41 protein-coding genes, 4 tRNA genes and 2 pseudogenes are annotated in these 40435 nt (G+C 38.2%); 12 read left to right on the forward strand and 35 right to left on the reverse strand.

All coding sequences use genetic code 11. The features are described from left to right. A tRNA-Lys gene (locus ACO6FI_RS01975) sits at positions 1-73 on the reverse strand. 221 nt (positions 74-294) lie between these two features. On the opposite strand from ACO6FI_RS01975, the gene ACO6FI_RS01980 reads away from it, so the two are divergent. Then, positions 295-1203: a selenium metabolism-associated LysR family transcriptional regulator gene (locus ACO6FI_RS01980; protein WP_485455877.1), complete on the forward strand. Its 909-nt coding sequence runs from the start codon at positions 295-297 to the stop codon at positions 1201-1203. A 38-nt stretch (positions 1204-1241) separates the two neighbouring features. Here the strand turns inward: ACO6FI_RS01980 and ACO6FI_RS01985 are convergent, their stop codons facing one another. The 5 genes from ACO6FI_RS01985 to ACO6FI_RS02005 all read right to left on the reverse strand — a co-directional run bounded on the left by ACO6FI_RS01985 (position 1242) and on the right by ACO6FI_RS02005 (position 4724). Further along, positions 1242-1721, reverse strand: coding sequence for a GNAT family N-acetyltransferase (locus ACO6FI_RS01985; RefSeq protein WP_485455878.1), 480 nt, complete (start codon positions 1719-1721; stop codon positions 1242-1244). After that, complete coding sequence (locus ACO6FI_RS01990; protein ID WP_485455879.1) at positions 1718-2032, reverse strand: hypothetical protein; 315 nt, start codon at positions 2030-2032, stop codon at positions 1718-1720. The genes ACO6FI_RS01985 and ACO6FI_RS01990 overlap by 4 nt, the downstream gene beginning before the upstream one ends. Before the next feature lie 230 nt (positions 2033-2262). After that, positions 2263-2856, reverse strand: a complete 594-nt coding sequence (locus ACO6FI_RS01995) for a L,D-transpeptidase family protein (RefSeq protein WP_485455880.1) — start codon at positions 2854-2856, stop codon at positions 2263-2265. A 19-nt stretch (positions 2857-2875) separates the two neighbouring features. Further along, complete coding sequence (gene queA, locus ACO6FI_RS02000) at positions 2876-3901, reverse strand: tRNA preQ1(34) S-adenosylmethionine ribosyltransferase-isomerase QueA (protein WP_485455881.1); 1026 nt, start codon at positions 3899-3901, stop codon at positions 2876-2878. A 1-nt stretch (position 3902) separates the two neighbouring features. Then, a complete protein-coding gene (locus tag ACO6FI_RS02005) occupies positions 3903-4724 on the reverse strand; it encodes a hypothetical protein (RefSeq protein WP_485455882.1) in 822 nt (273 codons plus the stop codon). A gap of 212 nt (positions 4725-4936) precedes the next feature. Between ACO6FI_RS02005 and ACO6FI_RS02010 the strand changes: the two genes are divergently transcribed. Together ACO6FI_RS02010 and ACO6FI_RS02015 are read left to right on the forward strand one after the other, a co-directional pair. Then, positions 4937-5009: transfer RNA gene (locus ACO6FI_RS02010), tRNA-Arg, on the forward strand. Between the two features lie 14 nt (positions 5010-5023). Further along, a complete protein-coding gene (locus tag ACO6FI_RS02015; RefSeq protein ID WP_485455883.1) occupies positions 5024-6007 on the forward strand; it encodes a biotin--[acetyl-CoA-carboxylase] ligase in 984 nt (327 codons plus the stop codon). 63 nt (positions 6008-6070) lie between these two features. Here ACO6FI_RS02015 and ACO6FI_RS02020 read toward each other — a convergent pair. Beyond that, a tRNA-Thr gene (locus ACO6FI_RS02020) sits at positions 6071-6143 on the reverse strand. 109 nt (positions 6144-6252) lie between these two features. Between ACO6FI_RS02020 and ACO6FI_RS02025 the strand changes: the two genes are divergently transcribed. Together ACO6FI_RS02025 and ACO6FI_RS02030 are read left to right on the forward strand one after the other, a co-directional pair. Continuing rightward, positions 6253-6528, forward strand: a complete 276-nt coding sequence (locus ACO6FI_RS02025; RefSeq protein ID WP_448946497.1) for a GNAT family N-acetyltransferase — start codon at positions 6253-6255, stop codon at positions 6526-6528. Positions 6529-6624: 96 nt separating this feature from the next. After that, positions 6625-7044: an RrF2 family transcriptional regulator gene (locus tag ACO6FI_RS02030; RefSeq protein WP_485455884.1), complete on the forward strand. Its 420-nt coding sequence runs from the start codon at positions 6625-6627 to the stop codon at positions 7042-7044. 55 nt (positions 7045-7099) lie between these two features. Here the strand turns inward: ACO6FI_RS02030 and pepT are convergent, their stop codons facing one another. The 9 genes from pepT to ACO6FI_RS02075 form a co-directional block, all read right to left on the reverse strand. After that, positions 7100-8326, reverse strand: coding sequence for a peptidase T (gene pepT, locus ACO6FI_RS02035; RefSeq protein ID WP_485455885.1), 1227 nt, complete (start codon positions 8324-8326; stop codon positions 7100-7102). 10 nt (positions 8327-8336) lie between these two features. After that, on the reverse strand, positions 8337-9488 hold the full coding sequence (locus ACO6FI_RS02040) for a metallophosphoesterase (RefSeq protein ID WP_485455886.1): 1152 nt from the start codon (positions 9486-9488) through the stop codon (positions 8337-8339). A gap of 12 nt (positions 9489-9500) precedes the next feature. After that, positions 9501-10649 carry a rhodanese-like domain-containing protein gene (locus ACO6FI_RS02045; RefSeq protein ID WP_485455887.1) on the reverse strand — a complete coding sequence of 383 codons (1149 nt, stop codon included), beginning with the start codon at positions 10647-10649 and terminating at the stop codon, positions 9501-9503. Continuing rightward, on the reverse strand, positions 10649-10819 hold the full coding sequence (locus ACO6FI_RS02050) for a DUF6472 family protein (protein ID WP_009446124.1): 171 nt from the start codon (positions 10817-10819) through the stop codon (positions 10649-10651). Before ACO6FI_RS02050 ends, ACO6FI_RS02045 begins: the two co-directional genes overlap by 1 nt. Before the next feature lie 4 nt (positions 10820-10823). Further along, positions 10824-11024: a hypothetical protein gene (locus ACO6FI_RS02055; RefSeq protein WP_485455888.1), complete on the reverse strand. Its 201-nt coding sequence runs from the start codon at positions 11022-11024 to the stop codon at positions 10824-10826. A gap of 109 nt (positions 11025-11133) precedes the next feature. Continuing rightward, a complete protein-coding gene (locus ACO6FI_RS02060) occupies positions 11134-11292 on the reverse strand; it encodes a rubredoxin (RefSeq protein WP_040458062.1) in 159 nt (52 codons plus the stop codon). Positions 11293-11295: 3 nt separating this feature from the next. Beyond that, positions 11296-11667, reverse strand: a complete 372-nt coding sequence (locus ACO6FI_RS02065) for a desulfoferrodoxin family protein (protein ID WP_485455889.1) — start codon at positions 11665-11667, stop codon at positions 11296-11298. Between the two features lie 9 nt (positions 11668-11676). Next, positions 11677-12072: a large-conductance mechanosensitive channel protein MscL gene (mscL, locus tag ACO6FI_RS02070; RefSeq protein ID WP_485455890.1), complete on the reverse strand. Its 396-nt coding sequence runs from the start codon at positions 12070-12072 to the stop codon at positions 11677-11679. Between the two features lie 319 nt (positions 12073-12391). Then, on the reverse strand, positions 12392-14050 hold the full coding sequence (locus tag ACO6FI_RS02075) for a cell wall-binding protein (RefSeq protein WP_485455891.1): 1659 nt from the start codon (positions 14048-14050) through the stop codon (positions 12392-12394). Between the two features lie 266 nt (positions 14051-14316). Here ACO6FI_RS02075 and ACO6FI_RS02080 point away from each other — a divergent pair, with 266 nt between their 5' ends. Beyond that, positions 14317-16098 (forward strand): sugar phosphate nucleotidyltransferase, encoded by a 1782-nt coding sequence (locus ACO6FI_RS02080; RefSeq protein ID WP_485455892.1) that lies wholly within the window; start codon positions 14317-14319, stop codon positions 16096-16098. A gap of 45 nt (positions 16099-16143) precedes the next feature. Here ACO6FI_RS02080 and ACO6FI_RS02085 read toward each other — a convergent pair whose 3' ends face one another. The 4 genes from ACO6FI_RS02085 to ACO6FI_RS02100 are packed head-to-tail and all read right to left on the reverse strand — an operon-like array spanning position 16144 to position 19421. Beyond that, complete coding sequence (locus tag ACO6FI_RS02085; protein WP_485455893.1) at positions 16144-16851, reverse strand: AIM24 family protein; 708 nt, start codon at positions 16849-16851, stop codon at positions 16144-16146. A gap of 9 nt (positions 16852-16860) precedes the next feature. Then, positions 16861-17694, reverse strand: coding sequence for a TerD family protein (locus ACO6FI_RS02090; RefSeq protein WP_485455894.1), 834 nt, complete (start codon positions 17692-17694; stop codon positions 16861-16863). 15 nt (positions 17695-17709) lie between these two features. After that, complete coding sequence (locus tag ACO6FI_RS02095) at positions 17710-18684, reverse strand: zinc dependent phospholipase C family protein (protein ID WP_485455895.1); 975 nt, start codon at positions 18682-18684, stop codon at positions 17710-17712. A 2-nt stretch (positions 18685-18686) separates the two neighbouring features. Then, entirely contained in the window at positions 18687-19421 is a 735-nt protein-coding gene (locus tag ACO6FI_RS02100; RefSeq protein ID WP_485455896.1) for an HAD hydrolase family protein, read from the reverse strand. A 596-nt stretch (positions 19422-20017) separates the two neighbouring features. Between ACO6FI_RS02100 and ACO6FI_RS02105 the strand changes: the two are divergent. Further along, a pseudogene (locus ACO6FI_RS02105) lies at positions 20018-20214 on the forward strand (IS3 family transposase); the annotation flags it as partial. A 160-nt stretch (positions 20215-20374) separates the two neighbouring features. Here ACO6FI_RS02105 and ACO6FI_RS02110 read toward each other — a convergent pair. From ACO6FI_RS02110 to ACO6FI_RS02145, 8 genes are all read right to left on the reverse strand, one after another. Further along, positions 20375-21490: a class I SAM-dependent methyltransferase gene (locus ACO6FI_RS02110; RefSeq protein WP_485455897.1), complete on the reverse strand. Its 1116-nt coding sequence runs from the start codon at positions 21488-21490 to the stop codon at positions 20375-20377. A gap of 16 nt (positions 21491-21506) precedes the next feature. Next, positions 21507-22445, reverse strand: a complete 939-nt coding sequence (locus ACO6FI_RS02115; RefSeq protein ID WP_485455898.1) for an NAD-dependent epimerase/dehydratase family protein — start codon at positions 22443-22445, stop codon at positions 21507-21509. Position 22446: 1 nt separating this feature from the next. Then, on the reverse strand, positions 22447-24381 hold the full coding sequence (locus ACO6FI_RS02120) for a thiamine pyrophosphate-binding protein (protein WP_485455899.1): 1935 nt from the start codon (positions 24379-24381) through the stop codon (positions 22447-22449). Between the two features lie 167 nt (positions 24382-24548). After that, positions 24549-26447 carry an FtsX-like permease family protein gene (locus ACO6FI_RS02125; protein WP_485455900.1) on the reverse strand — a complete coding sequence of 633 codons (1899 nt, stop codon included), beginning with the start codon at positions 26445-26447 and terminating at the stop codon, positions 24549-24551. After that, on the reverse strand, positions 26428-27183 hold the full coding sequence (locus ACO6FI_RS02130) for an ABC transporter ATP-binding protein (RefSeq protein WP_485455901.1): 756 nt from the start codon (positions 27181-27183) through the stop codon (positions 26428-26430). Before ACO6FI_RS02130 ends, ACO6FI_RS02125 begins: the two co-directional genes overlap by 20 nt. Positions 27184-27350: 167 nt before the next feature. Beyond that, positions 27351-28340 (reverse strand): sensor histidine kinase, encoded by a 990-nt coding sequence (locus ACO6FI_RS02135; RefSeq protein WP_485455902.1) that lies wholly within the window; start codon positions 28338-28340, stop codon positions 27351-27353. Next, a complete protein-coding gene (locus tag ACO6FI_RS02140) occupies positions 28330-28563 on the reverse strand; it encodes a winged helix-turn-helix domain-containing protein (RefSeq protein ID WP_485455983.1) in 234 nt (77 codons plus the stop codon). Before ACO6FI_RS02140 ends, ACO6FI_RS02135 begins: the two co-directional genes overlap by 11 nt. Positions 28564-28580: 17 nt before the next feature. Further along, positions 28581-29015, reverse strand: coding sequence for a response regulator (locus tag ACO6FI_RS02145; protein WP_485455903.1), 435 nt, complete (start codon positions 29013-29015; stop codon positions 28581-28583). Between the two features lie 268 nt (positions 29016-29283). Here ACO6FI_RS02145 and ACO6FI_RS02150 point away from each other — a divergent pair, with 268 nt between their 5' ends. Then, the gene (locus ACO6FI_RS02150; protein ID WP_485455904.1) at positions 29284-29631 is read left to right on the forward strand and encodes a choline-binding protein A; all 348 of its coding nucleotides are present in this window, start codon (positions 29284-29286) and stop codon (positions 29629-29631) included. Positions 29632-29686: 55 nt separating this feature from the next. Here the strand turns inward: ACO6FI_RS02150 and ACO6FI_RS02155 are convergent, their stop codons facing one another. From ACO6FI_RS02155 to ACO6FI_RS02180, 6 genes are all read right to left on the reverse strand, one after another. Beyond that, positions 29687-30367, reverse strand: coding sequence for a DUF4956 domain-containing protein (locus tag ACO6FI_RS02155; RefSeq protein ID WP_485455905.1), 681 nt, complete (start codon positions 30365-30367; stop codon positions 29687-29689). After that, the gene (locus ACO6FI_RS02160) at positions 30328-30564 is read right to left on the reverse strand and encodes a VTC domain-containing protein (RefSeq protein ID WP_485455906.1); all 237 of its coding nucleotides are present in this window, start codon (positions 30562-30564) and stop codon (positions 30328-30330) included. Before ACO6FI_RS02160 ends, ACO6FI_RS02155 begins: the two co-directional genes overlap by 40 nt. Continuing rightward, positions 30545-30916: a VTC domain-containing protein gene (locus ACO6FI_RS02165; protein ID WP_485455907.1), complete on the reverse strand. Its 372-nt coding sequence runs from the start codon at positions 30914-30916 to the stop codon at positions 30545-30547. The genes ACO6FI_RS02160 and ACO6FI_RS02165 overlap by 20 nt, the downstream gene beginning before the upstream one ends. Positions 30917-31035: 119 nt before the next feature. Further along, a complete protein-coding gene (gene carB, locus ACO6FI_RS02170) occupies positions 31036-34227 on the reverse strand; it encodes a carbamoyl-phosphate synthase large subunit (RefSeq protein ID WP_485455908.1) in 3192 nt (1063 codons plus the stop codon). Next, positions 34228-35295, reverse strand: a complete 1068-nt coding sequence (locus tag ACO6FI_RS02175; protein WP_485455909.1) for a carbamoyl phosphate synthase small subunit — start codon at positions 35293-35295, stop codon at positions 34228-34230. A gap of 57 nt (positions 35296-35352) precedes the next feature. Next, the gene (locus tag ACO6FI_RS02180; protein ID WP_485455984.1) at positions 35353-35943 is read right to left on the reverse strand and encodes a uracil-DNA glycosylase family protein; all 591 of its coding nucleotides are present in this window, start codon (positions 35941-35943) and stop codon (positions 35353-35355) included. A gap of 171 nt (positions 35944-36114) precedes the next feature. Here ACO6FI_RS02180 and ACO6FI_RS02185 point away from each other — a divergent pair. The 4 genes and pseudogenes from ACO6FI_RS02185 to ACO6FI_RS02200 all read left to right on the forward strand — a co-directional run bounded on the left by ACO6FI_RS02185 (position 36115) and on the right by ACO6FI_RS02200 (position 39031). Further along, positions 36115-36194, forward strand: a tRNA-Leu gene (locus ACO6FI_RS02185). A gap of 141 nt (positions 36195-36335) precedes the next feature. Beyond that, positions 36336-37613, forward strand: a pseudogene (locus tag ACO6FI_RS02190) (DUF1576 domain-containing protein); the annotation flags it as partial. Positions 37614-37649: 36 nt separating this feature from the next. Beyond that, entirely contained in the window at positions 37650-38165 is a 516-nt protein-coding gene (locus tag ACO6FI_RS02195) for an acyl-CoA thioesterase (RefSeq protein ID WP_485455985.1), read from the forward strand. Between the two features lie 2 nt (positions 38166-38167). Continuing rightward, positions 38168-39031, forward strand: a complete 864-nt coding sequence (locus ACO6FI_RS02200) for a DUF3881 family protein (RefSeq protein ID WP_485455910.1) — start codon at positions 38168-38170, stop codon at positions 39029-39031. A 122-nt stretch (positions 39032-39153) separates the two neighbouring features. Here ACO6FI_RS02200 and tuf read toward each other — a convergent pair whose 3' ends face one another. Continuing rightward, positions 39154-40353, reverse strand: coding sequence for an elongation factor Tu (tuf, locus tag ACO6FI_RS02205; protein ID WP_008750055.1), 1200 nt, complete (start codon positions 40351-40353; stop codon positions 39154-39156). Positions 40354-40435: the final 82 nt, after the last annotated feature.

The raw sequence follows: 40435 nt of genomic DNA on the forward strand, positions 1-40435 counted from the left end.
TGCGCCTTCAGGGACTCGAACCCTGGACAAATAGATTAAGAGTCTACTGCTCTACCAACTGAGCTAAAGGCGCTTGTTTTAAGTTTTTGTGTTTGCTGTTCGCTGAACACTCCGATATAATACAATATATACAAACATATGTCAACACTTTTTCAAAAAAAATTTAAAATTTTTAAAAAAGTCTTTCAGCCATGTTTTTAAAGCTTTAAACGGCTTACAATGTTCTATATGGTGGCAAGTTTTATTACTTTACTATATAATAGATGAGAGAAAATCTTATCTAAGGAGATCGTCATGGAATTTAGACAATTGGAAGCCTTTGTGGCTACGGCAGAACTGAAAAGTTTCTCACAGGCGGCAAAGTATTTATATTTATCACAATCAACAGTAAGTTCACATATACAAAATCTTGAGGACGACCTGGGCAAGAAATTACTTCTTCGTACCACCAAGTCAATTACTCTGACCTCTGAGGGGGAAGCCTTCCTTGCATATGCCAGAAAGATAGTGGAGACCAAGGATCAGGCCATACTATCTTTGCAACAGACAACCAAGAAATTGATACACCTCGGAGCTTCCTCCATTCCGTCCACATACCTTTTGCCGCAGATAATATCCGAATTCAGGCAAAAACATCCTGAGGTACATTTCAGTATTTGGCAGGGCGGCAGCGATGAAATAGGTGAACTTTTACAAAACGGCAGTGTGGACATAGCATTTACAGGCAAGGATGTAAGTTCTCCGATGTGTGAAAGTATAAGGGTGTGCAGCGATCACCTTATGCTTGTCACACCTGCTACTGATGAATACCGACAACTCAAGGAAAGCAATGCAAAAATATCCGATATATTGAAACACCCTATGATACTTAGGGCAAACGGTTCAGGTACACAGTTTATTGCAAGTAAGCTGCTTGAAAGCCTTGGAATAAAGAAGACTGAGTTGAATGTAGTTGTACAGACAAACGACCTTGAATCTATAAAGCATATGATAGTAGGCGGTGTAGGCATCAGTATATGTTCAAGATTTTCCGTTCAAAATCTTTTGGGAAGTAATCAGATAATTACCTATCCTCTTGAAAGTGCCAAAACCAGATATTTTTCACTGCACTGCATGAACTCAAAAAAGATAGTCCCTGAAATCAAGCTCTTTATAGATTATATACAGGAAATGATATCCGAGAAAAAATTTGAAAACATCTGATAATATTAAAGACCGGCATATACCGGTCTTTATGCTTATTAGAATGTCAGTCTCATCTTATACCAGATAGTATCGCCGTGATTTGACTGTGATATACCCTCATCCTTATATCCGAATTCCTCATAAAATAATCTGAGTCCGTCTTTACAGGTAAGTACAATTCCCTTTCGTCCCCTTGCCCTACAATCCTCTATCACCTTGTTCATCACCTGATTTGCAAGTCCCTGTCCTCTGTAAGATTTTTCAGTAACTACCGAAAATATCATCTGCCACTTTCCGTCCTTTTTGTGCATTGAGGCGTCATCGTACATAATATCTGTCAGATCCTCTTCATCCGTAGCCATACCGTTTATAAAACTCTTTATAACGCCGTCCTCTTCCAAAATCCAAAAGCACTCAGGAAAGCTCTCCATTCTCTTTTTTATACTTTCCCTGCTTGCCGCCTCAGCCTTCGGATAAGATGCCGCCTCTATCGTTGCCAGTCTATCCAAATCATCAGCCTTTACATGTCTTATCATAAACCCTCCTTTAATTCATACAAAATCCTTGGACTTGTATCTTCCAAATATATTATACCAAGTCTTTTAAATTTTTGCCTCTCTATGCACTTTTGCATGGTTTTATTGTCCTCATGTGTATCTATTCTAAGTAAATTCACTTTCCCCTTTGCAAAGTCCACTATCCGCTCTACAATACCTCTTTTACTTCCGTCACTTGCGACTCTGTGTATCACGCCGTACTCGCTCTTTGAAGGAAAACGAACCTCGTATTCTTTTTCAAATCCTATTGTAAATACAAAGCAGGCAAATATATGACCATCATCCTCCATTACATAACATCTTTGATTCTTTATATCGTCTTTTGTAAGAGATTTTTCGGGCCTGTCATCTCCCCATTAATGAGGATTGCCGTGGGCTTTCATATATGCTCTTGCATACTCGTATATCTCAAATATTCTGTCAGCATCCAAGGCAGTCGCCAATCTGATATTCATTATTCCTCCCAATTTTGTTATAAAAACAGGCATATCATAGCCTCGCTACAATATGCCTAATATCTTTACGGTCCTACCGAAACCTTAATTCCAAGCTGTCCGTACGGCCACAGAATATCCATTACATTATCACTTACAGCCACACATCCCGCTGTAGGTATACCCTTTTGATAATTGCCGTGAATCATTATTGCGCCGCCAAGTGCGGTATTCCACGGAGGGCATACTTTCCTGTCAATCGCACTGTATATAGCATCTTTCTCGGCCTGAGAGATGATACCCGACTCAAATCCTCTGTCGGCAGCCGCCTTATCGGGATAAGAAAGTCCGAGTGAAAGATGATATGCACTCTTGTCATTTCTTACACAGATATAGTAATCACCGTTCGGAGTGGTCCTGTCTCCCTGCTTTTGCTTTGTTCCGTTGGCCGAGAACTCTCCGAGGCTGCAAGGCCACTTGCCTACCACCTTATTGTCGGCTATAAGTGTAAGTTCTTTGTTCATCTTACTTACATAAATTCTTGTAGACGGCTCACTCTGAACCGGTGTGTAATTGCTTGTGCTTACCTTCCTTACCGAAGCCGCGTATGCACTGAAGCTCATCAAACTGATAAGCATTGATAAAATAAGCAATGCCACAAAACTTTTTCTCTTTTTCATAAAATTCCTTTCCTAAAAATTACTTTATAAACATCGCATCCCCGAAGCTGAAGAATCTGTATTTCTCCTTCACCGCCTCTTCGTATGCATGCAAAATATTTTCTCTGCCTGCCAATGCGCTCACAAGCATCACCAAAGTGGACTCAGGTAAATGGAAGTTTGTAATAAGCGCATCCAACACCTTAAACTTATATCCCGGATATATAAAGATTTCAGTCCAACCCGATTTCTCCTCAAGATGTCCGTTTTCATCCGCCGCACTCTCTACGGTTCTGGTGCTTGTAGTTCCCACACATATGACTCTTTTCCCGTTTGCCTTTGTGCTGTTGATTATATCCGCAGCCTCTTTTGAAATCTGAAAGAACTCCGAATGCATATGGTGATCGTTTACATCGCTCACCTTCACAGGTCTGAATGTGCCGAGTCCGACATGAAGCGTCACCTTGGCAAGTCTGATTCCCTTTTCCTCTATTCTCTTAAGCAATTCCTTCGTAAAATGCAGTCCTGCAGTAGGAGCCGCCGCCGAACCTTCATTCTTTGCGTATACTGTCTGATACCTGTTCTTATCCTTAAGAGTATGTGTAATATACGGAGGGAGCGGCATTGTTCCAAGCTTGTCAAGTATCTCCTCAAAGATACCGTCAAACTCAAACTCTATGATTCTGTTTCCCTCTTCCACGATATCGCTTATAGTTCCTATAAGCAAACCGTCACCGAATTCAATCACCGCACCGACCTTGCATTTTTTCCCCGGTTTTACAAGACATTCCCAAGCGGTCTTTGACTTTCTCTTAAGCAACAATATTTCTATAGACGCACCTGTATCTTTTTTTACTCCCATAAGCCTTGCAGGTATTACCTTGGTCTCATTAAGGACCAGACAATCTCCCTCATCCAGATAGTCTATAATATCGTAGAAATGCTTATGTGTAATCTCACCTGTATTCTTATCAAGTACCAAAAGCCTTGAAGACGCTCTGTCCTCAAGCGGATCCTGCGCTATAAGTTCCTCAGGCAAATCATACCAAAAATCCTTTACATCCATATTAGTTTCCGCTCTTTGTCTCTGCTATGGATATATTAGCCTCATTCTTGGTTGTCTCACTGATACTCTCTACAGTGCTTTCTTCCTCACTTGACTCGGCACTTGAAGTTTCAGCTGCAGTACTTGTCTCGTTAGCGGCCGCAGTCTCATTTGTCGAAGCGTTCTTAACCCAGATAGAGTAAAGTGTACCAAGCTGAATATCGCTTGTTACGGCTGCGGCAAGGTCCTTTCTCATCTGTGCATCAAGTGCAATGATATCCTCGGACTTTGAAACTTCATCCACATACTTCTTTTCGTCCTCGGTCATCTTGTCGTTTTCCACCATATAGAAAGCGTCCTTAGGATTTTCCATAACATATGTCCAAGTAAGCATAGGCGCCTTTGTATCAATGTCGTGAAACTTTACATTTGAACTGATAAATACCACATATGAGTTCGGCTCATATCCCTTTGTCACATAGGTAACTGTATCATCAAACGACTCATAAACCTTGGCTTCATCGTTAAGCTTCGATTGTAAATCTGCAAGTCCGTCCTCGTCACTTCTTCCGAATACATTGTACATTCTTCTTGCATCCGCATTGACCTTTGAGTACTGATAGTTCTTTACAAGCTCCACTATACCCGGAATCGGATCCTTTTGCATACCGTAGGTCTTATAATCGGATAACTTCTTTTCCTCTTCAGACATTGTAGACTCAGGTACCGTAGTTGTCTCCTCAGTGCTTTGAGTTGTTGTAGCGACATTCTTGCTGCACCCTGTAGCTACCGCCATTATTACCGCCATCATACCCAGCCCTGTTATTATTTTTCTATTCTTCATAACTTCCTCTTTATACTAATAATACTGTTTAAACTGCTTTTATACATAGACCTGCCTTTGCAAAATCCATATAGACTTAAAAACATACTTTTATAATTTTATCAAATTTCGAAATAAAAATCACCTATCAATTTATTATAAAAAATGATATAATTTTCTAATATTTGTGATACCGATGTTTATTTACATCCGGCATCATAATATAAATTTTTGTATCAATAGCGTATCGGATAACGCATCAGACTCCGACTCTGAAGATGGTGGGTTCGATTCCCACTTGATACATTTTAAGGAGTAATATGTTAAAGGACGAAGTTTTAAAAATATTGCTTTCAAGCGACAGCCATGTATCCGGTCAGGATATCTCACATAAACTGGAGGTATCAAGAACCGCTGTATGGAAAGCCGTGACCGCACTGAAAAATGACGGCTATGATATCGAGTCGGTCAATAATAAAGGATATCTTCTTACCAAGAATAAAAGTATTCTGAATGAAGCTGAGATAGAAACCTCTATGCATCTGTATGACTGCAAGGTTTTCCCTAAGGTTTTATACTTTAACAGTATAGACTCCACCAATACTTATGCCAAAAAGGCGGCGGATTCCATACCATCGGATTTTCTTGTAGTGGCCGATACTCAGACCCTGGGCAGAGGTAGACTTGGCAGAAGTTGGAGTTCGCCAAGCTCTACAGGTATCTATATGAGCCTTTGTATCAGACCGAATATTTCACTTGAAAAGGCTTCTATGATCACTCTCATTATGGCAACCGCAATCTGTGATGCAATAGAGGAACTTTACCATATATCTCCTCTTATAAAGTGGCCGAATGACATCGTTATCAACTCAAAGAAAATTTGCGGCATACTTACAGAAATGAGCTCAGATATGGACGGTATAAAGTATATTATATCCGGAGTCGGAATCAATGTATATGATACCGCATTCCCCTACGATATAAAGGATACCGCTTCTTCACTCTTACTTGAAACCGGTATCAAGGAAGACAGAGCAAAAATAATTTCAAGTGCCATATATCATTTCTATGAAGACCTTGATACTTTTATGCAGACCGAGGATATGAGCATCCTCAAATCAAAGTATGAGAGCCGTTTAGCCAATATAGGAAGAGAGGTCATGATACTTGACCCTAAGGGCGAGTACCCTGCCACTGCACTGGGTATTGATGAAACAGGAGCCCTGCTTGTAAATGCAAACGGGAAAATAAAAAGAGTAATAAGCGGCGAAGTAAGCGTCAGAGGAATCTACGGCTATACATAAGCTTTTAACACGAAATATCACACAAATAAAAAATAACCCTTGTAAAATCAAGGGTTAAACTCAAGCTGCTGACGGGACTCGGACCCGTGACCTCCTCACTACCAATGAGGTGCGCTACCACCTGTGCCACAGCAGCATCTACATAATACTAGCATAAAGATAAATAGCTGTCAATATATGTGCCGCAACTTCAGCCGCCTTGACTTTTATCTTAAAGATGCTAATCTTATAAAAAAGGAGGTACTATGTTTAATATAACTGACGGTAGAATTTATATGAATGATGATGCGGGCAAGATGATTGCCGAGGTCACATTCCCTAACTTAGATGACAATACAATAATTATAGACCACACCTTTGTGGACGACAGCCTAAGAGGGCAGGGTATAGCCGCCAAGCTTATGCTTGAGGTAATAAACTATGCCAAAACTCACAATAAAAAGATAAAGGCAAGCTGTTCATACGCCGTAAAGTGGTTTGATAAAAACAAGGATGAGTATAAAGATATCTATTTAGGATAGTATATAAAGCATATTTTTTACATATGTTTTATTATTTGCTTGATTTACCTATTACCTACCTGTATAATAGGATTATAAATAAAGGTAGGTAATAATATGAAAATTTCAACAAAGGGACGATACTCACTGCTTGTAATGATTGATTTGACCGAGAATCAGTCGGATGATTTTATACCGCTTCGTGATATCGCCAAGAGACAGGATATATCGGAAAAGTACCTTGAAAGCATTATAAAACTACTTGTAAAAAACAAACTGCTTGTAGGCTTAAGGGGCAAGGGTGGCGGCTATAAACTGACCAAGAGACCAAGCGACATCACGGTAGGTGAGGTACTTAGAATTGCAGAAGAAAATATAATGATTGATGAAGAAGATACTGACAGTATGTATCGTACCAGCGAATATCGCACTATAGATATGTGGAGCAGACTCTCAAAGATGATCAACGACTTCTTTGACAGTATATCCATAGCGGATTTGATAGTGGAAGATCCGGGAAACGACTTCATCATCTAAAAAAAAGGTTTTACCCTATACATTTGTATCCGGTAAAACCTTTTTTATAAATATATTATTTCTCTGCCGCTATCTTTACTATCTCAACAATCACATCAATAGCCTTCTTTATGGACTCTACACTGACAAACTCAAATCTGCCGTGGAAGTTTTCACCGCCTGCAAAGATATTCGGAGTCGGCAGTCCCATAAATGATATCTTGGAACCGTCCGTTCCGCCTCTGATAGGCGCCTTGTTCACCTTTATTCCCAAAGTCTCCATGGCCTTTGTTGCAATATCCACACTTCTTGTGTCCTTCTTTATGATATCCGCCATATTGTGGTACTCGTCATGCATTGAAAGCTTCACTCTTTCTATATCATATCTCTCATTGATATCCTCACAGACCTTCTTCACAATATACTTTTTATTCTCAAAAAGAGTCTTGTCATGGTCTCTGATAATATATGTCAGACTTGCATTTTCCACATTTCCGTGAGCCTCTATCAAATGTATAAAGCCCTCTCTGTCTTCAGTCTTTTCAGGCACACATACAAAAGGCATTGCATTTTGTATCTCTCTTGAGATTGTAAGAGCATTTATCATCTTATTCTTTGCATCTCCCGGATGTACACTCTTACCGAGTATATCAATCTTAGCTTCGGCGGCATTAAAGCACTCAAACTGAAGCTCACCTACCGCGCTGCCATCCATGGTATAGGCAAAGTCACAGCCGAAATCTTTTACATCAAAGTGATCGGCACCTACACCGATTTCCTCGTCACATCCGAAAGCCACACGTATCTTACCGTGCTTTATCTGCGGATTGTTTATAAGATACTCCATGGCGGACACAATCTCACATACACCGGCCTTATCGTCCGCACCGAGCAGTGTAGTGCCGTCAGTAGTGATAAGAGTCTGTCCGATATAGTTTCTCAGATTCACAAACTCCTTTGGTGAAAGTACAAATCCGCTGGCTCCAAGTACAATATCATTACCGTCATAATTTTCATGAATTTGCGGTGAAATATTCTCCGCATTAAAGTCGGCAGTATCCACATGTGCAATAAATCCTATTACAGGAGCATCTTCCACATTGGCGGGAAGAGTCGCAGTGAGGAATGCGTTCTTTTCATTTATCTTCACGTCTACAAGGCCTATCTCCTTTAACTCCTCACAAAGATCTTTTAAAAACTCCATCTGTGAAGCTGTGGACGGAATCACTACCCCCGCCTTGGTATCGTCCGATCTTGTATTCTTCTTAACATAACCTAAAAATCTATCTAAAAATTTCTCCATATTTCCCTTTCTATAATCTCACTTCAAATATATTCTGATTTTTGCATACAGATTCCAATATACTCTTTATATAGACTGAAGTAAAGCTCTCAGGCTGCTCTTCCCAAAGCCTTATTCCCTCTTCAAATTCATCGGCATCAAAAATCTCGCCTGCAAAATATTTCTCATTCATTTTTACAAAGGCCTTACCCATTTTTTCAATATCCGACTCACTGATATCCTCAAACCCATGTGTCTTAAACAGCCTTACAAGCTGCCTTTCTCCGACACCGTCAAACTCATGCCTGCTGATACTTTTAAAACCGTCTACCGCTTCAACTTCCAAAGACTGTGTCAAATATTTAAAACTCTTACCGTCATATACAATATTTGCAAAGTGATTCGGCGCGACCGCCAGTGAGGATGTAACTATTTCCGCCACACCCCTGTCTTCAATATGTTGTATATGCATATGACCGCTTAAGTTCAATTTTACATTGTACTTCTTATAAAGCTCTTCTATCCTTTGCGCATTCTTTATCATAAAACCTTCCGTAAACATAAAATTATGCTCCAAAAGATTTTGGTGACTGACTCCAAGTATATGTACATCAGGCTTTGATATCTCCTTTAATACATTCTCAAGCCAAATAAGAGCCTGTTCACCTAAATAATTTTGACTGTATGAGTTTGTATCAAGCATTATAACATAGAGACTCTTAGAAAGCTTTGCCACATAGCTCGCGGAAGACTTATCAAAATACTCTGCATGAGAGTATCCGCAGTTATGATAAATCTCTTGAAACTCCTTAGCGGAAACGCTCTCCACCTTATAGACCTCATTGCCCCGAAAGCCCATACATCTTTCATGGTTTATATCGTGATTGCCGGGTATCAGATACACAGGCACTCCTGCGGCAACTATATTATCAAGCTTTGCAGCCAGTTCTATATGACTTATTCTTTCACTGTTGAATGTCAAATCTCCAAGCAAAATGAGAGCATCAGGCTTTCTTTTTATAACTTCAAGCACAAACGCATCCATAATCTCTTCGATATATGTCATCACCTTGCCGTCGCTCTTAGACATCACATTGCAAAAGGCCTCTCCACCGTCATTGATACTCTTTGAAAGGTAGTGAAGATCTGTAGCCACCATAATATTCAAAGTTTCTTCACTCATACAAAATTCCTCTTAATCATAGCTTTCCAAGAATGAATGCTTAACGCCGTTCTTCTTATATGCTATCACCGTATCCAGGCTGACATTCTCCACACTTCTGAAAATATTCTTCTCAATATACGGATTCTTTGCAGCCAACTCCCTTATAAGTTTCTTTACCTCGGCTCTCATAGAGCCCTTATCGCCGGTCTCAGATATCGAGCAGTTATCTGTAAGTCTGCAGGCACATCTGATAAAATTCAGTTCATTATACTTTGCCCAATGTATTATATCGTCTTCCCTTATCAGATAGAGCGGTCTGATAAGTTCCATACCCTCAAAGTTTGTGGAATGGAGCTTGGGCATCATTGTCTGTATCTGAGCCCCGTATAACATACCCATCACTATAGTCTCTATAACATCGTCAAAATGATGTCCCAGCGCAATCTTGTTGCAACCAAGCTCCTTAGCCTTTGCATATAGATGTCCTCTTCTCATCCTCGCACACAGATAACATGGAGACTTCTCATCCTCCGCCACAATATCATATATGGAAGACTCAAACACCGTTATAGGCACATCCAAAAGCTTTGCATTGTCAAGTATTGTCCGGTAATTGATATCGTCATATCCCGGATTCATCACCAAAAATACAAGCTCAAAGTTTTTCTTGCCGTGACGAAGCAACTCCTGAAAAAGCTTTGCCATAAGCATGGAGTCCTTGCCGCCCGATATACAAACCGCAATCTTGTCGCCGTCTTTTATCAGCTCATACTCATTGATTGCCGCAGTGAACTTTCTCCAAATACTCTTTCGAAACTTCTTTATTATGCTTCTTTCAATATCCTTAGCTTTATTATCTTCCTTACGGCTTTCACTCTCATTTTTTAAAAACTCGTTCAGCTTAAGCTTCATATAGGCTTCATAGCCGCCCTTTAGATTGTATACATTCTCATAGCCCAAACTCTCAAGTTCTTCACTCAGATACTCTGTCTTATTACCTGTAGCACAGACCAGACATATCACATCGCTTTTATCAAACTCCTCAATCCTTTTTAGCAATTCATCTTCGGCTATATTGACAGAGTTCGGTATATTGCCTCTTACAAACTCATGCTCAGGTCTTATGTCAATCACTGTCACATCCGGCTTTTCAAGCAGCTTCTCTATAACAATTTCCATCAAATCTGTTTCCTTACTATCAAGTAGTCGTCATTATTCCTATAATACGGGCAGGTAGTATATTCACTGCTCCTCATCCTTATGTAGTCGTCCTCGTCCATATCCACATCACATATATAACCTTCCTCATCTTCGTCATATATATAATTTATGCAAAAATCGCAAATCATAGTATTACCTGTTCTTTTTCACTTCTCTTTGGTAGTCCTCAGGAGCATACTCCCTAAGCCAAATCTCCTTTGCCATCTCCAAAAGCTTGCTGCCGCTAAGCACCGCCTCAAATGCCAAATACTGCGCGGCTCTCTCACTCCTTGACAGCGGCACCTTAAGAGTCGGAGGAGACTTAAAGATTATATCATTATAAATATTTTCCATCATCATCCTCATTGCCTCAACTGCTTAGATTCAAGTATAGCATATATAGTTAACGCACACAAATATAATAAAAAGAGCCCCTCAGGGCTCTTAAAAATCATTATATCAATCAGCCTTCCTTAGAAAACTCATCCTTACCTACTCCACAGAGCGGACATACAAAATCATCAGGGAGATCTTCCCACTTTGTTCCCGGAGCTATTCCATTATCAGGATCTCCTACTGTCTCATCATATTCCCATCCGCAAACATCACATACATATTTCATAAATTACACCTCTACCTTCCATAAACCATGTAAATTGCAATACTCATAAGCTGCCTCTAATTTCTCACCATCCTGTAAAACAAACTCTGCATGCGGCTTATCATCAGGTGTAAGTCCCTTATACTGTTTACCAAGATTTGTCTCAATCATGATAAACTGAATATAATGCTCAGGTGTCATAGGGTGATCAACACTACCTACATTAACAACAACCTTATTTCCTTCAACAGTAACTGCCGGTACGTGCTTCTCCTTAGCCGCATCAGTTGTATTGGCCTTTAAAAGCTGCATCTCATCACCGCAGCAAGTAAGTGTACCGCCACCGTTAACTACTACTGAAACAATATTTCCACAGTGTGCACAACGATAAAACATATTTCCTCCTTATTTCTTTGCCTTTAACAAATCTCTTATTTCCTCAAGAAGAACAACATCATCTGCCTTTTTAGGAGCCTCTACCTTCACTTCCTCTTTCTTCTTAAACTTCTCTATAAGCCTTACGAAGAAGAATATACAGAATGCGATGATGAGGAAATCAACTACATTTTGGATAAATGAGCCGTATGCTACAGCATTCTCGGCAACATCTCCATGTGCAGGAGTGATAACTAACTTCAAATTTGTGAAGTTGATACCGCCTGTCAGAATAGATATGATAGGCATAATCAAATCATTTACCAAAGATGTAACTATCTTACCGAAAGCCGCACCTATGATAACACCTATCGCCATGTCCAAAACATTGCCCTTAAAAGCAAACTCTTTAAAATCTTTTAACATTTGTCCTCCTATATTCTTCGGTCATGCGTGAGCTTAACATAAATCAAACGACTAATTTAATTTTGCACAACCTCAATGTGCTATTATTATGTACCATATCTAAGAAAATGTCAAGTACTAATAATAAGAATTATTCTTGTTTTTGAAAATATACATAATCTAAAATACTCACAATATTTCTTATACCCATTAACCCCTGTACAAAAAAGAGAGACACCCTCCCATAGGAAAGTATCCCTCTCGCATTAGATTTATCAGATGCCATGAGGCTTCGCCACGCTCCACCTCAAGCCTATAAAACCTATAAAATTACCTGAGATTATTCATCAAGACGAACCCAATCTACTGTGTAGTTAGATGTCTTAACCTTGTAATCTTCTCCATCCTTCTTTGTACCGCTCTTAACCATAGCACCTGTTGTGTTAACAACATATGCCTTAGCTCCTGTAGGAAGGTTGTTGAGCTCGTACTCTGTGTACTCTACGTCACCGTTTGACTTTTTATGCTGTTTAGATCTTGTGCTGTATGCAGCAAGAGCATCTGCTACGCTCTGCTTTGAAACAAGCTGATTATTTCTGTCAAGTACAACAATCTCTATCTTGTTATCACTGTCAGCTGTAGCAAGCTTACCACCGATATAGAACTTGTGGTCACTCATACCAACAATACCTACACCCTTCTTAGAACCGTTCTTCTCAAACTCGAATGTAAGCTTCTCGCCGTCGATATCAACGTTCTGCTTACCTGTCTTCATAGAACCGTCATCGCTGCTACCGAAGTAGTATGCTCTAAATTTTCCTGACTTGAATGAGCTGTCATTAGCCTTTACAAATGCATCATAGCGATCCTCTGTATCATATCTGTTCTCATCGTCAAGCTTCTCAACGATATCCTTTGAGCTGTAACCTGCACCGGAAGCGTTACCCTGCATCTGAAGTACTACGAAACCGTCAATCATTCTACCATAGTTATCGAATGCATACTTCTTACCGTTGATAGTCTTAATCTGGTTTGTAACAAGCTTTCCGTTACCGTCTGAGTAATACCAATAGTCAGTACCGTCCTCATACTTATCCTTCTGGAGATAGTATCCAGGAGTTACCTTAAACCAACCCTTTGTATATCTGGCACCGTCCTCAGGTGTTGAGTAGTTCATGAATGTGTTTGAGTATGTTGCAATACCCTGTGTACCGCCATCCTTAACAGATGCATTAGATGTTGTAGCCTTTGTTACCCAACCTGCGTTCATACGACCGTACTCATCGAAGCCGTACTTTCTTCCGTTGATTGTCTTACCTGTCTGATCCTTCTCCTTCTTACCTGAAGCCTTGAAGTAGAACCATCTTGTCTGATCCTCATCCCAGTAGTTGTCACCAGGCTGAGCATCTGTTGACTGATCATCTTTTATAGCAATCTCTTTCCAGCCTTCAGCCATAGCACCGTCGTTCTCATCACCGAAGTAGTACTGAGAATCCTGCCAAGCATTATCATCGTACTGAGTCTCGCCGTCTTTTACCCAACCGTACTGCATCTTACCGTCAGTATTGAATGTGTACTTCTTACCGTTGATAGTCTTGAGTGAAACGTCACCTGTAGATGAATCACTTCTCTTGTAAGCCTTACCGTTAGCTCCGAAGTAATACCACCACTGATTTGGCTCGTTCTCGTCGCCTGCGTTCTCATTGTCAACTGCTACCCAACGATTTGTAACCATAACACCGTTTACATCAACGTAGTATGTATCACCGTTGTCGTCGATAAGTGAATCAACAGCCATCTCCCCTTTGTCATCAAGATAGTACCAGTAATCACCTGACTTCTGCCACTGCTCTGTTACCTTCTCTTCGTTTCTGTTATAATATACCCATGTACCGTTCTCCTGTTGCCAGCCTGTAGCAGCAAATGCTGTCATAGCTCCGCCAACTGAAAGAACTGCTGCTGCTGAAATTAATGCAGCAATCTTTGTTTGCTTTCTCATAATGAATGCATCTCCTTTTTGAAATCCTTTTAAAAATCTAATGCGTCCTTTGGGTAAAGGTTCTTTGTTAAGTCCTTTCCTTCAGGACACTCACAGTATATAACTTTATTTTATATGTTACAATATATTTTCTTTTTCTGATTTCTTACGAAAATATTACAAAAGTTTATTTCTACTACGAATCTGTGTACTTATCCTATCTATTGTGCTAATATGTTCAATATATGTATAATTTTATTGTTTTTGAACTTGCATAAGGAGTACTTATGAATAAATACGCTTATTTACTTAGAGAAATATTTGAATGTAATACAATCACACAAAGAGAACTGGCAGAGAAGATGTTGCTCTCACTTGGCAGTGTCAACACTCTTATAAAAGAAGCACTCACACTTGGCTATATAACCAAGTGTGACAACATGACCGTTTTGACCTCGTCAGGACTTGAGTATCTTGATACATTTAAGGTGGACAGAGCAATTATTATGGCGGCAGGCTTCGGTTCGAGATTTGTTCCGCTTACATTTGAAACTCCTAAAGGTCTGCTTGAGGTCTTTGGTGAAAGGATGATTGAACGCCAGATAAAGCAGCTTCATGATGTAGGCATTTACGATATCATTATTGTTGTAGGTTATCTTAAGGAGCATTTTGACTACCTCATAGATAAGTATAATGTAAAGCTTGTATACAATCCCGACTATTCCACTAAAAATAATATTTCCACTTTGCACTATGCCGCAGAGTATATAAAAGGCTCTAATGTCTACATATTATCTTCAGACAACTGGATGCGTGAGAATATGTACCACCGCTATGAGCCGTACTCATGGTATTCTTCTGTATATATGGAAGGAAATACAAATGAGTGGGTACTTAATTTTAATAAAAAGCGCGAGATTACAGATATAAAGGTAGGAGGCAAGGACGCCTATGTGATGTACGGTCCGGTTTATTTTTGTAAAGATTTTTCAAATGTCTTTATACCTATACTTGAAAAAGCATTTTTTACTCCGGGAAGTGATGACTGGTACTGGGAAAATGTTTTTATGAATGAGATAAAGGCTAAGAATAAGGATTTGCCTGCAATGCATATCAATCCGCAAACTGACAATCAAGTCTACGAGTTTGAAAATCTTGAAGAACTTCGTGCATTTGATGACAGGTATAAGGAAAACAGCGGAAATATCGCACTTGAGCTTATTGCAAATGTCTTTGATATTCCACAGAGTCATATAAAAGGTCTGCGTACGCTTAAGGCCGGGATGACCAACAAGTCCTTCCTATTTGAAGTGAACAATCAAAGCTATATTTGCAGAATACCGGGAAAGGGTACAGATGTACTTATCGACAGGAAGCATGAGTACGACTCATATATGGCAGTAAAAGACTTACATATTACAGAAAAAATCATCTACTTTGACAGAAAAAGCGGCTACAAAATTTCCAAGTTCTATGACGGTTCAAGAAATGCCGACCCTAAGGATGCAGGGGAGATGGGCAGATGTATGAAACTTTTAAAGAGTCTGCACGATAAAAATATACAGGTTAATCACAGCTTTGATATTGCGGAGAGAATAGAGTATTATACCAAGCTTTGTAATGAAAGCGGGGGAATATCTTTTGAGGATGTATCTTTTGTCCAACAAAATATTAAGATATTACTTGAACTGCTTGATAATATGAAATCACATAAATGTTTGTGCCATATTGACAGTGTTGCAGACAACTTTATCATCACGGCTGATGACAGGATAAAGCTTATTGACTGGGAATACGCCGGTATGGCTGAGCCTATAATAGATGTGGCTATGTGTTCTATCTATTCTTACTATGATAAAGAGGAAGCGAACGTACTTTTTGAAAGTTATCTGCAAAGAAAACCTACCGACTTAGAGTATAAAAAGCTCTATGCGTATATGGCTCTGAGCGGTTATCTTTGGGCATTATGGACTGTATATAAGTCAAATATCGGTGAGGAATTCGGTGAGTACTCTCTGAAAATGTACAGATACGCCAAAGACTTCTTTGTGGAGGCAATGAGAGATTAACCCAAAATGAAGAGGCAAGGAGTTAGGGCTCCTTGCCGTTTTTTCTTAATCCACACTTACACTTATTCCGCCTCTTCTTTCACTTGGCTGGATAAGCACCGTCACCTGATCGTTTCCAAGCCACTCGAAAGTATAGGACTCACCTGATGCCTGTCCTATAAATGTCTTCCACGATACATCGGCTCTTATCTGAGGATCTCCCATACCGTTTTTACTGAACCAGCATATTACGGCGTCAGGGTCTACCGCAATACTGTCCATAGATTTTACATTGGATAAAACCAAAGGATTGCCGTCAGACAAAAGTGCCACATAGGCATCATTACCTCTACCGACAAGTGTTGTTGTGGCAAGGCCTTTTTGTGAAAGCACACCTATTCCCAAAAATCTTACTGAGTAGTCACAGTCATTGGTAAACGCCAAAATATTTTCAGACTCTACAGATACTGTCTCACCTATAGCCAGCTTATATACCACTACATGCTGTCCGTAGTGAGCATAGTATGTTGTGGAATTGCCGTGCATATTCGCCTTCATAAGAGGTATATTCTCACCTGTAACTCTTCTTACCAGCTGTCCGAATATCGCCTGTCCTATACTGCCTCCCGGTCCAAGTATCATCTTCTCAAAAGAATAATTCTTCGCTCCGGCATTCTCGCCCGCTATGAAAGCACCCGCCTTCGCAATCAATGTGTCATTACCTTCACAGGTAACCTTAAGTGTCAACTCGTTAATAACTTCAAATGTCAGCATACTTCCTCCTTATATAACCTGTACTCCATAAAATTCACAAAGACCTGCCAAATCTTTGTTTACTCCGTTTCCTATTGCATTAAATTTCCATACACCGTTATGCAAATATATCTCACCCATCATCATGGAATTGATATTGTTATAATATTCCTCCACCAAAAACGATGCCAACTCCGTATTATTTAAAGGATCCACTATCTGAATATAGGCATCCTTCAACATACTGAAATTCAGTGAGTTTTCAAGTGCATCATTGATGGTCATTACAAAAACTATCTTGGCTACCGCCGGATTCAAGACGGCTGTGTCTATATCAAATACTTCCAATACATTTGCAGTCTCCACATTCTTAAACAATACACTTTTTTCAGGGCTGCTTTCCTGACCGTAGAATACAAAATAGTCATCGCCGACCACTTTTCCGCTTCCCGACAGCAAAAATGCCGATACATCCACATCACAGATGGGATTTTTCACATTCCATCCGAAGTTTACCTTTATCTTCTTTGAGCCGAAGTTAAGCGGCACCTTCTGCCCCTTTGAAACCCTCTTTGTAAGACTCGGTAATGTGATATGTGTTGAATTATTACTTTGTCCGCTACCTACAGCACCGCCTTGACCTACCGCAGCCGCCTGTATACCGCCTTGAACGGACGTAGCCGGCTGCACAACACTTTTTGCCGCGCCGGTATTTTGTGAAGATGCGGCATCTTTTTTCTTATAATATGAAGTATTCAAGAATTCTACATTTTCACTTGTCAGTACTATACCTTTCTTTTGATTCAAGTTTTCCAAATAACTTGCACTGATAGGTTTTGTAACATTCATTACAAAAGTACTCATATTCACCTCTCTTTCTTAACCTACATCAAGACCTGAGTGATACGAATAATTTCCGATACAGGCAAGTAATCTGTGAAAATCCGTATCCTCCAGCCTTTCAGGCATTATTTCTATATTTAAAAGTTTAAATATTTCCTCACATCTCTCAATACATCTGTCAAACAGTTCAGGAAAGCTTTCTCTCGAATATATGCCTTTATCCCAAGGATTTATCCAAATCTCATGATTCAGATTGAAAGTCTTCTTCGCATCAGGTATCTCATCCGAAAGTATCTTTTGTGATACTATAGGCGCTTTCAAAAAAATAGTCTCTATAGCATTTATTCTGTTCTTTTTTCTGCCCGTAGGATCCGCCAATGTCCTCACGCCGAATCTCATCGCAAGTACTGACCTGTGTACCATTGCAGACGTCACTCTGAAATTGTTCTTATATGTTATCGGGTAATATGTCTTATTGATCACTCTTGCAAGAAAATCCGAGACAAACTGTATCTCAAAGCCGTTTAGCGCAAGTGTTGCAGCCTGATTGAACTCCGAAGTCTTCTTTTTCTTATATTTTAACAAGAGCAATGTATCTATATCGTTCTCAAGTGCCGCGTGCATACCGTATACATAGGCACTGTTTTTACCGCTCTCATGTCCGATTCTGGCATAGACATAAGGATGACAGATATAATCACCCACATAGTGACAAAGAAATCCTGCAATATAGCTGATTGCCTGTTGTTTCTTTTGCACCGATTCCATGCTCTGTATCTCATACATTGCATTTGCAAAGAAATCATTTACATGGCTTTCATGCATATATGAGCCTACATTTCTGTAGTCTCTGTGTCTTAATATCGGTATATTATAAAAGAACATATCAGGACCTTGCAGCCCAAGCTGATACAACCATCTGTATTTGGAGATGATATGCTTTAACCCTGAGTTTTCAAGCTGTCCGTATGCCTTTACACCCAAGATATAATGTGTTGTAAATCCAGGCATCTTCACTCCTTAGTATATTCATAGACCTTCGTCAAATAGTAATCAGAAAAAAGTCCCTCATATTCATTAAAAATATTTTTTATATTTAATTTCTTATGTGCAAAGCCTATATCTGCAAGCTCTATCATACCTTTGTCAATTTCCGTATCACCTGCCGCAAATATTCTTTCACCTTTATATTCATTTATAAAGCGTCTTACCATATCGGCCTTGTTTAATTTCTTCGGCATTATATAAAGCTTTTCTTTATTATATAAAACTTCCACCAAATCAATGTTCAACTCAGACTTAAGGTCTTTTACCACATCCTCAATATCATCGCATTTTGTAAAGATAAAAAGGTTATCTATATTTCTGCATTCAAATATTCTTCTTTTATCTTTTTTCAGCATTGTGAATGCTCTTTGTCTTTCATCAGCTGAATCCGCTATGATTTCAAGGCTCTTTAAATACCATTCATCATCCGGCGCTCCGTCCTTTAAAAGCTGACCGCCGTTTGCACATAGTACATACTTCGGAACTATACTTAAATTTATCCTTTTGTACTGAATAGATGTCCTTGTAGTAACAGGGACTATCAGGAGTCTTTTGTGCAGTTTCTTCAAAAGTTCATAGGAGTACCTTGACATAAAGCTGTTATCTTCTCCTTTATAAACTTCCACACTCATCCTGTCTTTTATATCAGTTTTCTTTGAATAAATCAAAGTATTGTCCAAATCTGTAAATAAAATATCCATAAAGACAGTTTAACACTTTTTTATAAAATAGTCATTTTAAAAAATTTTGAAGTATGTATATTTTTCACCTTTTATGACTAGGACTGTTCTTGACAATATTTCACTTGTCGGAAATATATTGAATATTATGTTTCTGACTGAATCTCATATATCCTAAGACTGTAAGAGCGGCAAACCTGCTTCCTTCTATTATAATTTCCGTATTATGGGGAACACTCCTTACTTAAATACAAAAAGGACCCGGTATTTTGTACCGCCCCTAAACGTTAGACCAAAATATCACGATTAGGATGTCGGTATTTTTATGGCAAAACATAGTTTTGAATTCAAAAAGAAAGTTATTTTAGAGTATTTGGATGGTAAAGGCGGAACGTTACATATTTCTAAAAAATATTGACTTGGTTCTAATCCACAGCTACGTAAATGGATTAATGTATACAATAAAAGTCTACTGTGTAAACAAAAAGAAAGCACAACGTATACTGTAGAAGCTTGGTTTACAGGTTACTTCTTTCATTCGAAAGATCCGTAAATATGGATATGTGTAATGGTGAAATTATAAACTATGGAATTGACAAGCACACTTCAGCAAAAAATGTCATGATAACTCTGTTATGGAGAACTTCTTTGGATTAATAAAACAAGAAATCTATTATGGTGTTATTTACTATAGCTATGATGAGCTAAAGTCAGAAATCGAACAATACATAAAGTATTACAATGAACAAAGAATTAAAGAAAAACTAGGATGGCTAGTCCGCTGCAATACAGGCTTAGACTCTTGGCTGCATAAAAATAGCGTGGCAGCTATATAAACTGCTACGCTAAAAAAGTCTAACTTTTCGGGTCACATCAATCACCCTGAATTTTTTCAATATAATGTGCTTACTACTAATACTCTCTTTTACTACTCTCACATAGTTAATAATGTATAAATTTATATATTTTTATAATTATAACCTTTTCAGTTTGTCGGTCATCAATGTGTAGACCTCTATATTCTTGTCAAATGTAGTCTTTATAATACCTGCTATCTCATTCGTGTATCCCGGTGCTACTATCACTATCGCCTCAAGTTCTCTATTTCTTGCATCATCAGGTGAAATGATCTTAATATGCGATTCCGGTGCAAATCTTCCCTGCTTAAAAGGTGCCGAATCTATGATGCAGTCCACATACTTTGCAATACCTGTTGTGGAGCAAAGTGTAAATCCTTGGTGTGACGCCCCCCATATTGCTATCTTTGAATATCCCTTTATCGTATCAAGTACTTCTTTGGCAATGTCTGTCTTCTTTAAGATAATACCGCTTATATCAGGTAACTTTCTTTTTTTCACTATCACTTCAATAGTATCTCTGTTGACCGTCCTTGACTCAAGTACCTCAAATCCGCTTATATTTAAAAGATGTGTAAGACTGTCAAAATTGTAGTATGCGATATGGTCCGGGATTATCTCATAGAAGCTGTTCTGCTCCAATATATACTCAAAGCTCGGAACCGTAATAAGTCCGTATCCTTCTTCCAACAGATTGTTATAAATTGCTTTTAAATATGTTCTCGGATGCGGCTGATGCTCCAAAAAATTAAATGACATAAAGGCATCAAAAGGACCGTTCTTAAATACATGGTCTTCACTCTCCGGAAAGTCTTCATCCACTCTAAGTCCTGCTTCTTTTGCAATCTCTACAAGTTCCTTTTTATGCTCCGTACCGTAGCCTTCTACCGGAAAACCTTTAAGCATACCTAAGAACTCTCCTCTGCCGCAGCCGACTTCTATTATCTTCTTACCTTCAAGGGACGCAAACTCTATAAAATGTTTGTATTCACTCTTTCTTAAGTCTTCCATTGTAGTGGAATATCCGCCCGCTCTTATAACATCTCTGTAGTAATAAACCGCATCATTTTTTAACTGTACCAGATTACAGTCCTCACAGACACAAAGCGACACTTCTATACCCTTATCTTTATCAAGTTCTTCCTTTGTCGGTATATCCTGGGCACTTGCAGGCATATTTTCAATCTCCATAAGTTCATGTAATGAACCGTTACAACTAATACATCTTTTCAAATCCGTCTCCTAAACCTTATATACAATCTTTTATTCCCTTTTCAAATCCGTAGCTTTCAACAAAGCCTATTCTACTTAGACGTTCAATGTTTGGATTTAGAAAAGGCAACCCCTCACTTGCAGCTTCCTTTTTCTCTACGACTATACCGCTGCTGCTGTTCAACAGTCTCTTTATCTCTTTTACATAGTCCATAAGTATCCTGTTTGTCTTTCCCGCCACGTTGAATACAAACTCACCTTGTAAGTCTTTTTTTGAAAGCAGAGATATCGCTTCACATAGGTCTTTAATATATATATAATTCCAAGACTGTATACACTCTCCTATATGTACATCTTTATTCTCTTTAAAATTCCTTATACAGGTGGATATGAGCGATGTCTCATGGTCACCGCTTCCAAACACCGAAAAGATACGCATATGTACATACCCTATTCCAAGGCTGTCTCCAAGATTTTTGAGTTTACTCTTAAGTTCCAATTTGGCTTTGCCGTATTCGGACTTAGGGTTTGTAGGTGCATCTTCACTTTGCCTTGGTATGGCGTTTATATCAAAGTCATTGCCGTACTTTGATTCAATATCTGCAAGTGTCTGTCCGTATTCCGCCTGTGAACCTGCAAACAGAAATCTTTTTGCACCTCTCTCCTTACATACCCTCATAAGCTTTATGGCGACATTTATATTCTCTCTTTGGATATTTACATCCATTCTGCCTTCTTTACCTATGCCGCCCCACGCCAGATGTATACATATGTCAAAATCCGTGTCCAGTCTTTCTATATCTTTCATATCAAGGACTATAAGTTTGAATTTATTATTTGCTTCATACTTTAAAAGCTCATCCCCTCCTCTTGCATTTTCTCTGACCAAAGCAAGCACTTCTTCCTCCTTTGAGAGAAAGTATTCCACCAGATGTCTGCCTAGGAATGATGCGGCCCCTGTGATAAGTATTCTCATATTATTCAACAATCCTCGGTATTATCATATTCTCCTCCATCTCCTCATCTGACAGGAAAGGAGTCAAATCCTCAAGAGGAGGGCTTACCATTCTACCGTCTGCAAGCTGCTTTCCTGATGACTTAGGCTCAAAGTTTTGCTCCTTTGTCACAAACGCCTCGCATATAACAGGACCGGCGGCCTCAAAAGTCTTTGATACCGCATCTTCAAGTTCGCTGTTGGTCTTTGCACAAAAATATGTAATTCCGTACGCACCTGCAAGCTTACACATATCCGGGAATGAAAGGTCACCGCTGTCAGGTCCGATACCTACAAGAGGTTCATCTTCAAAGTACTTTGACTGTGTCTGTCTTATACTGTGGTATCCGTCATTGTTTATAAGGAATATCTTTATGTCCATCTTGTGGTGAACTATGGTCTGAAGCTCCTGAAGATTCATCTGTATACTTCCGTCACCTGTGATAAGTATCAGCTCCTTTTCGTATGCCTTACCGTCAAGGTTTGCCATATACGCACCTATTGCGGCAGGTAAATCATATCCCATAGATGCAACTGCGGAGTTTGATATAAATCTCTGACCTTTTTTGATGATATAGGAATGTCCTCCGACCACACAGGCGGAACCGTTACCTACAACCGTGATTTGATTTTCTTTCGCACTGTCACCGATATCTTTTATAAATGCGTATACATTGGCTTTTTTGTTGTCGTCATTTTCAAGGAATTCAGGTCTGCATACAGGATATTTTTTCAGCCAATACTTAACAGTCTCATTCCAGCTCATATCAAAAAGGCCTTTTCCTCCTTCGAATACAGGAGTCTTTTCTGTCTTTAAAAGATTGATAAGCTGTCTCATGAATACCTTACAATCCGCATGGACAGGAATGTCTATATGTACTGTGGGCTTTTTCAACTCTTCCTTGTCTATATCATTTACTATTGTAAAGGCTTCTCTTGCCCATCCCTTACAGTTAAATCCCACCTGTCTTAAACTGAGTCTTGAACCTACCGACAGTACAAGGTCAGAGTTTTGCACTGTGAAGTTTCCGGGTCTGTCTCCGAAATTTCCCGGTCTGCCTGCATACAGCGGATGGTCTACCCACAGGCAGTCCTCAGAGTTCCAACCTACCACCACAGGAATATTTAAAAGTTCTATAAGTTCCAAAAACTCCTTATGTGCATTTCCTATTCTGATACCGTTACCTGCGTTAAATACAGGTCTTTTTGTACTTTTAATCTTTTCGATTATTTCTTTTAATACTTTATCCGGCACAGCTTCAGGTATATTTGCCAAATCAAGCTTTGTTCTTTCATCTATATCAGTCTTGTACGGCGAGTCTGCAGCCCAGCCGTCTTTACCCGCCTCATAATTTTCTTTATCAAAACCTATAAGTTCATCCTCTTCAATATATGCGCCTTGAACATCCAATGGAATATCCAGCCATACAGGTCCCGGTCTGCCGTTCATAGCAAGGTACATACATTTTTCTATAAGGTATCTGATTCTCATAGGTTCTATAACCATTTCACTGTACTTAGTCATACATTCTATAGATTTGCAGATATCAAACTCCTGATCTCCCATAGCTCTGATACCTACATTCGAATATCTGGCAGTCCAGTCATATCTGACCTGTCCTGAGAGTATGAACATCGGTATGGAATCAAGCCATCCTCCAAGTACTCCGGTGATTGCATTTGTTCCTCCGGGTCCTGTAGTCACACAGACCACCGCGATTTGATTGTTGATTCTGGCATAGGCTTCCGCCGCCATTGCACACGCCTGCTCGTGGTGATTATAAGTCATTGTAAGCCCGGCTTGGTGACCGAGTCCGTTATTCAAATGCATTGCACCTCCGCCGGTCACGCTGAAACCATGGCTTATACCAAGTTCTACAAGTCTTTTAGCAATATAATTGCTCAATTTGATTTTCATAGTATTCTCCCTGAATTCTAAGTACTTAAATTTTATATCAAGTCAAAATCACGACCAAAATATTTATAAAATACCGTTACAATTATACCATAAAATTTATAAGTATTATAGCTTTTAACAAAGTCTTTTGATTTTATTATGATTGATTCAGTCAGCACAGTTTTAATTTACATATTGTGTCGTGAATAATCGGAATAAATATTATCAAAAATTTTCTTTTGATATTTTCTTTTTATAATTATATATAAAATCAATTCTGTAAGCAGATATATAAAACTGCAAATTACAGCCAGACCTGTATAGGAGGTTAATGTCAATTGATTTATAATACCTATAATTATCCATGATATAACAAGCGCCGTCATAAAGGGAAGAACAAAAAGCCATCTCAATGTACTTGCAAGTATATCCTTTAACTCGGCTTTGCCAAGTCCTATTTTTATCATAATACTGTATTTTTTACTTTCTTCATCCACAAAGGAGTAAAGTCTTGAGTAGATAATACTTGCTATTCCTATTAAAAATGATATACATAGTATACTTCCCACATAGGAAACCAGCCTTCTTGTAAGGTTTTCAATATCATAATAAAGACTGTAAGACATCAGGCTTTCTTTCCCGTCTTCAAATCCTATAAGATTTTTTATAGCCTCCAAATCTTTAATACTTCCATTTTTTAAATCACTCTGTGTAAAAGCATATATTCTGTCTTTTACCAAAACCTGTGATAATGACTCATAGTTTTTATCCGAAACAACGGTAACACTTGTAAAATAGCCGGATATCGAAATTATTTTTTTATCGAATCCTGCCTCCTTAGTGATGCCATAGCCCGAAATCAAATCCTTTATTGTATCGGATAAAACAGGATTTTTTTTGCCATCCACGCCTATAAGGAAATATTCATTATCTGAGAGATTTATCTTTTCTCTGTTTAAGAAATCAGCCACTTCATTATACATAGTATTGGATAAAATAATATGTCTTACCGTTCTTGCCTTGTTTTTAAGCTTGGCATAGGATATTGTAAGTTCTTTAAAGCCGGCTATGGATTTAAGCTCCTCTGATATTAGCTCAGCCTTTTTTGCACCCTTTTCCTCATCTTCCCAGTTTGCATACATATATGAATAGGGCATTATCTTTTGAGTATCTTTTGATATACTAAGCGGTGCACCCACTATATATACAAAGGAGGTCAGTATTATAGAAAATAATATCATAGAGGCTGCCATGGTCTTTATATTTGTATTTATTTTATACTTAAAATTACTTAACTTTATCAAATTATTTTTTATATAAATACGCCCGCTTTTTTCCATAAAAAAATTATAGATATTAAAAATCAGATTATAAATAAAGTATGAAAAACTTATACCGGCAAGTATTTCAAATATATAGATAAAGCCGGAAAAATTCTTTTGTATATGTAAATAAATTGTAATGGGCAATATAATAATAACAGCTATAAGTGAAAGCAGAAAATGATTTTTTTCAGCCAGTTCTTCTTTTTTTAAGAGGTCTATTATTTTTTTCTTTCTTAAAATCACAGGAGCAATCAATGATATAAGTAAAAACAATCCGCCCATTAAAAAAACAGTGAGTATCAGCGGAGTAAGAGGAAAATAAAAGTATAAATTTAATCCGTCTATCAGTGATTGTGCAATCATTAAAAATATTTTTGAAAAAACCAATCCCATTATTATTCCGATAAGCAGTGCAAATATTGAAATTATTATATTTTCAAAAAAAATCAGTGTATTAAACTGCCCGTTACTTGCACCTATAATATTCAGTATTGCAAATTGTTTACTTCTGTTTTTTAAAAAATTGCCCACGGAATATAAAATCAGTACAAAGGAAAAGAGCATGGATATTATACTTGCCATAAATAATATAATGCCTATAGTGCTTCCGGAATCTACTATTTTTAATGCCGGATGCATGGCAAGGTTTGAAAATAAAAAGAAGATAAAAACAGAGAATACACAGCTTAAAAAATGATATAAATAAGTTTTAAAATCTCTTTTTATATTATTATATGCAAAATTAAATAATGTCAATTTCATCACCTCCAAGCAAACTCATAGTGTTCAGTATTTCTCTTTTATAGTTTTTATCATCATTTCTGTTAATGATCTCCTGATAAATATTGCCGTCTTTTATGATATAGGTTTTATCTGAATATGATGCGATATTGGGATCATGGGTAACCATAATAATGGTTACATTCATGGATTCATTAAGTTTTTTAAAAAGCTTCATCACATCCTTTGCCGACTTTGAGTCCAAATTACCGGTCGGTTCGTCTGCAAGCAGTATGGAAGGTTCATTTATTACAGCCCTTGCTATAGCCACTCTTTGAGCCTGTCCACCTGATATTTCATAGGTTCTTTTATGAAGTAAATGGGAAATACCGAGAAGTTCACTGATTTCTTCAAGTTTTGTTTTCATTGTTTTAATATCAGCCTTATCAAGTGTAAGAGGAAGTATTATATTTTCTCCGACTGTTAAGGTATTTATTAAATTAAACTGCTGAAATACAAATCCCAATTCTTTTCTCCTGAATGTTGAAAGCTGTTTGGAATTCATTTCATAGGGATTTTTACCAGCAATTAAAACCGAACCTGAAGTGGGCTTATCAATAGTGGATATAGTATTTAAAAAAGTACTTTTTCCGCTTCCGCTGGGGCCCATTATAGCAACAAACTCACCCTTGGAAACTTCCATATTTATATTCTCCAGGGCTTTGAATGCTATCTTTCCCTTATATATTTTTTCAAGATTTGAAACTTTTAATATCATATTTTACTCCAAAAATTTTAGTAGTAGTTTTAATAACCCTCTCCAAGGTCTTTTTAAATTAAATATTTTAATCTATGCCATGATTTTAGCAGATGCAATATAAAATAAAAATCCGGTAACATTACAAAAGCTTACATTTTTGTAACATTACCGGTATATGGATTTTATTAAAAAATAATGGTCATTGTTGTGCCGTCATTTATATTCGAGTTCACCTCTATTTTATGTCCCAGATATTCACTGATCTTTTTGACTATATAAAGTCCTATTCCGCTGGAATCGGCATTATTTCTTCCGTTTTTTCCTATATAGAACAGTTCAAAAATGTTTTTTAAATCAGCAGGCTCTATTCCTATACCATGGTCAATGATTGAGAGGTAAACTTTATCTTCAATTTTCCCTGCGCTCACATTTACTGTTTGACCGATATTACTGTATTTTACCGCATTGGTGAGGAGCTGGTGAATAACTAATTTCAACCATTTGGAGTCTGAATACACATAGATATCATCATTTATATCAAGCCTCGGATATATCTGAGATGTTATAAAATAATCCTTTAAGCTATTGATACATTCCTTGCAAATACTCTTAAGAGCTACTTTTTCGGATACAAAATCATTTTTAAATTGATCCAAACGGTAGATATCAAGGATTTGATTCAGATTGTATTCCAAAGTATTTATATTTCTGACTATCTTTTTATAATCATCCTCATCACTGTGATTTTCACAAATAAGCTTCAACACCGACAGAGGTGTTTTCATTTGATGGACAAATCTGTATATCATAATCTTTTGTATTCTTTTATCCTGCTTTTGTGCTATTTCCTTATCGCTGCTATTTTTTATTATTTCCTCAATCATCAGATTATAATTTTTTTCAAGTTCACTTCTTGGCTCTTCAATCAGATAATCATTTAAAATAGGGCTTTTTAGTAAGAACTTTTCATATATCCTCCCTGTTTTATAAAGTCTGATTAAAATAAACAAGCTCAGCATAAAAAATACTAAGAATCCGAAATAAAAAATCTCATCAAACCATATTCCCTTAATAAAAAATAAGATACCAAAGAAAAATAATTGTGTCAGGAATACAATCAAATAAAGTAAAATATTATCTGAAAAAAATAATTTTAAACTATCTTTATTTTTCATATTCCACCTTATAGCCCATACCCCTTACGGTTATTACCTGTAGTTCGGATTCCAAATCCTTAAGCTTCTTTCTTACCCTGCTGACAGTTACATTCAAGGTGTTTTCTTCTACAAACATATCACTGTCCCAGATTTCAGAAAGTATTTTTTCACGACTTACCACATTTGGATAGCTTTCAAATAAGATACCTATTAATATTGCCTCATTTTTTGCAAGATCAATCTGATTATCTCTGCATTTTAGTGTAAAGCGTAGCTTATTAAAGGAGCAGTCGCCAAGCTCAAGCGCCGATTCTCCTGCGGAGTATTCGCATAGGCTCTTCTGAGTTGAGAATTGATTTTTGCAAGTAAAAGTTCATAGGAGAACGGTTTTGTGACATAGTCATCACCTCCGCTCATAATTGCCCTGACCTGATCATAATCCTCGGTTCTTGCAGACATAAATATGATGGGAACCTTGGTCACTTTTCTGATTTCGCTACACCAGTAAAAACCGTCATAGTATGGGATATTGATATCAAGCAGGATTAAATTAGGGCTGTGCTTTTCAATAAACTTATCAATATTTTTAAAATCTTCACAAATAAAAACTTCAAAATCATATCTTATAAGATGTTCCCTTACAATATTTGCAAGATCGGAATCATCTTCAATCATACATATTTTAAATGTCATATTTTTATCCTTTAAATTTAGTCTTTAAAATATTTTATAGTATAACATTTATCTACCTGTCAAGTTAATAGATATCTGTTGGTTTTTTAAGGCCTTAAACATTAATACAAAACTGTTCACAAATAAAAATCCCCCTTAAATCTCTTTCTTTTTTCTTACAGTTTCTTACCATTATATATATTCCCTTTTCAAGGAAAAAAAAATTGTTATAATGTAGTTACAGACTATAAGTTTAGTTTGAATTTTTTGATGGAAAATGAGGTCAGTTATGTTTATTAAAAAGTTTATGTCTATGCTATTACTTACTGCCACTATTTCCATGACTGTTGCTATACCCGGCCATGCTGCCATGAAGATTACAGATGCGAACTCCTACAAATGGAGTAAGACAGGCAGTGAGTGGAAAGTTGTTGACGGTTCAGGCAATCCTGCTTCAGGCTTTATAAGCTACAATGATCAGACTTACTATGTTGACAAAAACGGCATCATGAAGACCGGTTGGATCAAGTCATCGGGTTCTTGGTATTACCTCAATAACGACGGAACATTGGCTCAAGACCAGTGGATTGACAATTATTATGTCGATAGCACCGGTAAAATGACCAAAATACAGTAGGATAACTATAAAGTGGGGCATTGATTATTCAATGCCCCTAGTGGTTTTTATAGACTTATAATCCGTTTGCAACCTCTTCAATTCTCTGACAAACTATAGGAAGATTTCCGTTTCTTGTCCTCAACTCGTCGATCATCTTCTTTTCGTTCTTTACATCTTTTTCAACAATCTCATATACAAGTTCAAATAAGCTCCCCATACCTGTTGTTTTTACTCTTACAAACTCCGTTTTTGACAAATACTTTTTGAAAATATCCGTAAACACATCATCATAATCTAAGCTCTCCGGTATAGAAATCTTTAACTCTCTTCTTATTCCGAAGCTCTCATTTATTATACACATTATGACAAGTATAATTCCTACAACTATTATAAGTGCAATGGCTATCGTTATATATCCCATACCTATTGCAAGCTCTGCCGCCATGCTTAAAAATACCGACATTATCTCCTTGGAGCTTCCCGGCATAGATCTGAATCTTACCAATGAGAATGCTCCTGCGACCGCAACGCCTGCTCCAAGATTACCGTTTACAATCATTATAACAGTTTGAACTATCATCGGCAGTACTACCAAAGTCATTAAAAATGATATACTTGACTTTGCTTTAAAGCTGTGGAATCCCGCCACCAGAATGCCTGACGCTATTGCAGCCGCCGCACATATTAAAAATTCCTCAGTACTCACACTTGAACTTATATTACTTGTAATTGATTCAAAAATATTAGATAACATATCTTAACCTCACTGTTTCTACACCTCTTGGCATATATCTGCTTATAATACTCTCCGTATTTTGAGTAAGAAGTAGGAAAAATCCCTATATCTGAAAGAGCTTTACTCATCCACATCGGCATTGCTCCGTTTACCTTAATTTCCATAAGTTTTAACTTCTCATCCAGAAGCCTTCTGTCAAAACCTCTGTTCTTCAAGGCTCTTATCGGATATATTATTGTAGAGATAATCTTTTGCCTTGCAAAGTTTTGCCTCTATTCTCCTCTTATAGACTACTCCTTTAAATTTTTTCTTTATCTCTATAAAGCTGTTAGAATTATCTTTCGGCACCCCGTATGCTCGCAGTCTCAATTTTTCTTTATATATGGGCTTATCCAAAGATGCTCTTATCAGTTGATAATCATCAGTATCAAAATATATATTTGATATGGTATGCTTACCGTACTTATCCTGCTCCATATATTCATTTAATATAAACATAAGCTTTGTATACCGGTCCCTGTTCAGTAAGTATTTTTTTTCAATTCTTTCAAAAATAAAACCTGCCATAATTATTCCCTCATATACAATGTTTAATAAGTTACTATGTATATATTAAGATTAAATTATGGCAGATATATTTTTTAAATAAGTTTTATCTATGTTTATTCTGTGTTAAATTTGTGTACTTATAACTTTGTAATATCAATTATATCTATTTCTCCCTCTTCGTTCTCAAGTGAACTTACCAGTGCTTTTGCCGTATCTGTTGAGGTAAGCACATTCACACCGGTTTCTATTGCATTTCTTCTTATTATAAACCCGTCTTTGCTTCCGGCTATTCCTCTCATAGGAACATCAATTACAATATCTATCTCATGACTTAATATCAGGTCAAGAATATTCGGTCCCTCTTCTTCAAGTTTTCTTATTACAATCGCATTTACTCCGTTATCATTTAATACTTTTGCAGTTCCCTTTGTAGAGTATATAGTATACCCCAAAGCGCAAAATCTCTTTGCAATATCTATGACCTTTTCTTTTTCACTGTCTCTGACTGTAATTATCATCTTTTTATGTTTCGGAAGTTTTATGCCTGCACCCACAAATGCCTTATATAATGCCTCATTGAAGTTTTTACCTATTCCCAGACACTCACCTGTTGACTTCATCTCAGGTCCGAGCGAAATATCCGCTCCCTTTATCTTTTCAAATGAGAACACCGGCATCTTAACAGCCACCAAATCCGGTTCTTTTAAAATCCCCGTTCCATATCCCATATCTTTTATACTCTTCCCACAGATTGCTCTTGTCGCAAGTGATATTATAGGAACACCTGTCACCTTACTGATATACGGAACCGTCCTTGACGACCTCGGGTTTACTTCTATTACATATACATCCTCTCCGTCCGCTATGAACTGTATGTTTATCATTCCCTTTATATGTAGAACCTTTGCAAGCCTCTTTGTATATTCTACAACCTTAGACTTTACGGTATTACTTAAAGACTGGGCAGGGTATACACTTATAGAATCTCCCGAATGTACACCGGCTCTTTCTATATGCTCCATAATACCCGGAATAAGTATATCTTTACCGTCACATACCGCATCCACCTCTATTTCCTTTCCAAGTATATACTTATCTACCAGTATAGGGTGTTCTTGTGCAATTCTGTTTATTATCTCCATAAAACCGTCTATATCATTATCATTTGTCGCAATCTGCATTCCCTGACCTCCCAGTACATAGGAAGGTCTTACAAGTACCGGATATAAAAGCCTGTTTGCCGCTTCCTTTGCCTCCTTTGCCTTATATACGGTCTCGCCCCTAGGTCTTGGAATCTCACATTCTTCAAGGATTTCATCAAAAAGTTCTCTGTCCTCCGCCGCGTCCACATCTTTTGCGTCTGTACCGAGTATAGGAACCCCCATCTTCATAAGGCTCTGTGTCAACTTGATGGCTGTCTGTCCGCCAAACTGTACTACGGCTCCGTCAGGTTTTTCTATATCTACAATACTTTCCACATCTTCAGGGGTAAGCGGTTCAAAATAAAGCTTATCCGCTATATCAAAATCCGTATTGACAGTTTCGGGATTGTTATTGATTATAACGGTTTCATATCCAAGTCTTTTAAGTTCCCAAGTTGAATGTACACTGCAAAAGTCAAATTCAATGCCTTGTCCGATTCTTATCGGTCCCGAACCGAGTACCAAAACCTTTTTTCTGTCCGACCTTTTTGCTTCATTACTTCCGCCATAGCATGAATAAAAGTACGGTGTCTGTGCTTTGAATTCTCCGGCGCAGGTATCTACCATCTTATATACCGCCCTTATATCGAGTCTGTGTCTTAATGTCTTTATCTCTTCTTCACTTTTATTTGACAGCTTTGCGATAAGACTGTCGGGGAATTCAAGTCTCTTTGCTTCTTTTAAGAGCTCTTCGTCCAATATCTCACTTGATAGCCTGTTTTCCGTCTTTACAATATTTGCAATCTTAGAGATAAACCAAATATCAATCTTTGTTATCTTATGTATCTCTTCAAATGAAATGCCCTTTCTGATTGCCTCGGCAATTACCCATATTCTTCTGTCATCAATTCTTTGAAGTTCACTCTTTAAGCTCTCATTATCAAGTTTACTGTAATCATAGTCAAGCAGACTGTTTACATGCTGTTCAAGCGAGCGTATCGCCTTCATAAGTCCGCCTTCAAAGTTATTGCAAATACTCATCACCTCGCCTGTAGCCTTCATCTGAGTACCGAGTTCTCTCTTTGCGCTGAAAAATTTATCAAACGGAAGTCTCGGCATCTTTACTACCACATAGTCAAGCATAGGTTCAAATGCCGCATAAGTTTTCTTAGTCACGGCATTCTTTATCTCATCCAATGTATATCCAAGTGCAATCTTTGCAGCCACCTTGGCAATCGGGTAACCTGTGGCCTTACTTGCAAGTGCCGACGACCTTGATACCCTAGGATTTACCTCAATTACACAGTATTCAAAGCTGTCGGGATTTAGTGCATACTGTACATTGCAACCTCCTGTGATATTAAGCTCCGTTATAATATTGAGTGCGGAGCTTCTAAGCATCTGATATTCCTTATCCCCCAATGTCTGACTTGGTGCAACCACTATGGAATCACCTGTATGTACACCCACAGGGTCAATGTTTTCCATATTGCAGACTGTAATCACATTGCCGATTCCGTCACGCATCACTTCATACTCTATTTCCTTCCAACCTGCAATACATCTCTCCACCAAGACCTGACCTACTCTTGAAAGCCTAAGTCCGTTCTCAAGAGTCTCAATAAGCTCTTCTTCATTGTATACAATACCGCCTCCTGAACCTCCAAGGGTATATGCGGGACGAAGTACTACCGGATAGCCTAGAGTTTTTGCATACTCTTCACCGTCTTTTACATTCTCGACCACTTTGGATGCCGCAATAGGCTCACCTATTTTTTCCATGGTCTGCTTGAATGTATCTCTATCCTCGGCTTTCTTTATAGTAAGCGGCGTAGTTCCTATCAATCTTACATTTTCTTTTTCCAAAAATCCCTCTTCAAAAAGCTCCATAGCCAAATTAAGCCCAGCCTGACCGCCAAGTGTCGGCAACAAAGAATCAGGTCTTTCTTTTTTTATTACCTTTTTGACAAATTCGGCTGTCAAAGGCTCTATATACACTTCATCCGCAATATCTTTATCAGTCATTATTGTAGCCGGATTTGAATTGATAAGTACGACCTCTACTCCTTCTTCTCTAAGAGCAAGGCAACCCTGTGTACCCGCATAATCAAACTCCGCCGCCTGCCCTATAACTATCGGTCCCGAACCTATTACCAATACTTTTTTTATATCATTATTCCTAGGCATTTAGTCCTCCATCATCTTTATAAACTTATCAAACAAATATGAGCTGTCATGAGGTCCGGGGCAGGCCTCAGGGTGATACTGCACCGTAAAGATCTTTTTGTTTATATATCTTATCCCCTCATTTGTACCGTCATTTACATTTATAAAGGCAGGCACACATACATTCTTATCCAATGTACTTTCATCTACAGCATATCCGTGATTTTGTGATGAAATATATGTTCTGCCGGTTTCAAGGTCCTTTACCGGATGGTTACCTCCTCTGTGACCGTACCTTAACTTATAAGTGTCTGCACCTGTAGCCAATGCCATAAGCTGATGCCCTAGGCATATCGCAAATATCGGGATGTCTGTATCGTAAAGCTTTTTTATTTCCTTTATTATATCCACATTCTCCTTAGGATCTCCGGGTCCGTTGCTTAACATAATGCCGTCAGGCTTAAGCTTTAAAATTTCTTTTGCCTTTGTATCACATGGCACCACTATCACCTCACAGCCTCTTTTTTGTAGCTGCCTTGTAATATTTCTCTTAGCTCCAAAATCAATCAGCACCACTCTTTTACCTTCTCCCGGAAAACTGTAAATCTCTTTTGTACTTGTTCTTTTTACTACGCCTTTTACACTGTACTCCTTTATCCTTTGTAATATTTTTTCTACAACAAAAGAACTGTCAACAGTTATAAAACCGTTCACAGTACCGTGTTCTCTCAATCTTTTTGTCAAATCGCGGGTATCAATACCGCAAATACAGGGGATATTATTTTTTATCAAGAAATTTTGTATACTGTCTTCATTTCGAAAATTAGATGCGACTTCAGATAATTCACGCACAATCAAACCGTCTATCCACGGCCTGTCAGACTCCATATCCTCATAGCAAATTCCGTAATTTCCTATCAGAGGATATGTCATCACGACCGCCTGTCCCGCATAAGACGGGTCGGTCATCACTTCAAGATAACCTGTCATTGAAGTGTTAAAAACAATTTCACTTACCGCTTCCCTACAAGCTCCTACGTTTTCACCCTCATAAACGCTACCGTCTTCTAAAATCAGATATGCTTTCATCTTAATCCCTTTCTATAAATATTTGGGGTCAAGTCGTTGCCCCCAAGTTACAATAAGTTATTTATTCAAATAACCTCTGATTCTTTCCTGTAACATAGGAACAATTTCTTCCTCAAACCAAGGATTTTTCTTTAACCATATCAAATTTCTCGGTGAAGGATGTACAAGAGGCAAAAGCTTCGGCAAATACTCCTTATAAGCCTTGACCGTTTCAGTCAGATTCTTCTTCTCTTTATCACCCAGATAATACTTCTGTGCATACTGACCTATCAGAATAATAAGCTCAATATTAGGCAACTCTTTTAGCAATCTCGGATGCCACTTGGGAGCAAAATCTTTTCTTGGTGGAAGGTCACCGCTCTTACCCTTTCCCGGATAATAAAAATCCATAGGAATGACGGCAAAAATATCCGAGTTGTAGAATGTATCCGCATCAACACCAAGCCACTCTCTAAGTCTGTCACCGCTCTTATCAAACCAGTACTTCCTTGCCTCCTGCGCCTTAATACCCGGTGCCTGACCCACAATCATCACTTTGGCATTTTGCGGAGCCGAAAACAGCGGCTTAATCCCTGCATCTGTAAACTCCTTATTCTCCTTGTCCGCCATGATTTCATCAAAAATCTTTTGAACATTTTCCGAAAACATACAACTCACACTTCTTTCCTGTGAACAAAAGCCCACAAACTTTTCTATTTATGATAAACCAAAGCAAAAAAGTTTTCAAACTGAAAAACTTTTTTGTATACTCAAAAAATTATAGCATCATGATTTTTTTCTTGACATTTACCTACCTACAGAGTATACTTCTACAGGTATGCGGGTGTGGTGAAATTGGCAGACACGCAAGATTTAGGTTCTTGTGGGAGACCGTGCAGGTTCGATTCCTGTCACCCGCATTTAGCTGTCACAATTGGTGACAGCTTTTTTATTTCTTATAATTTTCTTTATATATATCAAAGTATTTGACGAAACTCCCCATTATTAATTATAATTAAATAAAAATATGATGAGGTTTGAGCCTCAAACGGGAGTTTCTTATGGCATTTTTTAGAGATTACAGAGCCACCGGAACATTAACTTATAAGCAGAGATTTTTATTTATCTCTACGGTCCCCATTTATTTTATGATATTTGCACTGATATTTTCACCTATCAAGGAAATATTGCCCGGACTTTGGCAAATAATCATACAGCCCGACCTTCTTATCACCGACTATATAGTGGTCGGCGGTATCGGTGCAGCCTTTTTCAATGCGGGGATACTTACACTTATCCTGCTTTTTTTGCTGTATAACTTTAAGGTGGAGTTTGACAGACATATAGTGGTAAGCTCATATCTTATATTCGGATTTTCACTTTTCGGAAAGAATGTAGTTAATATATGGCTTATACTTATCGGCTTCTTTGTCTACGCCAGATTGCACGGATATTCACTGAAGAAATATATCTACTACGGTCTGTACGGTACCAGCCTCTCCCCTGCCATTACACTTGTAATGCAAATAGGGCATAAAAGTACAGTTTGGCAGCTGCTCTTTGCAACAGCTACCGGACTTATCATAGGATATGTACTTCTTCCAATATCACTTCATGTAAAATCCGCGCACAAGGGCTATTCGCTTTACAATGTAGGGTTTTCATCAGGTATTATAGCTACCGTACTTGTATCCATATTCAAATCATTCGGTGTAGATATAGAGACCAGACTTATTTGGGACAGTTCACATACCATATTATTTGCCGTTGCACTGTTTGTACTGTTCGGCTATATGGTTGTGGTTGCTCTTATACTTGACGGTAAAGAGCTTTTTCCGGCATATATAAGGCTGCTTCGTGAAACCGGAGTACACGGTACATACAAGCATAATTATTCGGATGCCGTATATATCTTTAATATGTCAATAAACGGTATAATAGCTACATCATTTGTACTGGCTGCAAAAGGTGACTTAAACGGACCGACCATAGGATCGATATTTACAATAGTAGGCTTTTCTCCTGCCGGCAAGCATATGCGAAATATACTTCCGGTAATGGTCGGAGTATGTATCTCCGCCTTTATGAAGCAATGGCATCTGAATGATCCTGCACCTATACTTACGCTTTTATTATCCACCACTTTAGCGCCTATTGCAGGTGAGTTCGGCGTACTGGCAGGACTTATAGCCGGGTTCTTACATTCATCCGTGGCACTTAATGTAGGTATTGTATACAAAGGTCTGAACCTTTACAATAACGGATTTGCAGGCGGTATAGTCGCTATATTTATGGTTCCTGTGATAGAGGCAATCGTAGAAAAAAGAAATAAAATAAAGAATACGAGGATATTTATGGAAAATATTACAGATAATATGATAAAGAATGAAACTCCTTGGAATGACTGTATTCAAAACGGAGATACTGTAAAGAGAGTAAGTGATTCAAGATGTGAGCAGACCTATCAGGTCAGCGCCAGATACTTAAACGCTTCAGGCAGACTTTTCGGCGGCGACCTGCTTTCGTGGATTGATCTTATAGGAGGTATCGCAGCCAAGAGACATTGTAATATGCCTGTCTCCACCGTGACAATTGACAATATACATTTTTCAAAGCCTATGTATATCGGTGATATTGCGGTTTTGGTTGCAAATCTGACTCATGTAGGCAACTCAACTATGGAAGTAAAAGTAAACAGCTATGTGGAAGATTTGGCCACAGGACAAAGATTCCTTGTAAATACCGCATACCTGGTATATGTTGCACTACAGGATGACAAGCCTCACAGAGTTCCGAGACTTATACCTGAGACAGACAGTGAGAAGCGTGAATGGTTTGCCGGTGAGACTCGCAACGAAATACGTAAATCTCGTAGGAAAGAGGGAATATAAAATTGCAAAATTATATTAGAAGCATCGGCTTCTCAATGTACAAGAAAAAAAATGAAGTAAAAGAATTGCTTGATAAAATTCAAAGAGAAAATATCGCCTCGGCAAGGATCAGTGTGACTACGGAAAAGGAAAGACTTTGGGAGATACGTAAAAATCTCTCGGAGTCTGTGGGGCTATGTATATACGGATATCTTGAAAATCTCGGTGTATTTATAAGAGAGGGCTATTTCCCCTATATAAAAAACACTTCTATAAGTTCTACCTCAAAATGCAGTGTTGAAAAGCATATAGACGACTCCGTATTCTCAGGTATGCTTGATGACAACAGACTTGGAATGTCTTTGATATTCAGGCTTTCAAACCCACTTGACTATATTGATAACACCGGCAGTAAGATATCTTCCGTCAACCTGTTCGGCTTTTGCTCGGACGGCAGGATCCTATTACCTATAAAAAAGACCTTGGTGGAAATTGAAAGTTCAAAGCAGAGGTCACAGGATCGAACTTTACTTATAGAAGCCGCCAAGCGCGGTGATGAAAATGCTATAGATACTCTAACTACTGATGAAGCATTACTGTATTCCACTCTCAGTGACAGGATACAGACCGAGGATGTATACAGTATCGTCGATACACTGTTTATGCCTTACGGTATGGAAAATGATATATACAGTATTGTAGGAAATATCTTGGATATTAAAGAAGAAGAAAATGAACTGACCAATGAAAAACTTCTGATACTTAAGATAGAATGCAGTGATATAGAACTTAGTGTAGCCATAAAGAAAGAGGATTTGCAAGGTGAACCTATGGTCGGCAGAAGGTTCAAAGGAAACATTTGGCTGCACGGTAAAATAAATCAGTAATAAAAACAGGACCCCCAACTTTGGGAGTCCGTTTTTTTATACGAAGGTATTATAGATTACCTAGCATCAAAAGACACATCACTGTATAACCGATATAATACCCTTTATTTTTTAATCAAAGATTACTCGATGATAGATGCAACTCTACCTGAACCTACTGTTCTACCACCCTCACGGATAGCGAATCTAAGACCCTGCTCACAAGCAACAGGATGGATAAGCTCGATTGTCATCTCTACGTTATCACCAGGCATGCACATCTCTGTTCCTGCAGGAAGGTTGCAAACACCTGTGATATCTGTTGTTCTGAAGTAGAACTGTGGACGATAGTTGTTGAAGAAAGGTGTATGACGTCCACCCTCGTCCTTTGTAAGAACGTAAACCTGAGCTGTAAACTTCTTATGACATGTTACTGAACCCGGCTTAGCAAGAACCTGTCCTCTTTCGATCTCTGTTCTCTGAACACCTCTAAGAAGAGCACCGATGTTATCGCCTGCCTGAGCCTGATCAAGAAGCTTTCTGAACATCTCGATACCTGTAACAACAGTTGACTTCTTATCCTCATGGATACCGAGAATCTCTACTGTATCGTTAAGGTTAAGTGTACCTCTCTCTACTCTACCTGTAGCAACTGTACCACGACCTGTGATTGTAAATACATCCTCGATAGGCATAAGGAAAGGCTTATCTGTATCTCTCTCAGGATCAGGAATGTAGCTGTCAACAGCATCCATAAGATCCATGATCTTGTCACCCCAAGGTCCCATCGGATCCTCAAGAGCCTTAAGAGCTGAACCCTGAATAATAGGTGTATCATCGCCAGGGAACTCATACTCGTTAAGAAGGTCTCTGATCTCCATCTCTACAAGCTCAAGAAGCTCCTCATCGTCAACCATATCACACTTGTTCATGAATACAACGATATATGGAACACCTACCTGTCTTGAAAGAAGGATATGCTCTCTTGTCTGAGCCATAACACCGTCAGTAGCAGCAACAACAAGGATAGCACCATCCATCTGTGCAGCACCTGTGATCATGTTCTTTACATAGTCGGCGTGTCCCGGACAGTCAACATGTGCGTAATGTCTCTTAGCTGTCTCATACTCAATATGAGCTGTTGAGATTGTGATACCTCTTTCCTTCTCCTCAGGAGCCTTATCGATCTTATCGAAGTCTACGATCTTGTTTGTCTCTGAAGGGAATCTTGTTGCAAGAACCTTAGAGATAGCTGCTGTAAGAGTTGTCTTACCGTGATCTACGTGTCCGATTGTACCAATGTTAGCATGAGGCTTTGTTCTATCAAATTTTGCTTTTGCCATTGTTAATTCCTCCTTGAATTAAACCCTAAATTAATAGTAAATTTTGTTATATTATATAGTATTAGCCGAGATTTATCAAGTT

Source organism: Lachnoanaerobaculum sp. (assembly GCF_057250505.1).

Excerpts from the sequence above, each read along its gene's own strand:
- ACO6FI_RS01985 (WP_485455878.1), bottom strand. The coding sequence starts at position 1,721 with ATGATAAGACATGTAAAGGCTGATGATTTGGATAGACTGGCAACGATA.
- ACO6FI_RS02045 (WP_485455887.1), bottom strand. The coding sequence starts at position 10,649 with ATGGAAATTGTTATAGAGAAGCTGCTTGAAAAGCCGGATGTGACAGTG.
- ACO6FI_RS02195 (WP_485455985.1), top strand. The coding sequence starts at position 37,650 with ATGATAAAGAATGAAACTCCTTGGAATGACTGTATTCAAAACGGAGAT.
- ACO6FI_RS02025 (WP_448946497.1), top strand. The coding sequence starts at position 6,253 with ATGTTTAATATAACTGACGGTAGAATTTATATGAATGATGATGCGGGC.
- ACO6FI_RS02100 (WP_485455896.1), bottom strand. The coding sequence starts at position 19,421 with ATGGATATTTTATTTACAGATTTGGACAATACTTTGATTTATTCAAAG.
- ACO6FI_RS01990 (WP_485455879.1), bottom strand. The coding sequence starts at position 2,032 with ATGGAGGATGATGGTCATATATTTGCCTGCTTTGTATTTACAATAGGA.
- pepT (WP_485455885.1), bottom strand. The coding sequence starts at position 8,326 with ATGGAGAAATTTTTAGATAGATTTTTAGGTTATGTTAAGAAGAATACA.
- ACO6FI_RS02075 (WP_485455891.1), bottom strand. The coding sequence starts at position 14,050 with ATGAGAAAGCAAACAAAGATTGCTGCATTAATTTCAGCAGCAGCAGTT.
- ACO6FI_RS02090 (WP_485455894.1), bottom strand. The coding sequence starts at position 17,694 with ATGAGTACTTTTGTAATGAATGTTACAAAACCTATCAGTGCAAGTTAT.
- ACO6FI_RS02120 (WP_485455899.1), bottom strand. The coding sequence starts at position 24,381 with ATGAAAATCAAATTGAGCAATTATATTGCTAAAAGACTTGTAGAACTT.
- ACO6FI_RS02060 (WP_040458062.1), bottom strand. The coding sequence starts at position 11,292 with ATGAAATATGTATGTGATGTTTGCGGATGGGAATATGATGAGACAGTA.
- ACO6FI_RS02175 (WP_485455909.1), bottom strand. The coding sequence starts at position 35,295 with ATGAAAGCATATCTGATTTTAGAAGACGGTAGCGTTTATGAGGGTGAA.
- ACO6FI_RS02030 (WP_485455884.1), top strand. The coding sequence starts at position 6,625 with ATGAAAATTTCAACAAAGGGACGATACTCACTGCTTGTAATGATTGAT.
- ACO6FI_RS02115 (WP_485455898.1), bottom strand. The coding sequence starts at position 22,445 with ATGAGAATACTTATCACAGGGGCCGCATCATTCCTAGGCAGACATCTG.
- ACO6FI_RS02080 (WP_485455892.1), top strand. The coding sequence starts at position 14,317 with ATGAATAAATACGCTTATTTACTTAGAGAAATATTTGAATGTAATACA.
- tuf (WP_008750055.1), bottom strand. The coding sequence starts at position 40,353 with ATGGCAAAAGCAAAATTTGATAGAACAAAGCCTCATGCTAACATTGGT.
- ACO6FI_RS02165 (WP_485455907.1), bottom strand. The coding sequence starts at position 30,916 with ATGGCAGGTTTTATTTTTGAAAGAATTGAAAAAAAATACTTACTGAAC.
- ACO6FI_RS02040 (WP_485455886.1), bottom strand. The coding sequence starts at position 9,488 with ATGAGTGAAGAAACTTTGAATATTATGGTGGCTACAGATCTTCACTAC.
- ACO6FI_RS02125 (WP_485455900.1), bottom strand. The coding sequence starts at position 26,447 with ATGAAATTGACATTATTTAATTTTGCATATAATAATATAAAAAGAGAT.
- ACO6FI_RS01980 (WP_485455877.1), top strand. The coding sequence starts at position 295 with ATGGAATTTAGACAATTGGAAGCCTTTGTGGCTACGGCAGAACTGAAA.
- queA (WP_485455881.1), bottom strand. The coding sequence starts at position 3,901 with ATGGATGTAAAGGATTTTTGGTATGATTTGCCTGAGGAACTTATAGCG.
- ACO6FI_RS02015 (WP_485455883.1), top strand. The coding sequence starts at position 5,024 with ATGTTAAAGGACGAAGTTTTAAAAATATTGCTTTCAAGCGACAGCCAT.
- ACO6FI_RS02085 (WP_485455893.1), bottom strand. The coding sequence starts at position 16,851 with ATGCTGACATTTGAAGTTATTAACGAGTTGACACTTAAGGTTACCTGT.
- mscL (WP_485455890.1), bottom strand. The coding sequence starts at position 12,072 with ATGTTAAAAGATTTTAAAGAGTTTGCTTTTAAGGGCAATGTTTTGGAC.
- ACO6FI_RS01995 (WP_485455880.1), bottom strand. The coding sequence starts at position 2,856 with ATGAAAAAGAGAAAAAGTTTTGTGGCATTGCTTATTTTATCAATGCTT.
- ACO6FI_RS02130 (WP_485455901.1), bottom strand. The coding sequence starts at position 27,183 with ATGATATTAAAAGTTTCAAATCTTGAAAAAATATATAAGGGAAAGATA.
- ACO6FI_RS02005 (WP_485455882.1), bottom strand. The coding sequence starts at position 4,724 with ATGAAGAATAGAAAAATAATAACAGGGCTGGGTATGATGGCGGTAATA.
- carB (WP_485455908.1), bottom strand. The coding sequence starts at position 34,227 with ATGCCTAGGAATAATGATATAAAAAAAGTATTGGTAATAGGTTCGGGA.
- ACO6FI_RS02145 (WP_485455903.1), bottom strand. The coding sequence starts at position 29,015 with ATGACATTTAAAATATGTATGATTGAAGATGATTCCGATCTTGCAAAT.
- ACO6FI_RS02150 (WP_485455904.1), top strand. The coding sequence starts at position 29,284 with ATGTTTATTAAAAAGTTTATGTCTATGCTATTACTTACTGCCACTATT.
- ACO6FI_RS02135 (WP_485455902.1), bottom strand. The coding sequence starts at position 28,340 with ATGAAAAATAAAGATAGTTTAAAATTATTTTTTTCAGATAATATTTTA.
- ACO6FI_RS02180 (WP_485455984.1), bottom strand. The coding sequence starts at position 35,943 with ATGTTTTCGGAAAATGTTCAAAAGATTTTTGATGAAATCATGGCGGAC.
- ACO6FI_RS02155 (WP_485455905.1), bottom strand. The coding sequence starts at position 30,367 with ATGTTATCTAATATTTTTGAATCAATTACAAGTAATATAAGTTCAAGT.
- ACO6FI_RS02095 (WP_485455895.1), bottom strand. The coding sequence starts at position 18,684 with ATGCCTGGATTTACAACACATTATATCTTGGGTGTAAAGGCATACGGA.
- ACO6FI_RS02065 (WP_485455889.1), bottom strand. The coding sequence starts at position 11,667 with ATGTTTTATCGTTGTGCACACTGTGGAAATATTGTTTCAGTAGTAGTT.
- ACO6FI_RS02050 (WP_009446124.1), bottom strand. The coding sequence starts at position 10,819 with ATGATTTGCGATTTTTGCATAAATTATATATATGACGAAGATGAGGAA.
- ACO6FI_RS02055 (WP_485455888.1), bottom strand. The coding sequence starts at position 11,024 with ATGGAAAATATTTATAATGATATAATCTTTAAGTCTCCTCCGACTCTT.